The 57,671-nt window shown below is 65.4% G+C and carries 47 protein-coding genes, 1 other RNA gene, 2 pseudogenes and 1 riboswitch (2 of these 51 cut by a window edge); of the genes and pseudogenes, 19 read left to right on the forward strand and 31 right to left on the reverse strand.

Annotation, left to right across the window (positions count from 1 at the left end; all coding sequences use genetic code 11):
* From ABQ137_RS19315 to rsmG, 6 genes are all read right to left on the reverse strand, one after another.
* A protein-coding gene (locus tag ABQ137_RS19315; RefSeq protein ID WP_349783389.1) for an efflux RND transporter permease subunit crosses the window boundary here: on the reverse strand, nt 1–313 show its 5' portion. Its footprint begins 2,867 nt before the window's first position; 313 of the gene's 3,180 nt are visible here — the first part of the coding sequence; it begins with the start codon at nt 311–313; the stop codon falls past the left edge of the window.
* A gap of 323 nt (nt 314–636) precedes the next feature.
* A complete protein-coding gene (locus tag ABQ137_RS19320; RefSeq protein ID WP_184519913.1) occupies nt 637–1,899 on the reverse strand; it encodes an efflux RND transporter periplasmic adaptor subunit in 1,263 nt (420 codons plus the stop codon).
* Between the two features lie 218 nt (nt 1,900–2,117).
* Nucleotides 2,118–3,389, reverse strand: a complete 1,272-nt coding sequence (locus ABQ137_RS19325) for a TolC family protein (protein WP_184519910.1) — start codon at nt 3,387–3,389, stop codon at nt 2,118–2,120.
* Nucleotides 3,390–3,444: 55 nt separating this feature from the next.
* Entirely contained in the window at nt 3,445–3,828 is a 384-nt protein-coding gene (locus ABQ137_RS19330) for a hypothetical protein (RefSeq protein ID WP_016902720.1), read from the reverse strand.
* A gap of 758 nt (nt 3,829–4,586) precedes the next feature.
* A complete protein-coding gene (locus ABQ137_RS19335) occupies nt 4,587–6,407 on the reverse strand; it encodes a DUF885 domain-containing protein (protein WP_184519906.1) in 1,821 nt (606 codons plus the stop codon).
* Between the two features lie 139 nt (nt 6,408–6,546).
* Nucleotides 6,547–7,188 (reverse strand): 16S rRNA (guanine(527)-N(7))-methyltransferase RsmG, encoded by a 642-nt coding sequence (gene rsmG / locus ABQ137_RS19340; RefSeq protein WP_016901826.1) that lies wholly within the window; start codon nt 7,186–7,188, stop codon nt 6,547–6,549.
* Nucleotides 7,189–7,536: 348 nt separating this feature from the next.
* On the opposite strand from rsmG, the gene ABQ137_RS19345 reads away from it, so the two are divergent.
* A complete protein-coding gene (locus ABQ137_RS19345; protein WP_184616085.1) occupies nt 7,537–9,165 on the forward strand; it encodes an alkaline phosphatase D family protein in 1,629 nt (542 codons plus the stop codon).
* Between the two features lie 262 nt (nt 9,166–9,427).
* Complete coding sequence (locus ABQ137_RS19350; RefSeq protein ID WP_184519904.1) at nt 9,428–11,014, forward strand: alkaline phosphatase D family protein; 1,587 nt, start codon at nt 9,428–9,430, stop codon at nt 11,012–11,014.
* Nucleotides 11,015–11,124: 110 nt separating this feature from the next.
* On the opposite strand, the gene ABQ137_RS19355 is transcribed toward ABQ137_RS19350, so the two are convergent.
* Nucleotides 11,125–11,721, reverse strand: a complete 597-nt coding sequence (locus ABQ137_RS19355) for a 4'-phosphopantetheinyl transferase family protein (RefSeq protein ID WP_024937565.1) — start codon at nt 11,719–11,721, stop codon at nt 11,125–11,127.
* Between the two features lie 126 nt (nt 11,722–11,847).
* On the opposite strand from ABQ137_RS19355, the gene ABQ137_RS19360 reads away from it, so the two are divergent.
* Nucleotides 11,848–12,099: a GlsB/YeaQ/YmgE family stress response membrane protein gene (locus ABQ137_RS19360; RefSeq protein WP_016901812.1), complete on the forward strand. Its 252-nt coding sequence runs from the start codon at nt 11,848–11,850 to the stop codon at nt 12,097–12,099.
* A gap of 55 nt (nt 12,100–12,154) precedes the next feature.
* Here the strand turns inward: ABQ137_RS19360 and ABQ137_RS19365 are convergent, their stop codons facing one another.
* Together ABQ137_RS19365 and xth are read right to left on the reverse strand one after the other, a co-directional pair.
* Nucleotides 12,155–12,592, reverse strand: a complete 438-nt coding sequence (locus ABQ137_RS19365) for a GFA family protein (protein WP_184519901.1) — start codon at nt 12,590–12,592, stop codon at nt 12,155–12,157.
* Nucleotides 12,589–13,368, reverse strand: a complete 780-nt coding sequence (gene xth / locus ABQ137_RS19370; RefSeq protein ID WP_184519898.1) for an exodeoxyribonuclease III — start codon at nt 13,366–13,368, stop codon at nt 12,589–12,591. Before xth ends, ABQ137_RS19365 begins: the two co-directional genes overlap by 4 nt.
* A 492-nt stretch (nt 13,369–13,860) precedes the next feature.
* On the opposite strand from xth, the gene ABQ137_RS19375 reads away from it, so the two are divergent.
* Nucleotides 13,861–15,009 (forward strand): ROK family transcriptional regulator, encoded by a 1,149-nt coding sequence (locus ABQ137_RS19375; RefSeq protein WP_166771888.1) that lies wholly within the window; start codon nt 13,861–13,863, stop codon nt 15,007–15,009.
* Between the two features lie 85 nt (nt 15,010–15,094).
* On the opposite strand, the gene ABQ137_RS19380 is transcribed toward ABQ137_RS19375, so the two are convergent.
* The 7 genes from ABQ137_RS19380 to ABQ137_RS19410 form a co-directional block, all read right to left on the reverse strand.
* Nucleotides 15,095–15,808: a hypothetical protein gene (locus tag ABQ137_RS19380; protein WP_311770054.1), complete on the reverse strand. Its 714-nt coding sequence runs from the start codon at nt 15,806–15,808 to the stop codon at nt 15,095–15,097.
* A gap of 92 nt (nt 15,809–15,900) precedes the next feature.
* On the reverse strand, nt 15,901–16,791 hold the full coding sequence (locus tag ABQ137_RS19385) for a peptidylprolyl isomerase (RefSeq protein WP_349783390.1): 891 nt from the start codon (nt 16,789–16,791) through the stop codon (nt 15,901–15,903).
* A gap of 89 nt (nt 16,792–16,880) precedes the next feature.
* A non-coding RNA gene (locus ABQ137_RS19390) (sX9 sRNA) lies at nt 16,881–16,956 on the reverse strand.
* 61 nt (nt 16,957–17,017) lie between these two features.
* Nucleotides 17,018–18,025 (reverse strand): glycerophosphodiester phosphodiesterase family protein, encoded by a 1,008-nt coding sequence (locus ABQ137_RS19395; protein WP_349783406.1) that lies wholly within the window; start codon nt 18,023–18,025, stop codon nt 17,018–17,020.
* A 621-nt stretch (nt 18,026–18,646) separates the two neighbouring features.
* On the reverse strand, nt 18,647–20,374 hold the full coding sequence (locus ABQ137_RS19400; protein WP_065033399.1) for a cation acetate symporter: 1,728 nt from the start codon (nt 20,372–20,374) through the stop codon (nt 18,647–18,649).
* Nucleotides 20,371–20,688, reverse strand: a complete 318-nt coding sequence (locus ABQ137_RS19405; protein ID WP_024937573.1) for a DUF485 domain-containing protein — start codon at nt 20,686–20,688, stop codon at nt 20,371–20,373. The genes ABQ137_RS19400 and ABQ137_RS19405 overlap by 4 nt, the downstream gene beginning before the upstream one ends.
* Before the next feature lie 84 nt (nt 20,689–20,772).
* Nucleotides 20,773–22,155: a DcaP family trimeric outer membrane transporter gene (locus ABQ137_RS19410; RefSeq protein ID WP_039521213.1), complete on the reverse strand. Its 1,383-nt coding sequence runs from the start codon at nt 22,153–22,155 to the stop codon at nt 20,773–20,775.
* Nucleotides 22,156–22,449: 294 nt separating this feature from the next.
* Here ABQ137_RS19410 and acs point away from each other — a divergent pair, with 294 nt between their 5' ends.
* Nucleotides 22,450–24,393, forward strand: a complete 1,944-nt coding sequence (acs, locus tag ABQ137_RS19415) for an acetate--CoA ligase (RefSeq protein ID WP_065033398.1) — start codon at nt 22,450–22,452, stop codon at nt 24,391–24,393.
* A 232-nt stretch (nt 24,394–24,625) separates the two neighbouring features.
* A complete protein-coding gene (locus ABQ137_RS19420; RefSeq protein ID WP_016901792.1) occupies nt 24,626–25,294 on the forward strand; it encodes a response regulator transcription factor in 669 nt (222 codons plus the stop codon).
* 82 nt (nt 25,295–25,376) lie between these two features.
* Here the strand turns inward: ABQ137_RS19420 and ABQ137_RS19425 are convergent, their stop codons facing one another.
* Entirely contained in the window at nt 25,377–25,709 is a 333-nt protein-coding gene (locus ABQ137_RS19425; protein WP_226427882.1) for a hypothetical protein, read from the reverse strand.
* A gap of 357 nt (nt 25,710–26,066) precedes the next feature.
* Here ABQ137_RS19425 and ABQ137_RS19430 point away from each other — a divergent pair, with 357 nt between their 5' ends.
* The 3 genes from ABQ137_RS19430 to ABQ137_RS19440 all read left to right on the forward strand — a co-directional run bounded on the left by ABQ137_RS19430 (nt 26,067) and on the right by ABQ137_RS19440 (nt 28,203).
* On the forward strand, nt 26,067–26,939 hold the full coding sequence (locus tag ABQ137_RS19430) for a DUF4424 family protein (protein ID WP_503021255.1): 873 nt from the start codon (nt 26,067–26,069) through the stop codon (nt 26,937–26,939).
* A 493-nt stretch (nt 26,940–27,432) separates the two neighbouring features.
* Nucleotides 27,433–27,996, forward strand: coding sequence for a peroxiredoxin family protein (locus tag ABQ137_RS19435; protein WP_181097862.1), 564 nt, complete (start codon nt 27,433–27,435; stop codon nt 27,994–27,996).
* A gap of 3 nt (nt 27,997–27,999) precedes the next feature.
* Nucleotides 28,000–28,203 (forward strand): hypothetical protein, encoded by a 204-nt coding sequence (locus ABQ137_RS19440; protein ID WP_016901788.1) that lies wholly within the window; start codon nt 28,000–28,002, stop codon nt 28,201–28,203.
* A 100-nt stretch (nt 28,204–28,303) separates the two neighbouring features.
* Here the strand turns inward: ABQ137_RS19440 and ABQ137_RS19445 are convergent, their stop codons facing one another.
* Entirely contained in the window at nt 28,304–29,932 is a 1,629-nt protein-coding gene (locus tag ABQ137_RS19445; RefSeq protein WP_349783392.1) for a family 43 glycosylhydrolase, read from the reverse strand.
* Between the two features lie 362 nt (nt 29,933–30,294).
* Between ABQ137_RS19445 and ABQ137_RS19450 the strand changes: the two genes are divergently transcribed.
* The 5 genes from ABQ137_RS19450 (at nt 30,295) to ABQ137_RS19470 (ending at nt 35,744) form a co-directional block, all read left to right on the forward strand.
* A complete protein-coding gene (locus ABQ137_RS19450) occupies nt 30,295–31,296 on the forward strand; it encodes an aldo/keto reductase (RefSeq protein WP_481076682.1) in 1,002 nt (333 codons plus the stop codon).
* Nucleotides 31,293–32,165, forward strand: a complete 873-nt coding sequence (locus ABQ137_RS19455) for an amidohydrolase family protein (RefSeq protein WP_349783394.1) — start codon at nt 31,293–31,295, stop codon at nt 32,163–32,165. Before ABQ137_RS19450 ends, ABQ137_RS19455 begins: the two co-directional genes overlap by 4 nt.
* On the forward strand, nt 32,162–32,932 hold the full coding sequence (locus tag ABQ137_RS19460) for an SDR family oxidoreductase (protein WP_039521219.1): 771 nt from the start codon (nt 32,162–32,164) through the stop codon (nt 32,930–32,932). The genes ABQ137_RS19455 and ABQ137_RS19460 overlap by 4 nt, the downstream gene beginning before the upstream one ends.
* A gap of 158 nt (nt 32,933–33,090) precedes the next feature.
* Nucleotides 33,091–33,948, forward strand: a complete 858-nt coding sequence (locus tag ABQ137_RS19465; RefSeq protein ID WP_349783395.1) for a fumarylacetoacetate hydrolase family protein — start codon at nt 33,091–33,093, stop codon at nt 33,946–33,948.
* Between the two features lie 476 nt (nt 33,949–34,424).
* A complete protein-coding gene (locus ABQ137_RS19470; protein WP_349783396.1) occupies nt 34,425–35,744 on the forward strand; it encodes an L-fuconate dehydratase in 1,320 nt (439 codons plus the stop codon).
* A 447-nt stretch (nt 35,745–36,191) separates the two neighbouring features.
* Here the strand turns inward: ABQ137_RS19470 and ABQ137_RS19475 are convergent, their stop codons facing one another.
* Nucleotides 36,192–36,560, reverse strand: coding sequence for an L-fucose mutarotase (locus ABQ137_RS19475; RefSeq protein WP_349783397.1), 369 nt, complete (start codon nt 36,558–36,560; stop codon nt 36,192–36,194).
* Nucleotides 36,557–37,864 carry an L-fucose:H+ symporter permease gene (gene fucP, locus ABQ137_RS19480; protein WP_349783398.1) on the reverse strand — a complete coding sequence of 436 codons (1,308 nt, stop codon included), beginning with the start codon at nt 37,862–37,864 and terminating at the stop codon, nt 36,557–36,559. The genes ABQ137_RS19475 and fucP overlap by 4 nt, the downstream gene beginning before the upstream one ends.
* Nucleotides 37,865–38,044: 180 nt before the next feature.
* Here fucP and ABQ137_RS19485 point away from each other — a divergent pair, with 180 nt between their 5' ends.
* Nucleotides 38,045–38,794: an IclR family transcriptional regulator gene (locus tag ABQ137_RS19485; RefSeq protein ID WP_349783399.1), complete on the forward strand. Its 750-nt coding sequence runs from the start codon at nt 38,045–38,047 to the stop codon at nt 38,792–38,794.
* A 598-nt stretch (nt 38,795–39,392) separates the two neighbouring features.
* Nucleotides 39,393–39,555: riboswitch (yybP-ykoY riboswitch) on the forward strand.
* A 12-nt stretch (nt 39,556–39,567) separates the two neighbouring features.
* The gene (locus ABQ137_RS19490; protein ID WP_046346108.1) at nt 39,568–40,152 is read left to right on the forward strand and encodes a manganese efflux pump MntP; all 585 of its coding nucleotides are present in this window, start codon (nt 39,568–39,570) and stop codon (nt 40,150–40,152) included.
* 96 nt (nt 40,153–40,248) lie between these two features.
* Here ABQ137_RS19490 and ABQ137_RS19495 read toward each other — a convergent pair whose 3' ends face one another.
* The 3 genes from ABQ137_RS19495 to ABQ137_RS19505 form a co-directional block, all read right to left on the reverse strand.
* The gene (locus ABQ137_RS19495) at nt 40,249–43,698 is read right to left on the reverse strand and encodes a hybrid sensor histidine kinase/response regulator (RefSeq protein ID WP_039524537.1); all 3,450 of its coding nucleotides are present in this window, start codon (nt 43,696–43,698) and stop codon (nt 40,249–40,251) included.
* A gap of 309 nt (nt 43,699–44,007) precedes the next feature.
* A complete protein-coding gene (locus ABQ137_RS19500; protein WP_503021254.1) occupies nt 44,008–46,422 on the reverse strand; it encodes a GH36-type glycosyl hydrolase domain-containing protein in 2,415 nt (804 codons plus the stop codon).
* Between the two features lie 2 nt (nt 46,423–46,424).
* The gene (locus ABQ137_RS19505) at nt 46,425–47,807 is read right to left on the reverse strand and encodes an MFS transporter (protein ID WP_046345094.1); all 1,383 of its coding nucleotides are present in this window, start codon (nt 47,805–47,807) and stop codon (nt 46,425–46,427) included.
* Between the two features lie 158 nt (nt 47,808–47,965).
* Between ABQ137_RS19505 and ABQ137_RS19510 the strand changes: the two genes are divergently transcribed.
* Together ABQ137_RS19510 and ABQ137_RS19515 are read left to right on the forward strand one after the other, a co-directional pair.
* Entirely contained in the window at nt 47,966–48,550 is a 585-nt protein-coding gene (locus ABQ137_RS19510) for a gluconokinase (RefSeq protein WP_184519868.1), read from the forward strand.
* 569 nt (nt 48,551–49,119) lie between these two features.
* Entirely contained in the window at nt 49,120–50,850 is a 1,731-nt protein-coding gene (locus ABQ137_RS19515; protein WP_184519866.1) for an outer membrane protein assembly factor BamB family protein, read from the forward strand.
* Between the two features lie 90 nt (nt 50,851–50,940).
* Here the strand turns inward: ABQ137_RS19515 and ABQ137_RS19520 are convergent, their stop codons facing one another.
* The 4 genes and pseudogenes from ABQ137_RS19520 to ABQ137_RS19535 form a co-directional block, all read right to left on the reverse strand.
* Complete coding sequence (locus ABQ137_RS19520) at nt 50,941–51,168, reverse strand: hypothetical protein (RefSeq protein WP_016903869.1); 228 nt, start codon at nt 51,166–51,168, stop codon at nt 50,941–50,943.
* Nucleotides 51,149–51,598, reverse strand: coding sequence for a 3-dehydroquinate dehydratase (locus ABQ137_RS19525; RefSeq protein ID WP_046345097.1), 450 nt, complete (start codon nt 51,596–51,598; stop codon nt 51,149–51,151). The genes ABQ137_RS19520 and ABQ137_RS19525 overlap by 20 nt, the downstream gene beginning before the upstream one ends.
* A 10-nt stretch (nt 51,599–51,608) precedes the next feature.
* Nucleotides 51,609–52,043 (reverse strand): hypothetical protein, encoded by a 435-nt coding sequence (locus ABQ137_RS19530; protein WP_166771898.1) that lies wholly within the window; start codon nt 52,041–52,043, stop codon nt 51,609–51,611.
* Nucleotides 52,044–52,679: 636 nt separating this feature from the next.
* Nucleotides 52,680–52,969, reverse strand: a pseudogene (locus ABQ137_RS19535) (integrase core domain-containing protein); the annotation flags it as partial.
* A gap of 71 nt (nt 52,970–53,040) precedes the next feature.
* Here ABQ137_RS19535 and ABQ137_RS19540 point away from each other — a divergent pair.
* Nucleotides 53,041–54,155, forward strand: a protein-coding gene (locus tag ABQ137_RS19540) for an IS3 family transposase (RefSeq protein WP_349783400.1) whose coding sequence is annotated in 2 segments (ribosomal slippage) — nt 53,041–53,293 and nt 53,293–54,155 — 1,116 coding nt in all. Because the reading frame shifts where the segments join, the coding sequence is not laid out codon by codon here.
* A gap of 14 nt (nt 54,156–54,169) precedes the next feature.
* Here ABQ137_RS19540 and ABQ137_RS19545 read toward each other — a convergent pair.
* From ABQ137_RS19545 to ABQ137_RS19560, 4 genes and pseudogenes are all read right to left on the reverse strand, one after another.
* Nucleotides 54,170–54,256: pseudogene (locus ABQ137_RS19545) on the reverse strand (transposase); the annotation flags it as partial.
* A gap of 145 nt (nt 54,257–54,401) precedes the next feature.
* A complete protein-coding gene (locus ABQ137_RS19550) occupies nt 54,402–54,917 on the reverse strand; it encodes a hypothetical protein (protein WP_146091172.1) in 516 nt (171 codons plus the stop codon).
* Entirely contained in the window at nt 54,914–55,906 is a 993-nt protein-coding gene (locus tag ABQ137_RS19555; protein ID WP_081280686.1) for an RHS repeat domain-containing protein, read from the reverse strand. Before ABQ137_RS19555 ends, ABQ137_RS19550 begins: the two co-directional genes overlap by 4 nt.
* 475 nt (nt 55,907–56,381) lie before the next feature.
* Nucleotides 56,382–57,671 carry the 3' end of an RHS repeat domain-containing protein gene (locus ABQ137_RS19560; protein ID WP_349783401.1) on the reverse strand. 2,979 nt of this gene lie beyond the right edge of the window, so 1,290 of the gene's 4,269 nt are visible here — the last part of the coding sequence; the start codon falls outside the window, past its right edge; it ends in the stop codon at nt 56,382–56,384.

Raw genomic sequence — 57,671 nt, forward strand, 5'->3', positions numbered from 1 at the left:
AATACAGGTCCGTGCCATCGGCAAAGACCGCCGTCACTTGCGACAAGCCGTAGCGCGACAACGAGCGCGTGGATTCCAGCCCCGGCAAGCCCGCCAGCACCGTCTCCAGCGGAAACGTCACCCGCTGCTCCGACTCCAACGGCGAGTACCCCGGCGCGGCCGTATTGACCTGCACCTGCACATTGGTGATGTCCGGCGTGGCATCGATCGGCAGGCGCGAAAAACTCCACGCCCCGATCGCAATCAACACCGCCGTCAACGCCAGCATCAACCACCGCTGCGCGATCGCGAACCGAATGATGTTAGTGAGCATGACGCGCACCTCCGCGCACGCTCGGCGCAACGGCGTGCGCAGCCACGTCGATCAGTGCGTGCGTACGCACGCACGACGCCTGTGCAATCGCAGCGTGCTGCCGTCGGCCGGCGGCACTGCAACCAGGATCCCGACCCTCGCCGCTATCGCGATCGACCCCAACACGTCGAACCTTTGCAGTACAGATTCTCACGCTGTTGCAGGCATGATCGCCTGCGCAGTGAGTGCGTGGACGACGTAAAAAACGTTTCACCGAATAATGGACGAGCCGGTCGCAAGCACGCGCTTGCGGTCGAGGCAGACGCAAACCGGAAGCGCAGCGGTCAATGATCATGCGACGCCCCCGACTTCTCGATATCGGCCTTCACCAGATAACTCTGCTCCACCACCACCGCGTCACCCGCGGTCAGACCCGACACCACCTGCACCTGCTGCGCATCGCGCGCGCCCAACTTCACCGGCCGCACCTCGTACACATCCCCCACCCGCACGAACACCACCTCCCAGTCGCGAAACTGCTGCAGGGCCCCCACCGGCACTACCATTGCCGCCGGCTGCTGCGCCACCGTCACCCGCGCCTTCACCGCCGAGCCCGGCCGCCACAAGCCGTCGTCGTTGCGCAACACCGCGCGCGCCACCGTGCTCTGACTTGCGGTGGCCGTGCCCGGCAACACGCGCTCCAATGTGGTCTGCGCCACCACGCCATCGCTGATGCGGGTCACCGTCACCGGTGCGCCGGCAGTGATGTGCCCGGCATCGGCACCGAAGATGTGCAGATCCACCCACAGGCTCGACAGGTCGGCAATCTCGAACAACGCCTGGCCTTCGCTGGCGTTGCTGCCCAGGCTGGCATTGCGGGCGAGCACGGTGCCGCTGATCGGCGCGCTGACCGAATACGTGGTCAGGCTCAGGTTGCTCTCCACCGTGGCCAGCACCTGGCCGGCACGCACCTGGTCGCCGACGTTGACGCGCAGGCTGCGCACCGGCCCGGGGAAGCGTGCGGTGGCCTGCGCCTGCGCACCTTCTGCCGGCGTCAGCAGGCCTTGCACTTCGTGCTGGTCGGCGATACTGCCGGGACCGACCGGCGCGACCCGGATGCCGGCGTCCTGCGCGATTTTCGCCGCGATGGTGGTGCGCCCTTCATAGCTGGGATAGGCCCAGCGATGCGACCTGCCCTGCACGGTGGCGCGTACTTCCACATCGAACGAATGCGGCTCGCCGACCGTGCTGTCTGCCAACAGGCTGCCATCGTCGCGTGCGCGCAATCGATGCACTTCGTTGATACCGCCAAGCCGGGTCAAACGCACTTCGACACTGCCGGCGCTGGGCGGCAAGGGTTTGCCGTCGCGGTACAGCCAGGCACGATACGTCGGTGGCGTGCCGTCTTCGGCAATCGCCAGCTCCACGCTGTCGCCGTCCTGTTCGAGCAGGCGCCCGCCGTGCGTGCCTTTTTCGGCTTCCTCGCCATGTGCGTCGGCGTCGCCCTCGGCACCGGGCGTTGTGTGGTCATGCGATTGTTCGCCGTTGCGGCCGCAGCCACCCAGCAGCAGCGCCAGCAACAGCGGCGCGAGCAGAAAACGTGTCATCGAAGAAAATCCTGGTTGGCGCCGACGCTGTGCGTCGGGCGAACGAACGAAGAAGGTGTGCGCCGGATGCCTTGGATGTGCAGTACGCGCGGTAGGCGCGCGCAGCGCTTGGCGACTGCTGGATGCCGATGCGGTTGCAAGCGCCGAGGCCGGTACCGACGCAGCAGATCCAGGCGGATGCAGGCAGGCAGGGCGAAAACGCGCAGCGGAGGTAGCGCTCATGGCCCCACCCGCGCAGTGCTGTCGGCCACGAACGGCTGCCCGGTCAGGCGCTGGATTTCGATCAATGCGGTCTGCGCTTCCAATGCGGCGGCCAGTTGCTGCTGGCGTGCATCGCTGCGCTGTGCCTGCAGCTGTGCCCAGTCCAGATAACTGGTGGCGCCGGCGCGGTACGCGCGCTCGGCGGCGGCATCGGCGCGCGCAAGTGCGGGCAGCACATCGCTGCGCATGCGCGCCACTTCCAGCTGCGCGGCGCGGTAGCGGCCATGCGCGTCGGCCAGTGTCGCGTAGAGCGCCAGTGCCTGCGATTGGCGTTCGATCTCCAGCAACGACAGCTCCGCTTCGGCGGCGCGGATCTCCGGTTGCGCACGCGCGGCGCTGCCCAGCGCCAGCGAAACGCTGCCCAGCAGTGCGGTGGCGTCGTTGGCTTCGAGCCGGCGCACGCCCACCTGCCAGTCCAGGTCCGGGTGCGCCTGGCTGCGTGCCAGGCGCACCCGCGCCTCGCGCACGCGCTGCTCACCGTTCAAGCGCGCCAGTTCGGGGGTGGCATCGAGCAGCTGCGCCAGCACCTCGAACTCGGGAACCGCCGGCAGCTGCAATGGGTCGCCGGTGACATCGCCGAAGTCCGGCGTGCGCTGCCCCCACAACACCGCCAGCTGGCGGCGCGCGGCCAGCAGTTCCTGCTGCGCGCGATCGCGCTCCAGTTCCGCGCGCGCCTGTAGGGCCTGGGCGGTCAGCAGCACCGATTCGGGCGATGCGCCGGCCTGCAGACGCTGGCGCGCGGCACTGACGGTGCGTTGGCGCTGGGCCAGGATTTCCAAGGCGGCCGCATGCCGTTGCGCGGCCATGCCGATGGCCAGATAGCGCCGGGCGACTTCGGCCAGCACGTCCAGCCGCGCCAGCGCCCGCTGCGGGGCGAGTGCGTCGATGCGTGCCTGGGCCAGGGTGCGGCGCGCGTCCAGCTTGCCGCCCCGTTCCAGCACGCCGGCCAGGGTGACGGTGAGTTCGGCTTGGTCCAGCGCGCGGGTCGGGCCGCTGCCGAACACGTTTTCCAGTTCGGCGCCGATGCGCAACGGCGGACGCAGCGCGTCGCGCTCGGCGTCGGCGGTGAGGACCGCGCGCTGACCATCGGCCAGGCGCAGGTCGGGGTGCTGCCGGGCAACGCGCGCGATGGCGTCGTCCAGGGTCAGCACGGGCTTGGGCGGTACGTCCTGCGCCATGGCGCACGGCACGACCGCGAAGACGGCAAGTGCCGTCAGTCGCAACCACATGAGGGTGTCTCCGGAATCGGGATCGATGGACAGGCCGGCAGCCGCCGGCGATGCATCAGGCCGCGATCGGGGGACGCAATCCGGTCTCGCTCAGGTGCGAGCGGTAGTACGCGAGCACGGCCACGGGCTGGGCCTGCGTGTGCGTGGACAACGGCAGCCAGGCCAGCGCCGGCAAGACGGCCGGATTCTGGCCGTGGCAGTAGCCGCTATGCATCAGGGCGTGCATCAGGCCGGCCCCATCGCGCTCGCCGGCATCGCCTTCGTCGGCGCCGTCATGGCCGTGCGGCGCGGTGTCTTCCAGATGCATCTGGTCGTGCGCCAGCGCATGCACATCGCCCAGCGCGCAGGCCACCGGTGCGACCAGTACGCCCATGGCCAGCACCGCCAGCGCCATCAGGCGCAGCAAGGGGTGCAACAGGCGGGCACGACGCAGCAGCATGGGCGCAGCCTATCGGGGCCAGGGCAGTTACACAATCGCATGCCTGCCGCGCAGCATCGTAGGAGCGGACCTGGCCGCGACGCCGTCCTGGTCAGCGCGATGGCACTCCGCCTACATGCTGGTTGGTCGCAGACAGCGCCCGGGAGGGCGAGAAGCTGCCGACGATTACCTGAAACTGGGATCGAGGCCAGGACGGGGCCGGGGTCGGGGACGGCGTCGCGGCCGGGTCCGCTCTTACGTGGAGCGGACCGTTTGGCCAGCGCCATCAGGCGCAACAGGCGGGTGCGACGCAGCAGCACGGGCGGTTGTGGAGCGGACCTGGCCGCGACGCCGTCCTGGTCAGCTCGATGGCACTCCGCCTACATGCTGGTTGATCGCAGACAGCGCCCGGGAGGGCGAGAAGCTGCCGACGATTACCTGGACCTGGGATCGAGGCCATGACGGCACCGGGGTCGGCGTCGGCGTCGCGGCCGGGTCCGCTCCTACGTGGAGCGGACCGTTTGGCCAGCGCCATCAGGCGCAACAGGCGGGCGCGACGCAGCAACACGGGCGGTCGTAGGAGCGGACCTGGCCGCGACGCCGTCCTGGTCAGCGCGATGGCACTCCGCCTACATGCTGGTTGATTGCAGACAGCGCCCGGGAGGGCGAGAAGCTGCCGACGATTACCTGGAACTGGGATCGAGGCCAGGACGGCACCGGGGCCGGGGACGGCGTCGCGGCCGGGTCCGCTCCTACGTGGAGCGGACCGGTGGCCAGGGTCAGGGCGCGGCGGCGCTGGGCTTGGACGTTGCCGGGCGCGCCTTGCTCTCGGCGATGAAGGCGCGCACCTGCTGCTCCAACACCGGCAAGGTGACCGAACCCTGCTTCAGCACCGCGTCGTGGAAGGCCTTGATGTCGAAGCGGTCGCCCAGTTCCTGTTCGGCCTCGGCACGCAGCTTGACGATGCTGATCTCGCCCAGCTTGTAGCTCAGCGCCTGGCCGGGCCAGGAGATGTAGCGGTCCACCTCGGTGGTGACCTCGTGCTCGCTCAGCGCGGTGCGCTCGCGCAGGTAGGCCAGCGCCTGTTCGCGGCTCCAGCCGTCGTGGTGCACGCCGGTGTCGATCACCAGCCGGCAGGCACGCCACATTTCGTAGGTGAGCCGGCCGAATTCCTCGTATGGGGTCTCGTAGATGCCCATCTCCTGGCCGAGCTTTTCGGTATACAGCGCCCAGCCTTCGCCGTAGGCGGAGATGTAGTTTTCGCGGCGGAACGCCGGCTGGTCGCCCTGCTCCAGCGCCAGCGAGCCCTGCAGCGAATGCCCGGGCGAGGACTCGTGCAGGGTCAGCGCCGGCAGGTTGTACAACGGCCGCGACGGCAGGTTGTAGGTGTTGACCCAGTAGGTGGTGGCGCCGCCGCGGCCGGCGGTCCAGAACGGGGCGATATCGTCCGGCACCGGCTTGATGGTGAAGCGCCCGCGCGGCAGCGTGCCGATGAACCTGCCGACCTGCCCGTCCACCCGCTTGGAAATCCACGCAGCGCGATCGAGCAGTTCCTGCGGAGTCTTGGCATAGAACTGCGGGTCGGTGCGCAGGAAGCTCAGGAACTGCGCGAAGCTGCCCTTGAAACCGACCTGTTTGATGATCGCGTCCATCTGCGCCTGGATGCGCGCCACCTCGTCCAGGCCGATCTTGTGGATCTGCTCCGGGGTCAGGTCCAGCGTGGTGTATTCGCGGATCTGCTGGCGATAGAACGCCTTGCCGTCGGGCAGCGCTTCGGCCGCCAGCGTGGTGCGCGCCTTGGGCATGTACTCGTCGCGGAAAAAGCTCAGCAGCTTGCTGTAGGCCGGCAGCACTGCATTGCTCAGCGCGGCCTTGGCCTGTTCGCGCAACTGCGCCTGTTCGGCGGCGGGGATCTGCGCCGGCAGCTGCTTGAACGGCGCGTAGAAGCTGGACGCGGTCGGGTCTTTGACATCGGCCACGGTGGCGATGGAAACGTCGCGGCCATCCAGCACCGCGCGCGGCACGCTGAACCCGCGCGCCAGGCCGGCGCGCATGTTGGCGGTCTGCTGCTCGAAGTAGCGCGGCACATCGTTGAGGCGCGCGATGTAGGCGCGGTACTCGGCAGCGGTCTTCATCGGCCGCTGCGCCATGAAGCCGAGGTTGGACCAGAACGAGCTGTCCGAATTGAACGGCATCTCGTACAGGCGCAGGCGCACCTCGGCGGCGAGGTTTTCCACCTGCGGGCGGTAGATGGCGTAGTTGACCTGGTTGGCGGGCGAGAGCTGTTTCGGGTCGATGCCGTCGAGCTGCTCGAGCACGCCGTCCCATACCGCCAGGCGCGCCTGCTGCGCGGCCGGGCCGACATCGGGTAGATGGGTGTTGTCGCCGGTGGTGTCGCTGTCTTCGTCGGCCTGGCCGGTCTCGGCCTGGCGCCAGTTCCACTCTTTTTCGTAGATGGCGCGGAAGCGCGCATCGGCGGGGCGCTCGGCGGTCAGCGTGGCGGGCGCCGCTGGTGCCGGTGCGGCGGCCTGCACCGAGGTGGCGGCGAAGCTTGCGCCCAGCAGGGCGAGCGAAAGAGCGGCGGCGAGAGGAGATGTCACGTGCGGGCGGCCTGCGTTCGGATCGAACGTTCGATCATGGCAGCCCGGGCCGCAGCTGCCATGGGCCGGAAGTCCCAGCGCGGGGATTGGGGGTTGGGGAGTGGGGAGTGAATGCGCGCGACCGGACAGGCCGGCCGCTTCAGCCTGCCTTGCGCACCACCACCAGATGCCGCTCGCCGTCCAGGCCCGGCACCTGCAGCGGATGCACCTCGCCCACCGTCCAGCCAGCGGGCAGTGCGGCGATCTCGTCGTGCGGGTAGACGCCCTTCATCGCCAGCAGGCTGCCGCCCGGGCGCAGCAGGTGGCCGCCGACGTCAATGATGCCGGCCAGCGTGTCCAGCGCCCGCGCGGTGAGATGGTCGTAGGCGGCCGGCTCGTCCAGCGCCTCGGCGCGCGACTCGGCCACGCGTGCGTTGCCCAGCGCCAGCTGGCGCAGCGCCTCGCGCATGAAGCGGGCCTTCTTGCCGTTGCTTTCCACCAAGGTCACCTGCAGCTGCGGGCGGGTGATTGCCAGCGGGATGCCGGGCAGGCCGGGGCCGGTGCCCAGATCGGCCAGCGTGCCGCTGGCGATGTAGGGCTGCATGGCCAGCGAATCGAGCAGATGGCGGGTGACCATCTCGCGCGGGTCGCGCACGGCGGTGAGGTTGTAGGTCTTGTTCCAACGCACCAGCAGCGTCAGATAGCGCAACAACGGCGCGGCGAAGGCCGCATCCAGGGATTGGGCCTGCAGGCCGTTGGCCAGCGCAGCGGCTACATCGGGGGGAAGTGCGGCATCGTTCATGCCGCGATTATCGCAGCTGGCTGGCGTGCAGGTGCGTGCCGCGCAGGTTGGCGATGCGTGGCGCGTGAGCGCGTGGGCCGCAAGCCGACGTACGTGAACTTGCCCAGCACAAGGTCCCGGCCTGCGGTGCCGCAATGCCTGCCACCCACCACAGCCGCCGCTGCACCGGCGTGCGGGCATCGCTGTGGGCAGGGTCACCCGCCGCGGTGGCACACCCGTATCCATGTCCACCATCCGCAGTCGATGACGCAGGCAAGCCTGCGCCGACAGCGACACCACTGCCGCTGCCATTGAACGGACATGCGCCCGTCGCACTATGGTCGCGTTCGCCAGATCGCCTGTATGCCCATGTCTTTGATCGACCCGTCTTCCGCATCGCCCCTGCCTGGCCCCGGCAACACAGCTGCCGCCGTGGATCACAGCCGGCGCCGTCTTCTCGTCGCCGGTGCCGGGCTGGCGGCCGCCGGGCTGCTCAGCCCGTTCGCACGTGCCAGCGGCAGCCCGGACCCGTTTACCCTGGGCGTGGCCGCGGGCGACCCGCTGGCCGACGGCTTTGTCATCTGGACCCGGCTGGCGCCACGCCCGCTGGAGCCGGATGGACGCGGCGGGCTGACCGCCCCGGTGCAGGTGCGCTGGCAGGTGGCCAGCGACCCGGGCATGCGCCACATCGTGCGCCAGGGTCAGACCGTCGCCAGCCCGGCCTGGGGCCATGCGGTACATGTGGAGGTCGCCGGCCTGGCCGCCGATCGCCCGTACTGGTACTGCTTCCAGGCGCTGGGCGCGCGTAGCGCCATCGGCAGCGCACGCACCTTGCCGGCGCCGCACCAGTTGCCGGATGCCGCACGGCTGGGCTTTGTGTCCTGCTCGCACTGGGAGCTGGGCTATTTCAGCGCCTACCGCCACCTGGCCGCCGAACAGCCGGACCTGGTGTTCTTCCTCGGCGATTACATCTACGAATACAGCAACCACGGCGAGGCAGCGAACAAGATCGTGCGCCCGCATGGCAGCGGCGAGTGCCTGGATCTGGCCGGCTACCGCAACCGCTATGCGCTGTACCGCACCGACCCCGACCTGCAGGCGCTGCACGCCAGCAGCGCCTGCGTGGCGACCTGGGACGACCACGAGGTGCAGAACGATTACGCCAACCGCTGGTCGCAGGACCCGTCGATTGCGGTCGACACCTTCCTGGCCCGGCGCGCGGCCGCCTACCGCGCCTTCTACGAACACTTCCCGCTGCGCGCACGCAATCGCCCGCATGGCGCCGACATGCGCATCTACCGCTCGCTGGACTACGGCCAGCTGGCGCGCTTCTATGTGCTCGACGGACGCCAGTACCGCAGCGAACAACCCTGCCCGCAGGCCAACGGCTGGCGCGGCGGACATGTGGTGGACGACAGTTGCCACGAACGCACCGACCCACGCCGCAGCATGCTCGGCTGGGAACAGGAGCACTGGCTGCATGGCGCCTTCGCACAGTCGGCCGCGCGCTGGAACGTGATCGCGCAGGATCTGCTGGTGGCACCGATGCAGCAGCACGGCCGCGACGGCGTGTTCGGACACTGGACCGACGGCTGGGACGGCTACCCGGCCACGCGCACGCGCATGCTCGATGCAATTACCAAGACCCGGCTGCGCAACCCGGTGTTCTGGGGCGGCGACATCCATTCGTACTGGGTCACCGATCTGAAGGCCGATCCGGCCAACCCCGACTCGCCGACGCTGGCCACCGAATTCGTCGGCACCTCGGTCACCTCCGACGGCCAGAGCAACGCCGAGCTGCAACAGACCATGGCGCTCAATCCACACGTGCACTACGCCGAAGGCGAAACCCGCGGCTATGTCTCGGTGACGCTGACGCCGGGCCGGATGGACACGCGCCTGCAAGGCATCTCCGACCGCCGCGACCGCGATGCCACCGTCTCGACGTTGAAGCGCTTTGTGGTCGAAGACGGCAAGGCCGGTGCGGTAGAGGCGTGAGCCTGCGCTGCGCTGCCGCGGGTGGTGGCGACCTCCTGCCTCACCATCCACCACAACTTGCCTTTGCCGATCTCCACGACTGTCGCAGCACGCGTGAACCGCCTTGCCACGACCTTGCCGCGCAGAGCTTGCGATGCGTGCTGCACAACGCGGTGACTGCATCCATCCCCACAGGCCGGGCGCGTCGTGCAGCGCGATGGACACGCGCCGGTAAGACGGCGGCGCTATATCTGGGCGCCGCTGCCAGACGTTCGAGGATCCCATGACCGCCTCCGATCCCGCCCGCCGCCGCGTGTTGCAAGGGTTGGGTGCCGGCTTGTTGCTGCCGGCCACTGCCGGTTGGTCCACGCGTAGTCTGGCTGCGCCGTCCGGGCGGCCGCTGATCACCGATGGGGTGCAGAGCGGCGATGTCGTGGATGGCCGGGCGTTGCTGTGGAGCCGCTGCGATCGGCCGGCGCGGCTGCGGGTGGAATGGGATACGCGCCCGAGCCTGCGTCAGGCGCGTCGCGTGGATGGGCCGGTGGCTTCGCCAGCGCACGATTTCACTGCGCGGGTGGATCTGGGTGCATTGCCGCGCGATCAGGACATCTTCTACCGGGTGCGCTTCGAAGATGCCGACAACGGTGTCTTGAGCGCACCGGTGCACGGCCATCTGCGCAGTGCGCCGCAGGCGCGTGGCGATGTGCGCTTTGTCTGGAGTGGCGACACCGTCGGCCAGGGCTTCGGCATCAATCCGGACATCGGCGGCATGCGCATCTACAGCGCGATGCGCGAGCGCAACCCGGATTTCTTCCTGCACAGCGGCGACACCATCTATGCCGACGGCCCGATCCCGGCCGAGCTGATCGTGGAAGAAGGCAGGCGCTGGCGCAACCTCACCACCGCGGCCAAGAGCAAGGTGGCCGAAACGCTGGACGAATTCCGCGGCAACTACCGCTACAACCTGCTCGATGAGCATGTGCGCCGCTTCAATGCCGAGGTGGCGCAGGTCTGGCAATGGGACGACCACGAAACCACCAACAACTGGTCGCCCGGCAAGCAGCTGGACGAGCGCTATCAGGTGCGCGATATCGGGGTGCTGGCCGGTCGTGCACGTCAGGCATTTCTGGAATACGCACCGCTGCGCGGCGTGCATGCCGATGGCAACGGGCGCATCTACCGCAAGATCAGTTATGGCCCGCTGCTGGATGTATTCGTGCTGGACATGCGCAGCTATCGCGGCGCCAACAGCGACAACCTGCAGCCGCAACCGGGCGCGGACGCGGCCTTTCTGGGCCCGCAGCAACTGGCCTGGCTGCAGCACGAACTGGCCGGCTCGCGCGCGCAATGGAAGGTGATTGCCGCCGACATGCCGATCGGCCTGCAGGTGCCCGATGGGCAGGACGCCGCAGGCCGCGCGCGCTGGGAGGCGATCGCCAACGGCGATCCGGATGTGCCGCGCGGGCGTGAACAGGAGATCGCCACGCTGCTGCGTTTCATCAGCACAGCGCGCATTCGCAACACGCTGTGGCTGACTGCCGATGTGCATTATTGCGCGGCGCATTACTACCACCCGGATCGGGCGGCGTTTCAGCAATTCGAGCCGTTCTGGGAGTTCGTGGCCGGCCCGCTCAATGCCGGCAGCTTCGGCCCGAATGCACTCGATGCCACCTTCGGCCCGACGGTGATCTTCCAGAAAGCACCGCCGGCGCCCAACCTGTCGCCGCTGGCAGGATTTCAGTTCTTTGGCGAAGTGGAGATCGATGCACGCACCGGCGTGCTGACGGTGACCTTGCGCAATCTGGATGGGGAGGCGCAGTTCCGTCAGCCGATTTTGCCGCACGCTGCGACGCGGCCGGAACATGCCTGAGACGTCGGTCGGACCAGCAACGCAAGCATCCATGTCCGGCACGTGCTGCATCACGGTCCAGGACGCAACGCTCACCGCGCTGCAGCCACGCAGTGAAGCGATCGCCGCGCCTATTCGGCCGGCAACGGGTAGAACGCCAGCGCAGCGCGGCAATCCGGTGCGGCCCACCATTCGTGCAACTGCCATTGCGTGGCCTGGCCGAGCGCGGGGTCGCACCACTGCAACTGCAATGCGCCGTCGGGTGCCACTGCGTAGGCAAGCCGATGCAGGCCAAACGACAGGCCATGCCCGTACGCCTTGAGCAGCGCTTCCTTGGCGCACCACAGGCGGAAAAACAGCGCCTGTTGCGCGTCCGGCTGCAGTCCGGCCAGCACTGCGATTTCGTCGGCATGGAAGAATCGTTGCGCGATTTCCAGCAGACGTGGGCGCGCGCGGATGCGCTCCAGATCCACGCCCAGCCGCACGCCCTGCCCCAGGCCGACCAGCAGGTAGTCGCCGCTATGGCTCCAGCCGGTGTCCCGGTCGGGCAAGGCCGGCTGCAGCGACGGCCGCCCACGCTCGTCGCGCCGCAGCGGCACCTGGGCCGGTTCCAGCGCCAAAGCCTGGCCCAGCAACTCGCGCGCCTGCGGTTCGCCACGCTCGCCATGCCGGTGCGGACGCAGCCACAGCTGCACCGGGCCGATATGCCAGCTTGCGTGCGCTGTCACGCTGCGTGCACCAAGCACAACAGCCGCATGCGCGTGCGACCGCGCTCGACAGTCACTTCACGCCGGCCTGCGTTGAATGGCGCCCATGCACTACTTCCGGTGCAATCGCATGAGGAGTTCGGCAACATGGGCATCATCATCTGGTTGATCGTCGGCGGCATCGTGGGTTGGCTGGCCAGCATCATCATGCGTCGCGATGCACAGCAGGGCATCATTCTCAATATCGTGGTCGGCATCGTCGGCGCGCTGATCGCCGGGTTCCTGTTCGGTGGCGGCATCAATCAGGCGATCACGCTGTGGACCTTCGTGTGGTCGCTGGTGGGTGCGGTGATCCTGCTGGCAATCGTCAATCTGTTCACCCGTGGCCGCGTGCGCTAAGCACGCATCCACTGATGGAACATTCAACGCCCGGGCCTGCCCGGGCGTTGTCGTTTCAGCCATCGGCCGGAGCACGATCCAACGGATGGTGCACCCCATCTTCCACCGGCACGGCGATGTTCAATGCATAGGGATTGACGCCTTCCAGGCAACCGACGTTGTAGCCGTACTCGTTGGGATTGGAGCGCCGCCGATGATGCGTGTAGATGCCGCACACACCGCAGAAATAATGCGCCGCCACGTGCGTGTTGAACTGATACAGCCGCAGCACGTCCTCGCCCTGCCGCACGTGCAGGCCATCCAGCGTCACCGAGGCGACGATGGCGCCCCGGCGGCGGCACATCGAGCAGTCGCAACGACGTGGATCGAGCAGGCCGTGCGGCAGATCCAGATCGATCTGCACCGCGCCGCAGTGGCAACTCAGCCGATGCACCGGGCTGATCGTGACCTCGCCAACCTTGTATGTGCTACGCCGCAGATGCCGCTCGCTCATGCGCCCGCCTCGGCCAGGCGTACCCAGGCCGGTGCGTGGTCGCTGGGGCGCTCCCAGGTGCGCGGTTCGCGATCGATGCCCGCGTCCACCGCGCGTGCGCGCAAGGCCTCCGAGACCAGGGTCAGATCGATGCGCAGGCCCAGATTGCGGCGGAATCCGGCCTGGCGGTAATCCCACCAGCTGAACTGCTCGGCTTGCTCATGATGCAGGCGGAACGCATCGTGCAGGCCCAGCGTCAGCAGTTGTTCCAGCGCGGCGCGCTCGGCGCTGGAGGTGAGGATGTGGTGCTCGTTCCACACTGCCGGATCGTGCACATCGCGCGCATCCGGAGCGATGTTGAAGTCGCCCAGCACCACCAGCTGCGGATACTTGTGCAGCTCCTGCACCAGCCAGTCGTGCACCGCGGCCAGCCAGCGCAGCTTATAGGCGTACTTGTCGGTGCCCACGTCCTGGCCGTTGACCACATACAGGTTGACGATGCGCACGCCATCGACGGTGGCGGCGATCACGCGCTGCTGCACGTCGTCGAAACCGGGGATGCCCATCTGCACGTCCAGCGCCGGCGAGCGCGACAGGATCGCCACGCCGTTGTAGGTCTTCTGCCCGCAGAACACGCTGCGATAGCCGGCAGCGGCCAGCGCCGCATCCGGAAACTTGTGGTCTTCCAGCTTGGTTTCCTGGATGCCGACCACGTCGGGTGCGAACGTGCCCAGCCACTGTTGCAGGTGCGGCAGGCGCACATTGAGCGAGTTGACGTTCCAGGAGGCAATCTTCATGGCGTGGCGCGGACCGTGGTTCAAACCACCAATGGTACCGCGCCGCCGGAGTGTGCTCAGGGGCGTAGGGCGATGCGCACGCCGAGCTGGTTGGCGACAGGGCGTTCCCGCTCGGAATGCCGGTGTGGATGAGACGATTGAGCGCGTGCAGGCGCACCGTCCACGCGCACGGTCAGGGTGCTGGAACCGCAGTCGGCGACCAGCATCCATCGCTTTTTGCGCGCGATCCAGGCCAGCGCGCTGCGCGGTTGGGCGCCTCGTCGTAGTCGGCGCGACTGGCCTCGCGTGGCTGGCGCTTGCCGTCGGCCATCTGCAGCTCGGCGGTGCAGGTCGAGCAGGGGCAGCAGGCCGCGGCCGGGAACACGGACAGGTGCGCAGGCGTGAGGCGGGATGACCGGTGATGACAGAGGCTGGCAGTCCAATAACTTACTGTAAATTAATTATTTTGACCGGACCGGGTAAGCTGGCCCCTCCCCCGCGCCGCCGCTCGCCATGCCGTCCACTGCCGCTGTCGCATTGCCGCCGCATGCGCCGAATTTCCCCGGCCTGAGCCGCAACGAGCGCGACATGCTCGACCGCCTGCGCCTGGCCGGCGTGCTCACCCGCGCCGACCTCAGCCGCGGCACCGGGCTGACCGTGCAGACTGCGGTGCGCCTGATCGAAGGCCTGCAGGCGCGCGGCATGGTCCACATGGGCAGCGGCGTGGCACGTGCCGGCCGCGGCAAGCCGGGGGTGGCGGTGTCGTTGAACCCGGCGCACGGCCACACCTTGGGCGTCTCCATCGCCACCGACGCGCTGAGCCTGGCGCTGGTGGATTTCGCCGGCCAGGTACTGGCGGTCAGCGAGCTGCCGCTGGACGCGCGCAGTGCCGACGCGGTGTTGCTGCAGTTGCAGGCCGGCGACGCAGCGCTGCTGGCAGGCCTGGACCACGCGGTGGGGCCGCGGCTGGGGATCGGGTTGGCGATGAGCGGGTTCTTTACCGGCGAGGACGGGCGCATCAATCCGCCCGAGCCGCTGCGTGCGCTTGGCGAGTTCGCCCTGGCGCCGTGGCTGGCGCAGGCCTGCGCGCAGCCGGTGTGGATGGACAACGACGGCAGCGTGGCCGCCGCCGGCGAAGCGATGCTGGGCGTGGGCCGTCGACATCGCGACTTTGCCTACCTCTATCTCAGCTACGGGTTCGGCGGCGGCCTGGTCATCGACGGCCAGGTCATGCGCGGTGCGCGCGGCAATGCCGGTGAATTCGCCGGCATGCTGCCGGCGCAGAAGCTCGAACGCGCCACGCTGGAACTGCTGCGCGAACTGCTGGCCGACGACGGCGTGGCGTTTGCCGACGTGCGCAGCCTGCTGGCCGCCTACGACCCGACCTGGTCGGCGATCGAGCGCTGGATCGCGCGCAGCGCGCCGGGGGTGTCGTTGATCGTCTCGGCGATCACCGCGGTGTGCGACCCGGAAGCGATCGTGTTCGGCGGCCGCCTGCCGGCCGATCTGGCCCGACGCCTGATCGCCGCCGTGCAGATCGACAACCTGCCGCGTCGCGGTCAGGGCAGGCCGATGCCGCTACTGCTGCCGGCCGAGGCACCGGCCGACGCCTGCGCGATCGGTGCGGCGACGCTGCCGTTGAAGGCGCGCTACTTCCGTTGACTGAAGGTGCCCCGCCCCTGTCGCGGGTGCTGACAGTCTGCGTTGCCGTTGGATGGGCGCTGGTTCGTGCGTCGCAGAACCGGCGTCAATCTGCGGTGGCAGCGCGCCCACGGCAGCAATAGCCGAACAACTCAACCGCCAGCTCACGTGCCTGTTGCTGCTGTTGTTGGGTGAGCGACTCCAGCAATTCGTCTTCTGCCTGCAACGGTGCCGATGGATCCAGCGCGTGGTCCGGCGGTTGGCGCGACGCCAGCCGCCACGCCGCCGCATACACCGGGTCGGGCGCATGCAACAGCGGCGATTCCACCACCTGCGCCAAGGTGTCGATGGCATCGCGATGGCCCGCCAATGCCAGCGCTTCCAACTCGGCCACAATCGCGGCCACCTCCTGTTCGTCGCTCGCCGACAGGTGCGCAGGCATGCCGGCAGGTACGCCGGCCACCGCACGTTGCAGCAACTCGGCCGCACGCTGCGCAAGTAGATAGCGTTGCGCATCGGTATCGCCGTGCGCCGCGGCCGTGCGTAGCAGCGCCTCGATCTGCAGCTGCGTGCCGGCGACGCAGCGACGGCCCTCCAACGGCGGCACCTGTGCACCGCCGTGCGCGATCTGCGCGGCTCGCTCCTCACCCTGTTGACGACAGGCCAGCTGTTGCATGGCGCTGTCGAACAGGCCCTGACCGACGCGCGCCGGCAGCTGCGTCGATGCAACGCCGGCATGCACCGCAGGGTGCGCAGCGACGCTGCTCTGCGGGTGCAACGCAGCAGGCGTGCGCAGGCTCCACATTCCGGCGGCCGACATCGCTACGGCCACGCACATCGCGCCCGCCACCGGCCAGCGCGACCGCCTCCGATGCCATGGCCGCGCGCCAACGTTCAGCGCAGGCGTTGGCATCAACGCAGCGCCGCTTCCAGTGCGGCGCGATCGAACTGCAACGGGTTGTCCTGGCGCAGACGTTCCAGTGCAGCGGTGGCGGCCTGGTCGCGCAATTGCACTTCGATCTGTCCGCGCGCTGTCTCCAGCGTGGCGGGTATGCGCGCATCCACACAGATCAGGTGATATCCCTCCGGCCCGCGGACGGGGGCCGAAACCTGCCCCACGCCCAGCCCCTGCACGGGCGCAGCAAAGACATCGGCCACGTTGCGCAGGAAGATCGATGACAGCTGGCCGCCCTCGGCCGCAGTGCTGCCATCGTCGGATTCGCGCATTGCCAGTTCTTCGAAGGGCGTGCCGGCATCCAGCTGCTGCTTGAGCCGCTGTGCGCGTGCGAGCGCCTGCGCATCGGTCAACGGTGTGCCGCGCCGGGCATCGCCTTGGGGCTGCAGCGCCACGAATAGATGGCTGAGGCGAACCTCGTCGTAATCGTGCGGATGCGCATCGAACTGGGCCTGCACCTGCGTGGCGTCGATAGACGCGGCATCGCGTGCGCGCCGCTGCATTGCCTCGGCAAGAATGGCATCGGTGGCCTGACGGATGTGCGCGGCCACCACCGGGTCGTCTTGCAGGTGCGCCTGGCGGGCCTGGTCAACCAGCAGCAGCCGGTCGGCAAATTCGCGTATGAAACTCGGGTCGGCCGCAACGGCCGGATTGGCGTTCTGCGGCAGGTCGGCCAGGGCCAGCGCGCGATATTCCGGCGCACTGAAGGTCTGGTGTCCAATCTGCAGCACCTTTCCGGAAGCCGGGCCAGTGTGCAGGTGTGCATCGGGTGTGGCGGCCTGCGCCAACGGAGTGGAGCAGGCAAGGCTCAACCAAAGCAGCCTGAAACAATGCGGTGTGGAAAACATGGGCAATCTCCGTCATGGCATGAACCGGCGGCGGCAGTGCCGCCGCCGGGACCGCCGGCCCGCACGGGCCGGCAACAGCTGCTGAGAGCGGCTAACGAAACGTAGCGAGCAGTTGTCAGGTGGGCGTGGGCGACGCGGAGGGACCGGCGTGTACGAGTGGTACATGAGGACTCCGAGCACCGGCCGCGCCCGCCTGGCGGCTGCGCAGTAGTTTTGTCAGTTGCTCTTAGTCGTGCTTGCCGCGCGCGCGCAGGTAGGCGATGGCCGCTTTCGGGTCGTCGCTGGTGATCAGGCCAAAGGCCTCGTCGCGTACGATGAAATCCAGATTGCCGCGATTGTCGGCCGTGTCGCGGCCACCGCCGTAGGAGAAATACAGATCCGACAGCGCGTAGCAGCAGGCGCCGCTGCTTTGATAGAACTTGCCAGCAGACGGGCCATCCGGAATCGCCTGGAAGACGCCCACGCGATACCCACGCTCGCGAATGAAATCGGCATCGCTCTGCAGCAGGCCGCCGAGTTGCTTGACGTTGATCTCCATCGTCTGGTGACCGTTGTTCATCCATGCCGAAATCGTCTGGCGCACATTGATCTTGCCCAGCATGTTGGTGGTAAACACCGGTATGCCGACCATGCCGCTGCCATCTGCACGATAGGCATCGCGACTGGTGTACAGCGTTGCATTGACCTTGGCGGCCACATAGCTGCCCGATGCCGCGCCGAACTGGCTTTCGGCGGCCTTGCGCACTGCGCGTACCGTGGCCGCATCCTTGATGTCGAACACCATCGGCGTACGCAGGTTGTGCTGCTTGTAATAGGCAAACAGCTCATCCACACGCGGTACGTGATAGCCGGTGGTGGTACGACGATCAGGCGTCAGCAGGAACAACTGGCTGACCTGCGACCACGGGGTGACCAGAATCGACGGGTTGACGCCCTGGTTGGTGATCGGGTCGTACTTCACTCCGGGATGTTGCTGCCACACGGTGGTGGTGCGGCCCAGGTTGTAGTCATGCAGCAATACCGGCACGCCATCGCTGGTGAGCTTGACGTCCAGCTCCACGCCATCCATGCACTGGTCGTTGGCGATCTGCAGCGAGCCGCGCGAGTTTTCCGGCATGTCGGCGATGCCGGCGTATTTGCCCCATAAGCCACGGTGCGCCAGCACAACGGTATTGGAGGAGTTGAACAGGATGCGTTGCATCTTGATATCGGAGCTGTCGTTGCATGCGGCCATCGCCAGCTGCGGCAGTGCAGCCAGCAGGGCCAGGGCGCCGAACAGGCGGCAGGCGCGGGCCAGCGGATGTGGAGCGAGGAGGATAGGCATGGTCTCAGTGTCCCGGTTCGTAGGTACAGGAAGGGCAAGAGGTGGACGAGAGCCGACGGGTCGACGCAATCGGCGGACTCGCTTGCGCACTCGCCAACCGGTCGATACCGGGGGAGAGGCCAAGCCGGGCGTGATCAGCGTTCGGCTTGCGGCCAATTTAGTCACCCTAGATGACTTAATTTCTTCGCTGGTGTTGCGGTTGTTCGCGATCGCGCAGGCATTGCGTGCAAAACGAAGCGGGCAATGCGATCGCATCGATGCCACGCAAGGACGCAGCGCTGTCGTGCATGCGCGCGCAGCGCGTCGGGCGCCTGCGCACCGAGGTCTGATGGGGCGTTGCGCCCGCGTCGTCACGACGCTGGATCGCTGCCGGCACCCGCGCGGTGCGCGCGCTCGACCGATACCCCCCCGCCCTTCGCGTCAGAAGACGATCGTAGGGACGTGGCACAGGCGCTGCCCGCTGCCTGTCTTGGCCAAAACGCAAAACGCCGGCACTAGGCCGGCGTTCTGCGACTGCGCAGTGACTGTACGTCAGTGACCCGACGCACCGCTGGCACCCAGGCCGGTTTCGGCACGGATCTGCTGCGCCTTGAACGCGGCACGTTCGTTGGCGGCCTGCGGGCTGTGATCCAGGATCGAGAACAGCCAGATGCCGACAAAGCCAATGGTCATCGAGAACAGCGCCGGCGAGGTGTACGGGAACGGCGCCGAACCGGCTGCGTTGCCCAGCGTGTCCACCCACACCGACGGCGACAGGATGGTGAGCACCAGCGACGAGACCAGGCCCAGGAAACCGCCGACCACCGCACCGCGGGTGGTGCAGTTCTTCCACAACAACGACAGGATCAGCACCGGGAAGTTGGCCGAGGCTGCGATGGCGAACGCCAGCGACACCATGAAGGCCACGTTCTGCTTCTCGAACACGATGCCCAGCAGCACCGCGATCACGCCCAGCACCAGGGTGGTGGCACGCGAGACCTTCAGCTCAGAACCCGGCGCCGGATTGCCCTTCTTGATCACCGTGGCGTACAGGTCATGCGACACCGCCGAGGCGCCGGACAGGGTCAGGCCTGCGACCACCGCCAGGATGGTGGCGAAGGCTACCGCCGAGATGAAGCCCATGAACACGTTGCCGCCCACTGCATTGCCGACCAGCACTGCCGCCATGTTGGCCGCGCCCTTGCCGCCGTGGATGGTGCCGGTGGCGACATCGGCGAACTGCGGGTTGGTCAGCACCAGCGCGATCGCGCCAAAGCCGATGATGAAGATCAGGATGTAGAAGTAGCCGATCCAGGTGGTGGCCCACAGCACCGACTTGCGCGCCTGCTTGGCATCGGGAACGGTGAAGAAGCGCATCAGGATGTGCGGCAGGCCGGCGGTGCCGAACATCAGCGCCATGCCGAACGAGATCGCCGAGATCGGGTCCTTCACGAAGCCGCCCGGGCCCATGATCGACAGGCCGGCCTTGGCCGCGTCCTCCGGCGATGCGCCGCCATTGGCCGCAATGGCCGTCTTCACCCGCACGCCCTCGGCAAACAGCGCCTCGAAGCTGAAGTTGAAGTGCCACATGATCGCCACCGCCATGAAGGTCACGCCGGTCAGCAGCAGCACCGCCTTAATGATCTGCACCCACGTCGTGGCGGTCATGCCGCCGAACAGCACGTAGACCATCATCAGCACGCCGACCAGGGTCACCGCCACCCAGTAGTCCAGGCCGAACAGCAGCTTGATCAAGGCGCCGGCGCCGACCATCTGAGCGATCAGATAGAACAGCACCACCACCAGCGTGCCCGACGCGGCAAAGCTGCGGATGGCGGTCGGCGCAAAGCGATAGCCGGCCACGTCGGCGAAGGTGTACTTGCCGAGGTTGCGCAGCCGTTCGGCCATCAGGAAGGTCAGGATCGGCCAACCGACCAGAAAACCGATCGCATAGATCAGGCCGTCGTAGCCATTGGCCATTACCGCCGCGGTGATGCCCAGGAACGAGGCCGCCGACATGAAGTCGCCGGCGATCGCCAGGCCGTTCTGGAAGCCGGTGATGCCACCGCCGGCGGTGTAGAAGTCCGAGGCCGACTTGGTCTTGGCCGCCGCCCACTTGGTGATCCACAAGGTGCCCAGCACGAAGAAGCCGAACATGCCGATCGCCACCCAGTTGGTGGGCTGCTTGTCGACCTGGCCCATGTCGCCGCCGGCGGCCAGCGCGATGCCGGCCGGCATCAGCCCGGCCAGGATCAGGAGAAGGCGCGAATACTTGCTCATTTGCGTGCGTCCTCGAGGATCTGCGCGGTCAGCTGGTCGTAGGTGTTGTTGGCGCGGCGCACGTAGATGGCGGTGATGACGATGGTGAACACCATCACCCCGATCGCGATCGGGATGCCGATCGAGGTCACGCCGGCACCGATCGGCTTGGCGAGGAATTCCTTGTCGAAGGCGATCAGGCCGATGTAGCCGTAATAGGCCAGCAACATCAGCACGGTGAGGGTCCAGCCCAGCGCGTTGCGCTGGCGCTTGAGTGCGTGGTACTTCGGATTGGCATCGATCTTGGCGATCAGTGCGTCATTCGAGACGGTCATTGTCTGTCTCCTGGTAGAGCGCGGGTAAAACGACGGTGGCCTTGCCCGTCCCACCGCAGTGGAACGAGCCGCCGGTGGCAGAAACTAGAAGCTGTACTTGGTGGTGAATTGCAGGCGCGAAATGTCGCCGCTGTCGCCGTTCTCGGCTTCGCGACGGCCATACATCAGCTCCGCGCCCACATCGACCTTGGGCAGCGGCGAATAGAACACGTTGGCGCGGATGCTCTGCTGCGATTTGCTCGCAAGCGCGCCGGTATTGGCGATGTCGTGGTCGTAGTTCACCCGCGAATACATGATCGTGCTGCGCAGCTTGGCGTTGTAATCGTGGCGCCAGGCCACCCAGCCGGCGATCGTGCTGACGGTCTGGATATTGCCGTCCATGTCGATCTCCACATCCGAGCCGTTGCCCAGGCCCAGATAGCGCCCCAGGCCCTCGCCGTAGCTGAGCTGGTAGCGCAGATCGTTGTTGGAATTGATGATCCAGCGGCCGCCGCCGGCAATCGCGCCGCCGAAGTCGGTGTCGTTGGTCAGCGCGCTGCGCGTGCGGTACTGGCGCGCGATCGCCGACAGGCCGAACGTGCCCCAGGTGCCCTTCCAGTTGTAGCGCGCGGTCAGGTCCGGCATCGCGCCGTGGTCGGAGGCCAGGATGGTGTTGCCGCCCTGGTAGGGCGTGGTCAGCGTCTCGGGGTTTTCCGCCGACACGCTGAAGGCGCCACGGGTGTAGCGGATCTGGGTCTGACGGCTGAACAGTGCGCCGTCGGTCGGCCCGACGATGTCGGCGGCCTCGGGCAGGATCGTGGAGTCGATGAAGTTGGACCAGGTCTGGCCGGCCAGCCAGTTGTTCCAGCTCACGTAGGCGTGGCGCAGGGTGCCGCCGTACAGATTGTTGACCTGGTTGGCCAGCGCGTTGCCGAAGAAATCCAGTTCGATGAAGCCGGTGATCTTGTCGCCGTTTTCGGTGACGGTGTCCACGCCCAGGTTGAAGCGCGAGAACTTGGCATGGAAGTCGGTATCGGTGCTCGAGGCCTGGCCACCGACCGGCGTCTGGGTCGGGATATACAGGTAACGGCCCACCGCGCCCTCGGGCAACGCGCCGTCGGAGGTGCGGGTGGTCATGAAGTCGGCCTTGATGAAACCACCGTAACGGAACGTTGTCCCCGCCGCTGCGTTCGGTGTGATGCTGGTCAGCTGGATCGGCCGCTTGCCGGCCGGCACTGCAGGCGCGGCCGGTGCCTGTGCCTGCGCGGCGCGCACCTCGGTCACCTGCGTCTGCGTCTGCGTGATCTGGCCCTGCTGTTGTTGCTGCGCCGACACCAGCAGCTGGACCTGACGCTCGAGCTCGGCAATGCGTGCTTCCAGCGCCTTTTCCTTGGCGGTCTGCGCGAACGCCACGCCCGGCAGGATGCTCGCCACGAACAAGGCAGCCGCCAGCGGATGGCGCACCAACGGTGCAGTACGGTGTGTCATGGACCCCTCTCCCCGATAAGGCCTCGCGCTTGATGGCGATGCTGTGCGGAGCGTGAGGCAGTCCGCGCTTTGGAGCCTATTCGCCTTTGGTCGTAGCTGCAACGCAGCATTCCGCAAGGTGACCGATCGTCGCACCAGGGCCGGCAACCGATTGCCGATCGCGCGCTGCGGCGGTTAAGACCAAGGTCTAAGGCGCGGTTGAACGCCGGGACAGAATGGATGCGGCACACTGATTGCCTACCGAGGGCAGCCGCAACGTCCTCTTCCGACAAGTTCATCGCAAGTGAGGGTGCCATGGCTGATGTTTATCCCGTCGATCCCGCGTTCGCCGCCGATGCGCGCATTACGCGCGAGCAGTACGCAACGCTGTACCGCGAATCGATCGAACACCCCGAGCAATTCTGGGGCAAGGCCGCGCAGCGGCTGGAATGGTTCAAGCAACCCACCGAGGTGAAGGACGTCAGCTACGCGCTGGACGATTTCCATATCCGCTGGTTCGGCGACGGCGAGCTCAATGCCAGCGTCAACTGCCTGGACCGCCAGCTGGCCACGCGCGGCGACAAGACCGCGCTGTTGTTCGAACCCGACAGCCCGGATGCGCAGTCCTACCCGGTCACCTATCGCGAGCTGTACGAGCGCGTCTGCAAGCTCGGCAATGCGCTGCGCAATCTCGGCGTCAAGAAGGGCGACCGCGTCACCATCTATCTGCCGATGATCGTCGATGCCGCCGTGGCCATGCTCGCCTGCGCGCGCATCGGTGCGGTGCACTCGGTGGTGTTCGGCGGGTTTGCCGCCAACTCGATCGCCGACCGCGTGGTCGATTGCCAGAGCAAGCTGATCATCACCGCCGACGAAGGCCTGCGCGGCGGCAAGAAGATTCCGCTCAAGGCCAATGTCGATGCGGCGCTGAAACTGCCCGGCACCAACACCGTGGAAACGGTACTGGTGGTGCGCCACACCGGCGGTGCGGTGGAGATGCAGGCACCGCGCGATCGCTGGTTCCACGATGTGGTCGACGGCCAGCCGGCCGAGTGCGAACCCGAGCGCATGAACGCGGAAGATCCGTTGTTCATCCTCTACACCTCCGGTTCCACCGGCAAGCCCAAGGGCGTGCTGCACACCACCGCCGGCTATCTGCTGTTTGCCAGCTACACGCATGAAGTGGTGTTCGACCTGCGCGAGGACGACATCTACTGGTGCACCGCCGACGTGGGCTGGGTCACCGGCCACAGCTACATCGTCTACGGTCCGCTCGCCAACGGCGCCACCGCAGTGATGTTCGAGGGCGTGCCGAACTACCCGAACGTGTCGCGCTTCTGGGAAGTGATCGACAAGCACAAGGTCAGCATCTTCTACACCGCGCCCACCGCGATCCGCGCGCTGATGCGCGATGGCGAGGAGCCGGTCAAGAAGACCTCGCGCAAGAGCCTGCGCCTGCTCGGCAGCGTCGGCGAGCCGATCAACCCGGAAGCCTGGCGCTGGTACTACGAGGTGGTCGGCGACAGCCGCTGCCCGATCGTGGACACCTGGTGGCAGACCGAAACCGGCGGCATCCTGATCTCGCCGCTGGCCGGCGCGGTCGATCTCAAGCCGGGCTCGGCCACCCTGCCATTCTTCGGCGTGCAGCCGGCACTGGTGGATGCCGAAGGCAAGATCCTGGAAGGCGCCACCGAAGGCAACCTGGTGCTGCTGGATTCGTGGCCGGGCCAGATGCGCTCGGTCTATGGCGACCATCAGCGCTTCATCGACACCTACTTCCGCACCTATCCAGGCAGCTACTTCACCGGCGACGGCTGCCGCCGCGATGCCGATGGCTATTACTGGATCACCGGCCGCGTGGACGATGTGATCAACGTGTCCGGCCACCGCATCGGCACCGCCGAGGTGGAAAGCGCGCTGGTCTCGCACCCGAAGGTTGCCGAAGCGGCCGTGGTCGGCTTCCCGCACGACGTCAAGGGCCAGGGCATCTATGCCTATGTCACCCTGATCGCCGGCGAAACCCCGAGCGAGGAACTGCACAAGGAACTGGTGAGCTGGGTGCGCAAGGAGATCGGCCCGATCGCCTCACCCGATCACCTGCAATGGGCACCGGGCCTGCCCAAGACCCGCTCGGGCAAGATCATGCGCCGCATCCTGCGCAAGATCGCCGAAAACGCACCCGATCAACTCGGCGACACCTCGACCCTGGCCGATCCGTCGGTGGTGGATTCGTTGGTGAGCGAGCGGTTGGCGCGCTGAGGGGCGGTGATTGGGCATTCGGGAATGGGGATTCGCATAAGCGGGTTCCCAATCCTTCGCCATTCCGCGTTCGAATGTCCGGTATTGAACGGCAGTCGGGACGCAGACGGCGCTTTCAGACCGGCTCTTGCGAATTCCGACATCCCTGCTTCCACGAATCCCGACTCCCGAATCCCCCCATCCCGCGCTTCTGCAAATCCCCACTCCCCCCATCCCCAATCCCAGCCCCTCAATGACCACCCTGCTGATCGCCGATGACCATCCCCTGTTCCGTGAGGCCTTGCGCGGGGCTGTGCAGCGCGTGATGCCGGGGGTGCAGTTGTTCGAGGCCGACACGGTGGATGCGCTGTACACCCTGGCCGATGCGCAACCGGATGCCGATCTGCTGTTGATGGATCTCAACATGCCGGGCGCGCAGGGATTCAGCGCGCTGGTGCATATGCGCTCGCTGCATCCGCAGTTGCCGGTGGTGGTGGTGTCGGCACGCGAAGAGCCGACGGTGATGCGACGTGCGATCGACCATGGCGCGTTCGGGTTCATTCCCAAGTCCGCCGATTCGGACACCATCGGCCGCGCCCTGGCCACGGTGCTCGATGGCGAGCGCTGGATCCCGGCCGAAGCGCAGAACCTGCCGCCGACCGACAGCGAAGAACGCGAAGTGGGCCAGCGCCTGCGCGATCTCACTCCGCAACAGTTCCGCGTGCTGCAGATGCTCGGCGCCGGGCGTCTCAACAAGCAGATCGCCTACGACCTGGGCGTGTCCGAGGCCACCATCAAGGCGCATGTCACCGCGATCCTGCGCAAGCTCGGCGTCACCAACCGCACCCAGGCGGTGCTGATGGCCGGCAAGCTCGCCATCGATGCCGACGGCATCGTGCTGCCGCCGCCTGAAGAAGACTGAGCGCGTTCGTCAGCCGGCCTGCGAAAACGAAGGCCGATCGCCGCAGCGAAGCGGCGCGTGAGGTCACCACCGCAGAGGACAATCAACGCAACGGCTGGCCCGTGCAGACCTTCGACGCGCTTTGCGGCGAGGGCACATGCCACACCGCGTTTTCGTTTTCGTCCTCGCCTTCATAGATCGCATAGCGCCCATCGTCCTGGCGATGCATGGTGGGGCTGAAGGTGACGAAATCGGTGCGGCCGTCGGGGCCGATGAAATGCATGTCGCCTCCGCACACGATATTGGAATTGGTTTCCGGCCCCAGCGCAGCGCAGGTGACCTGCGAGGTCTCCGCGCGCACCACGCGACTGACGCGTGGCCGGACCAGCCCGCGATCGGCGGCCTCGCAGAAGTAATCGGCAAGCACCGTGCGCATCTCACGCTGCGACGGCATCCAGGGCGGACAGCTGCTGTACGCATCGGCGGTGCAGCTTGAGACCACGGCGGCAGGCTGGCTGCGAGCGGGCGCAGCAGCGAGGCTGTCTTGCAGTGACAGCATCAGGCAGGCGGCGATAGCCAGCAGGGAAACGTAGGAAGGCATCGGAGCGTGGGATTGGAGTGCGCAGGGCGTGCGACTGTACGCCATGCGCAGTTGATGCCGTGCATGCCCGCGCTGCGGCATCGGCAGGTGCGTGGCATGCTGTGCGCCTGCGGCGCGTCGGTGCGTGCCGGTGCCAGGGGATCCATGCAGCCACTCTCTTTTCCGCGCGGCCCGCTCGGGTTGGTCCTTGCGATGGCCGTATTCGGCTGCGGCAGTGCGCAGGCCAACGACAGCAGCTTCGGCGACGACAACGGCACCATCCGGCTGTTGCATCAGCCCGATATCAGCATGGACAAGGAAGCGCTGCTGCTCAGCGAGGAGCGCGTGCAGGTGGACTACGTGTTCACCAACCACAGCGCGCGCGCATTGAGCGTGCCGATCGCCTTCCCGATGCCGCCGATGTATTTCGGCATGGCCGATCACAGCGAACTGACCGAGTTCAACCTGTGGGTGGACGGCAAACCGGTGACCACCACGCGCAAGCTGGTGGTGTTGCTGGACGATGGCAGCGACATCTCCAAGGCATTCGCCGCCACCGGCTGGAGCACCGACGATATCGCCGCGCTCGCCGAATCGGGCAACGTGCCGACCGGGCGCACGCCGTTGCCGGCGCGCTGGATCGACCGGGACCAGCAACCGCGCTTCACGCTCAGCGAGTACTTCGTCTGGCAACAGGTCTTCCCGGCACGGGGCAGCGTGCAGATCCGGCATGCCTACGCGCCCAGCCTGTCCACCGGCGTGCCGCAGGGCAGCGCGTTCCTGCTGGAGTCGTATGCAAAGCGCACCTGCATCGAACCGGCGACCAAGGCCAGCATGCAGCGGCGCGAGGGTGCGCACGGCCTGGGCTGGGCCAACCTGCGTTATGTGCTGACCACCGGCAAGAACTGGAACGGCCCGATCAAGGACTTCCAGCTGACCATCCGCAAACAGGCCGCCAGCGACATCCTCAGCCTGTGCTTCGACGGCGCGCTGAAGAAGATCGATCCGCTGACCTTCCAGTTCAGGCAGGCCGACTTCGTGCCGATGCGCGATCTAGAGCTGCTGTTCGTACGCGGCATCGAGTGACCGGCGGGCCAACACCCGCTGGCCGAACGCGCGTCTGCCTGCTGTCGGCGCGTTGCAGACGCGCTGCAGATCAGCGCTGATGGATCGCGCACCGCTTGTGTTCGCCTGGCGGCAGGGCGCCGCGTCATCGGTCGGCAATGGTCGGTGCCAGCGGCAAGGATCAGATGACGGCGGCAACGCTTGCAGCCACCGATCGCAGGAACACGCGCAGTCGTATCAGGCACTCTTTCATCGATGGTTCGGATAGTGCTGCGTGCCTCGCAGACACGGCGCACTGCTGTTGATCGACACACCACAGTTGCGCAATCGCTGCCTGCCGACCGCTGCGCCACTGGCAAGCCCAAGCGCAGCGGCGTGACCGCCTCCACAACCCCGCCCCGCGCGACATCGCAGTTGTCGATATCACCATTGACCATCAGCTCATGCCTGGGCAAGGCTCGGGCTTGATGACGCTACTGGAGCTGGCATGGCGCGACGTTTCCCCTGGCTCTGGATCGGGCTGCTGATTGCCTGTGCATTGATCGCGGTGCTGGCATGGCAGAACAAGCAGCTGCGCGCGCAGCAGCAGTTGCTGCAGGCCCGCATCAGCGCGCCGTATGACGGCATGTACGTGCCGCGCATCGAGGTCACCGATACCGCCGGGCAGCGTCATCTGCTCGGCGTGCCGCAGGGACAGGCGCAGGTGCTGTTCTTCTTCACCACCACCTGCCCGTATTGCCAGCGCTCGGCCCCTACCGTGCTGCGTGCGGCGCAGCAGCTGCAGGCCAATCTGCCCGGGCGTCCGCAGTTGCTCGGCGTGTGCCAGTGCGATGCGACGCAGGCTGCGCGCTATGCGCATGTGCATGGCTTCGATTTCCCTGTGGTCACGTTGACCGATCGTCGCGCGTTGATGCTGTTTCGCGCACGCAACGTGCCACTGCTGATGGCCATCGACGGGCAGGGGCGCGTGCGCCATTCCCGTCTTGGCGTCTTCGATACCACGGAGCAGGTGCAGGACCTGGTCGCCGCCTTGCGCCGCACGGATGCGCCAGCGGCTTTGGCAACGGTGAAGGAGTAATGCATGAAGAAGCGTTGGGGTACCTTGCGGACGGCGTTGATGGCGGCCACGTTCCTGGCCAGTACCGGTTTCGGTGCGTTCCAGGTGATGGCGGTCGATAACGCACAGCCGAAGACCGAATCGTGTAGTGCGTGGGCCTGCAAAGCCGAATGTCCGGAGTTTGGCGGCGACCTGGGGCAGGGCAACGTCTGCTACTGCTGCGGCTGACAGCGGCTATCACACCTACTGCGCAGTTCAGCCTCATCAGTCGCTTTAGGTCTGACGGCGGGGTCCCCCCGGGCCCCGCCGTTTGCCGGCAGCACCGCGCTCAGCGCAGCGCGCGATAGCGGAAATCGCGCAACACCACTGCGCCCTGCTGTGCGGCGTAGATGCCGAGCTGCAGGCTCAGGAAGCCGCCGAACACGTTGTGGTGGAAGCCGGACATTTCCATGCGCGTCGGGTGGCGGATCCACTGCCGGCCATCGTCGAACGAGTAGTCGAAGGTCACCACGTGCGCCTCGTTGCTCAGACGCAGGCGGATGCGTCGGTGCGTGTTGGGCGCGCGTGCCCACACTAGCTCTTCGGAGTACTCGTAGGTCTTGATGGTGTCGGGCGTAACGCCGATGCCGACGAAGGCCTTGTGGTTGTAGAACAGCAACAGGCCGCCCTCGGCATTGCCGGTGAGTTCCAGCGCGACCTCGGCGACGTAGCCGCGATCGGGCACGCCGCAGGTCAGTGGCGAGCTGTCGGCCGGCGAGCTGCCGGAACAGGCCAGCGTGAGCGACCGATCTGCCCGTTGCACGCGCGCCTGCTCGCCGGGCCCGGGCGCATGCAGGCTCCATTGGGTGCCGAACCTGTCGCTGGAAAAATCGTCCGACAAGGCGAAACCGCTGAGCGCCGCGTTGCCGGTGGCGTCTGCGCGTGCAGGCGTGCGCAATGGCCTGGACAGATCGCCACCGGTGGCGCGGAACCAGCCATCGGCGGTCCACTCGATCGGCTCCAGCAGAGTCTGCCGGCCCAGCGTGCGGAAGCCGTTTTCGTAGCCGTGATAGACCATCCACCAGTCGCCACGCGGCCCTTCCACCAGCGTGGCATGCCCGCGCGACCACCACGGCTCCTGTTCGGATTGGGTGCGCACCAGCGGGTTGCGCGGGCAGTGCTCCCATGGCCCATGCACCGAGCGCGCACGCGCGGCGATGACCATGTGCCCGGTGACCGGACCGGCGGTGCCGCCGACTGCGGTGACCAGGTACAACCAACCGTCGTGCCAGGTCAGCTTGGGGCCTTCGGGGGCAAAGTTCTCCACGATCCAGTCGTCGGGATAGCGCCAGGGCGCGTAGGCCGGTTCCACCTGCCCGTCGGTGGCCAGGCCGTCGTCGCGCAGGCGCACCTTGCGGATGCCGTTGACGAAGAGATAGCGCTTGCCGTCCTCGCCCAGCACATGGCCGGGGTCGATGCAGCCGGCGATCTGCAGATCGATCGGGTCGCTCCAGGGTCCGCGGATGTCGTCGGCCCAGATCACGAAGATCGACCAGCCGGTGTCGTCCGGATTGGCCGGGATATAGATGAAATAGCGGCCATCGTGCTTGCACAGGTCCAGTGCCCAGATCGTGCCCAGCTGCTTGCGCAGCGCCGGGCCGAGCGGCGTCCAGTTGACCAGGTCGGTGGAATGCCACAGCACGATGCCCGGATAGGAAAGGAACGACGAAAACGTCATGTAGTAGTCGTCGCCATCCTTGAGGATGGTGGGGTCGGGGTGATCGCCGGCCACGATGGGATTGAGGTAAGTGCCGTTGCCCAGGTCTGCCTTGCGCTGGCCTTCGATACCGCGCGCCCACTGCGGGGTGCGGGTGCAGGCCGCGCTTGCGTCGCCCGCCAGTGCGGCCGGCGACAGCGGGGCGACGACGGCGCCGGCGGCAAGCACCTTGAACAGGTCCCGGCGGGTGGTGGTTGGCATGGGTGCGCGTTCGTGCGGGACGGGCTGGTATCTAGCCCCAGGTATCGGACCGGGGCAACCGCGCAGGCGGCGTTATAGGAAGCGCTCATGCCAGCTGCGGATTTCGACATAGATCAGCTGCTGCGGCGTGTGGAGCTTGCAAGCGGGCAAGGTGCTGGAATCCACACATGTCGCACGTGCTGAACACCACCAGCTGCAATGCTGCACTGCAGCGTGATCTGTTCACTTATGATTGCGATATTCATATGCGAACAGTCCGGCACCGGCCGGCTGGTGGACGTTGCGATGCCCAGTGACTGCTTCAACGATTGCGTGAGCACCTGTTCGGCGACCGCCAGCTGCGCGGAGCGTGCAGCGTGACCATTGCACGGCAGCGTCTGGGCAACACCGACGTGCAGCTCTCGGCACTGGGCTTTGGCGCCGCGCCGATCGGCAACCTGTATGCCGAGGTCGCTGAAGACCAGGCACTGGCCGCCGTGGCAGCTGCGTTCCAGGCCGGCATCCGCCATTTCGATACCGCGCCTTACTACGGCTATGGGCTGAGCGAGAGCCGCCTGGGCCGTGGCCTGGCCGGCGTGCCGCGCGGCGCCTATACGCTGTCGACCAAGGTCGGCCGCTGCATCTACGACGATGCGCAGGCAGCCGCCGGGCGCGACGGCTTTGCGGTGGCGGGCCGCCGCGCCGAGTTCGACTACAGCGCCGACGGCGTGCGGCGCGCGTTCGCTTCCAGCCTGGAGCGCCTGGGCACCGACTACATCGACGTGCTGCTGCTGCACGACATCGGTGCGCTGACCCACGGCGACAACCACGCCAACGTGCTGCGCCAGGCCTTGGAGGAGGCCTTGCCGGCGATGGCGGAGCTGAAGGCGGCCGGTGCCTGCGGTGCGATCGGGCTGGGCGTCAACGAGCAGGACGTGGCACTGGAGGTGCTGCCACGCTTTCCGCTCGACTGCGTGATGCTGGCCGGCCGCTACACGCTGCTGGAACAGCACGGCGCCCGCGCCCTGCTCGAGCAGGCGCAGCAACGCAACGTGGCGATCCTGTCGGCCGGCCCATACAGCTCCGGCCTGCTCAGCGACGCACGCGGCCCCGGCGCCACCTACAACTACGCCCCGGTCGACGCCGCCACCCTGCAGCATGCGCAGCGCCTGTACGCGGCCTGCGCGGCATTCGAGGTGGATATCGGCGCGGCGGCGTTGCAGTTTCCGCTGGCACATCCGGCGGTGACCACGGTGGTGGCCGGCATGCGGACGGTGGCCGAGGTGCAGTCAGCCGCCGCGCGCCTGCAGGCGCCGATCGCACCGGCACTGTGGCAGCGCCTGCGCGATGGCGGCTTGCTCGACGCGGACCTGCCCACGCCATGAGCCGCATCGACGCACACCTGCATTTCTGGCAGCTGGCCCGTGGCGATTACCACTGGCTGACGCCCGAGCTGGCGCCGCTGTATCGCGACTTCGGCCCCGCCGATATCGGCCAGGCGCTGGACGCTGCCGATATGGAGGGCGTGGTGGTGGTGCAGGCGGCCGCGACCGAGGCCGAGACCCGTTACCTGTTCGAGCTGGCGCGCGCCGATGCGCGTATTGCCGGCGTGGTCGGTTGGGTCGATTTCGCCGCGCCCGATGCCGCCGCACGCATCGACGCACTGGTGCAGGCCGGCGGCGGCGTGCTCAAGGGCCTGCGCCCGATGGTGCAGGACATCGCCGATGTGCAATGGCTGGCCCAGCCCGAACTGGATGCTGCCTTCGATGCGCTGATCGCGCACGACCTGGCCTTCGACGCGCTGATCCGCAGCGTGCATGTGCCGGCGCTGCAGGCACGCCTGAAGCGTCACCCTGACTTGCGCGTGGTCGTCGATCACGGCGGCAAGCCGCAGATCGCCGCAGGCGAATTCGTCGCCTGGGCCGCCGGCATGGCCGCGCTGGCGCAGCATCCCAATGTGCACTGCAAACTCTCCGGCCTGCTCACCGAAGCAGCGCGCGGCGCCGGCGTGGAGGCGCTGGCACCGTATGTCGCGCATCTGTTCGCACGCTTCGGCCCGCAGCGTGTGCTGTGGGGCAGCGACTGGCCGGTGCTGACCCAGCGTGCCGATTACGCGCAGTGGTTCGACATCGCACAACAGCTGGTCGCCACATACGCCGACGGCCATGCCGGAGCGGTGTTCGGCGACAACGCACGCACGTTCTATCGTCTGCCACGGCCGGCGGCCCCCACCCACGGAACCTCTTCGGTATGACTGTCTCGATCCCTGCAACTCCCAACGACCGCCTGCATGGCAAGCGCTGCCTGATCACCGCCGCCGGCGCCGGCATCGGCCGCGAAAGCGCGCTGGCCTGCGCACGCGCCGGTGCGCAGGTGATCGCCACCGATATCGACGCCGCTGCCCTGCAGGCGCTGGCGGCCGAATCGGAGGCCATCACCACCCAGCTGCTGGATGTCACCGACGCGGCGGCGGTTGCCGCGCTGGTCGCGGCGCACGGCCCGTTCGATGTGCTGTTCAACTGCGCCGGCTTCGTGCACCAGGGCAGCATTCTCGATTGCGACGAGCCGGCCTGGCGGCGCTCGTTCTCGATCAACGTCGATGCGATGTACTACACCTGCAAGGCGGTGCTGCCGGGCATGCTCGAACGCGGCCGCGGCAGCATCATCAACATGTCCTCGGTGGCCTCCAGCATCAAGGGCGTGCCCAACCGCTTCGTCTATGGCGTCACCAAGGCCGCCGTGATCGGCCTGAGCAAGGCCATTGCCGCCGATTACGTGGCCCAGGGCGTGCGTTGCAACGCGATCTGCCCCGGCACCATCAAGACGCCGTCGCTGGGCCAGCGCGTCAAGGCACTGGGCGGCGACGAACAGGCGGTGTGGAAGAGCTTCACCGACCGCCAGCCGATGGGCCGCCTGGGCGACCCGCGCGAGATCGCACAGCTGGTGGTGTACCTGGCCTCGGACGAATCGTCGTTCACCACCGGCCAGACCCACATCATCGATGGCGGCTGGTCAAACTGAGCGCGGCAACGCACCGTCGTGCCGCGCACCCCAACGTGGGCGGCCAGTGCCGGATGCGAGCCGTACTGGCTTGATTTGAGCACGCCGTCCTTATCCACCCGATGCATGCGCGCTAGCGTTGCTGGCCGCTCCATTCCTCACCTGCAAAGGAAGACTGCATGAAACTCGTACGCGTTGGCGCCCCCGGCCAGGAACGTCCTGGCCTGATCGATGGCGAAGGCCGCATCCGCGATTTGAGCGGCGTGATCGACGATGTGGCCGGCGAGCACATCACCAATGCCGGCCTGGACAAACTGCGTGCGCTGGACGTGTCCACGCTGCCGCTGCTCGACGGCGAGCTGCGCTATGGCGCCGCAGTGGGGCAGATCGGCAAGTTCATCTGCGTGGGGTTGAACTACGCCGACCACGCGGCCGAATCGGGCATGGACGTGCCCAAGATGCCGATCCTTTTCATGAAGGCCACCACTGCGGTGACCGGCCCCAACGACACCGTGATCATCCCGCGCGGCTCGGTCAAGAGCGACTGGGAAGTGGAACTGGGCGTGGTGATCGGCGATGTGGCACGCGATGTGGCGGTGGACGAAGCACTGAACCACGTCGCCGGCTACGCGGTGATCAACGATCTGTCCGAGCGCGAGTTCCAGCTCGAGCATGGCGGCCAGTGGGTCAAGGGCAAGAGCGCCGACACCTTCGGCCCGATCGGCCCGTGGCTGGTCACCCGCGACGAAATCGCCGACCCGCAGAACCTGTCGATGTGGCTGGAGGTCAACGGCCACCGCTACCAGAACGGCAGCACCCGCACGATGGTGTTCGGCGTGGCCGAACTGGTCAGCCACATCAGCCGCTACATGACGCTGATGCCGGGCGATGTGATCAGCACCGGCACCCCGCCGGGCGTGGGCCTGGGCCAGAAGCCGCCGGTGTACCTGAAGCCGGGCGACGTGATGGAGCTGGAGATCGAAGGCCTGGGCCGCCAGCGCCAGCCGGTGGTGGCGCATCCGCGTGATGCGGCCTAAAGCCCCTCTCCCACCGGGGCACTAAGGCACGGCTTGCGCGCCACTGGCGCGCGTGCGTTGGTGCGCCCGCGCCGCAAGCGCGGGCCGGGGTGCGTAGCGGGAGTTGGGGTGAGGGTACGTAGTGACATAGCCAGGCAGTTCGTCGCGATGTGCGTTTGCCGTCAGGCGTGACATGTCGGCATGTGTGTTGATGTGTCATGCGCAAATTTTTCAAGCGGCGTGCGAGAGCGTTGAACTTCCAGGCGCTGTCGCGCGTTGGTAGTGACACGCAGTTGGTCGTGCAGTGATGCGTTGATCTGTGTTGTTCGTTGATCTGCGTTGCAAAGGCATGAGCACCTGCAACGCTTCCACATAGTCGGCGCTCCGCGTCCGTACCCTCACCCCTCTTCCGAGGGGACAGGGGCTCAAGCGCACTGCGTTGCTTACGTTTTTTTTGCCCGTTTTCCTATTTCCCGTTTCCATCGCCCAGGACTTCCATGAGCACCATCATCGCCCTCGACACCCACGACGTCCGCTTCCCCACCTCGCGCGAGCTGGATGGGTCGGATGCGATGAATCCGGATCCGGATTACTCGGCCGCCTACGTCGTGCTGCGCACCGATGCGCCGGATGACCTGGCCGGCTACGGCCTGGTGTTCACCATCGGCCGCGGCAACGATGTACAGACCGCCGCGGTGGCCGCACTGGCCGAGCATGTGGTCGGCCTGTCGGTCGAAGAAGTCATTGCCGATCTGGGTGCGTTCGCGCGCCGGCTCACCAACGACTCGCAGCTGCGCTGGCTGGGCCCGGAAAAGGGCGTGATGCACATGGCGATCGGCGCGGTGATCAACGCCGCCTGGGACCTGGCCGCACGCGCGGCGAAAAAGCCGCTGTGGCGCTACATCGGCGAGCTCAGTCCGGAGCAGTTGGTCGACACCATCGACTTCCGCTACCTCACCGACGCGCTCACCCGCGACGAAGCGCTGACGATCCTGCGCGCTGCGCAACCGCAGCGTGCGCAACGCATCGCCACGCTGATCGAACAGGGCTATCCCGCCTACACCACTTCGCCCGGCTGGCTCGGCTACTCCGATGAAAAGCTGGTGCGCCTGGCAAAAGAAGCCGTCGCCGATGGCTTCCGCACCATCAAGCTCAAGGTCGGCGCCAACGTGCAGGACGACATCCGCCGCTGCCGCCTGGCGCGTGAGGCGATCGGCCCGGACATCGCGATGGCGGTGGATGCCAACCAGCGCTGGGACGTGGGCCCGGCGATCGACTGGATGCGCCAGCTGGCCGAATTCGACATCGCCTGGATCGAGGAACCGACCAGCCCGGACGACGTGCTCGGCCACGCCGCGATCCGCCAGGGCATCACCCCGGTGCCGGTCTCCACCGGCGAGCACACCCAGAACCGCGTGGTGTTCAAGCAGTTGCTGCAGGCCGGCGCGGTGGACCTGATCCAGATCGACGCCGCGCGCGTGGGCGGCGTCAACGAAAACCTCGCCATCCTGCTACTGGCCGCCAAGTTCAACATCCGTGTGTTCCCGCATGCCGGCGGCGTCGGCCTGTGCGAATTGGTGCAACATCTGGCCATGGCTGACTTCGTCGCCATCACCGGCAAGATGGAAGACCGCGCGATCGAATTCGTCGACCACCTGCACCAGCACTTCCTCGACCCGGTGCGCATCCAGCACGGCCGCTACCTGGCCCCGCAAGCCGCCGGCTTCTCCGCCGAGATGCACCCGGCCTCCATCGCAGAATTCAGCTACCCCGACGGCCGCTTCTGGGTCGAGGACCTGGCCACGGCAAACGCCTAATCCAACGCACCCCCTCACCTAATCCCATGATGTCGTAGGAGCGGCTCAAGCCGCGACAGGCGTTCCCGATTGCCTGATCGCGACCGAGGCCGCTTCTGCATGGAGCACGCGCACGACGGCTCCGGATAGCAGAATTCCGCCACCCGACAGCCGCTTTCGGGTCGAGGACCTGGCCGCAGCGAAGGCGTGACCCAACACACCGCATCATCTAATCGCAGGATGTGTCGTAGGAGCGGCTCAAGCCGCGACAGGCGTTCCCGATTGCCCGATCGCGACCGCTTCTGCTTGGCGCATCTGCGATGCAGCTGTCACGCCTGCGCTGCGCCACTCACGCTGCGCCCGCAAAAGACACCTGTTTCGACGCCCGGCGGCAGCGGCAGCAAAGACACTCAAGACCAGCGCCCCACAACGGAGCCAACACATCCGCAAAAAACGCAGGCCAACACCCTAACCCTGCCCCGCTCCAACCGCCGCACTTAAGGCAAAGATCCGCCCGGCCTCGCGCCACTTCTCTCCCGGCGCACTGCCAGGCAACGGCTTTTGAAACCGCCACATCAAGTCTTCCCAGGCCTGGATACGCGGATCGGCCGCATCCCGCGCCGCCTTGGCCGCCGGATCGTAGTCGTCGCCGACCTCCATCAGCATCACCAGGCGGTCGCCGCTGCGAAAGATCTCCAGCTCCTGGATACCGGCCTGCTGCAGCGAGGCCACCACCTCCGGCCAGACCTCGCTGGGCCGATGCCAACGCTCGTACTCGGCGATCAACTGCGGATCGTCGTGCAGATCCAGCACGTAACACAGACGCCGCGCGCTCATGCGACGGCTCCTGCGACTACCGGCGCAGCGCGGCGCGCACGCAACGCGAACAGCAGGATCACCGCAAAGCACCCACCCGGCACCACCATCGCCCAATGGATACCGGCCATGTCCGATACCGCGCCCATCACTGCCGTCAGCAGCGCGCCACCGATGATGGACATCACCAGCAACGACGAGCCCAGCTTGCGCGCATCGTCATGCATGCCATCCAGGCCCAGCGCGAAGATGGTCGGGAACATCACCGACATGAACACGCTTGCGCCCACCAGCGCGTACAAGCCGGTCCAACCCGGCAACGCGATGGCAACGGCGCACAACACCAGATTGATCGTGGCAAAACTCGCCAGCAACCTGGCCGGCGCCAGATAGCGCAACAGCGCGGTGCCGATGAAGCGGCCGGCCATGAACAGCACCAGCGAGATGGTGAGGTAGGTGGCGGCGGTTTTTTCCGGCGTGCCCGGCACCGCATCCTGCAGATAGCGGATCAGATAGCTCCAGATGCCGACCTGCGCACCCACGTAGAAGAACTGCGCCACCACCGAAAACATGAAGCGCCGATTGCGCAGCAGTTCGCCGAAGCGTGCACGCTTGGGCGCCACGCCGCTATCGCTCTCCGGCGCGCCGGTGGGAAAGCGCACCAGCGCGATCAGGATCGCCCACAGCACCACCACGGCGCCGATGATCAGATAGGGCGTCTGCACGGCTGAGGATTCGGCGGCAAAGAACGCCTCGCGCGCGGCTGGCGCCATTGCCGCCAGCTCGGCCGGGGTGTGCTCCACCCCGGAGAAAATGAAGTGCTGGCCGACCAGCACGCCGGTGATCGAGCCCAAGGGGTTGAATGCCTGGGCCAGATTCAACCGCCGCGCTGCGCCTTCTGCCGGGCCGAGCACGGTCACCAGCGGGTTGGCGGTGGTTTCCAGGAAGGCCAGGCCGCTGGCGATCACGAACAAGGCCAGCAGGAACAGCCAGTAGGTATGCACCTGCGCAGCCGGGTAGAACAGGAACGCGCCGCACGCATACAGCAGCAGGCCCAGCACCACGGCCGCCTTGTAGCTGTAGCGGCGCATGAACATCGCCGCCGGCATCGCGAACACGAAATAGCCCAGGTAGAACGCGCTCTGGACCAGCCCTGCCTGCAGGTCGGTCAGCTCGAAGGCCTTCTTGAACTGCTTGATCAGGATGTCGTTGAGGTTGTTGGCCATGCCCCACAAAAAGAACAGGCTCACGATCAACAACAGGGGAACCATGGCGGTACGCGCCAGGTTGCCGCGCGGTGACGCGGCAATGTCACTGTGATGCATGCGACCGATCCCCTCCCAAGGCTGTGGCGCTTGCGTTGCTGTGCGGCGAGCGTACTGCGCACGCCAGCGCCATGCAAATATAAAATCTTTGTTTATATTTGCACGCAAGCGCCACTTCTCACCGCTGCCCGCGATGCCTGTACCCTGGCGCGCCGCAGCCTTGCCTGGAGCCGCAAACGGATGAGCACCGAACCCGCCAAGTACCGCGCCCCCGCCCTGGACAAGGGCCTGGACATCCTCGAGCTGCTCGCCCGCCAGGCGCAGCCGATGAGCATGGGCGCGATCTCGCAGGGCATCGGCCGCTCGCGCGGGGAGATCTTCCGCATGCTGCAGGTGCTGGAGGAGCGCGGCTATCTCACCCGCGACGGCGAGGGCGACTATGTATTGACCAATCGGTTGTTCATGCTCGGCATGCAGCAGCCGCAGGTGCAGAGCATCAGCGAAGCGGCACTACCGGTGATGCGCCGGCTGGCCGATGCGATCTATCAGCCCTGCCATCTGGTGGCGCCGTCCGGCGACCAGATCGTGGTGATCGCGCAGATGGACGTGCCCAGCGACCTGGGCCTGGTGGTGCGCCCGGGCCACCGCCGCCCATTGACCCATTCCAGCTCCGGGCTGGTGCTGTTCGCGTTCCAGCAGCCAGAGGTGCAGGCGCGCTGGCTGGACATGCTCGACGCCAGCGAGGTGCCGTTCGAGCGTGCGCAGTTCCTCGCCGCCGCCGCGCATGCCCGCAACGATGGCTACGCCATGCAACCCAGCGAAGCGGTGGTGGGCGTGGTCGACCTGACCGCACCGATCCTGCAACGCGGCAGTGCGACCTATACGCTCACCGTTCCCTTCATCGCGCGCCGCCCGGAGCTGGTCGGCCCGCACGCGGCCTTGCAGGCCCTGTGTGCGGCGACGGCGGAGATTTCCGCCGCATTGATGTAGCCGCGACCCACGCCGGGAGTCGGCGTCGGCGCTGGTGTTTCTGTTGCTCGCTTCCGAAGGCTGACTTCTGCGGTCCTCCCGCAGCGCGGCCGGCCCTGTGCGTGGAGCGCAGCGCGCTCGTTCCGCAGCGCTGCGATGGCAGCGTGGCCATCGCACTCCATCTGAACCGCTTCGCCTCCACCTGCGGCATCGCAAGCCGTGCACATCGAGACGCCATGGAGATCGCAGCATCGTTGCCGATCGCTGCACTCCTGCACGACGTCTTGAAAGCCAGCACGAAGCAGGCGCTGGCTCATGCACGCGCATCCAAGCATGACGTTTCCACTCGCACTGCTTGCAGCACACCCCACATCAGCGGCTTTCCCCCGCGGTTTTCGCTACCTCGGTCACCGGCATGCAGACCGTTCGTCGCTATAGCCAAGGCTATCGGGTGCCGCATCGCGCCGTTGCGTGGACATGCCTGTCTGGCTTTGACGCCTGAAAACAAGGCAAAAACCGCGTCCCCCCTGCTCGCAATAGCCACGGCTATAAAGATCAGACCGACCTTCGCATGCGCGGCAGACGCACCGAACGCGGCCATGCGTTGGTACACTGCGCGCCCCTTGGGGAGTAGCCTGCTTTCGCATCGTCGGAAGCGCCTGCATCAACATACTCGGCCGTTGCGCCGTGGTGCAGGCAACCAGTTCCGGTTTGGCGAGACCAGCGGCATGCGTGCACGACGACGGTTGGCGCGGGCGCATGTCGTTGTGACCGTGCCCAACCCGAGAATGTCGATGTCCCCTTTTTCCATTGTTTTGATCGGTTTCGCGATGTCGACCGATGCGTTTGCCGCGGCGATCGGCAAAGGCGCGGCGATGCGCAAGCCGCAGTGGCGCGATGCGCTACGCGCCGGCTTGATCTTCGGCTGCATCGAGGCGATCACCCCGGTGATCGGCTGGCTGCTGGGGCGCGCCGCGTCCAGCTATGTGTCCGACTACGACCACTGGATCGCGTTCGTGCTGCTCGGTGCGCTGGGCACGCACATGATCGTGGCGGGGCTGCGAAGCGATGCGGACGACGCTGACGAAGCAACGTCCGAGACGCCGAAACGGCATGGCTTGCTCGCCCTGGCCACCACCGGTTTTGCCACCAGCATCGATGCGATGGCGGTCGGCGTGAGCCTGGCGTTCCTGGACGTGCATATCGGCGTGGTGGCGGTGGTGGTGGGGCTGTGCACCTTCAGCATGGTCACCGCAGGCGTCATGCTGGGCCGCGTGCTCGGCAACCTGATTGGCAAGCGCGCCGAGATCCTCGGCGGCTTGATCCTGGTGATCGTCGGCAGCGTCATCCTCTACGAGCACCTGAGCGGCGCAGCGTAAGCGCCATCCATCGTAGGAGCGTGCCTGCGCGCGACGGAGCGTTATCGGTAATGCTCAATCGCGCGCAGGCACGCTCCTACGCTGCAGTCGCACCGGTCAGCGCGTTTTCGCATCGTGATGCGCGCTCAGGAACGCGCGTAACGAGGCCGGTTTCACCGGTTTGGTCAGCAGGCGGTAGCCACGCGCACGCGCGAGCTGCTTGAGTTCGTCGCGGCCGTCGGCGGTGAGCAGGGCGCCGGCAATCGGCGCGGTGGCGACCGCCTGCAGCGCATCCAGCGTGTCCAGGCCATCGAGCCGGTCGTGCAGGTGGTAATCCACCAGCATCAGGTCCGGCTGTTCGCGCGCGCGTTCCAGCGCCTGGTCCACGGTGCTGGCGGTGATCACCTCCACCTGCCAGCGACCGAGCAGCGCACGCATGCCGTCGAGGATTTCGCGGTCGTTGTCCACGCACAGCACGCGCAGGCCTGCCAGCGAATCGCCGCTGGGCAGCGCGCGCGCAACGGCCACCGGCAGCACCGGCGGCAGCGGGACCGCCGCCACGCGCGGCAGCAGGATCGAAAACATGCTGCCGCGGCCGACCTGGCTGCGTGCGCTCAGGTCGTGGTCGAGCAGGCGCGAGATGCGCTGGCAGATCGACAGGCCCAGCCCCAGGCCCTGCTCGCCCCAGTCGAACGGCTGCTGATAGCGGCGGAATTCTTCGAAGATCTGCCGCATGTGGTGCTCGGGAATGCCCGGGCCGGTGTCCCACACCTGCAGCTCCACGTGCGCGCCGCGGCCGCGCATGCCCAGCACGATGCGGCCCTGGCGCGTGTAGCGCAGCGCATTGGCGAGGAAGTTCTGCATCACCCGGCGCAGCAGGCGGCGGTCGCTGCGCACCCACAACGGGCGACTGTGCACTTGCAGCTGCAGGCCGCGGCTGGAAGCCACCGGCGCGTATTGCGCGGCCAGTTCGTGCATCAGCGCGCTGGCATCGAAATCCTCGACCGTGGGCCGCAGGCCGCCGGCATCCAGCCGCGAGACGTCGAGCAGGCCATCGAGCAACTCCTCGGCCGCACGCAGCGAGGCATCCACGCGCTCGGCCAGATGGCGTTGTTCCTCGTTGTTCTGATGGCTCTCGCGCAGGGCCGAGGCGAACAGCCGCGCGGCATTGAGCGGCTGCAACACGTCATGGCTGATCGCGGCCAGAAAGCGCGTCTTGGATTGCTGCGCCAGCTCGGCCTCGCGCGAGCGGTCGGCCACGCGCTGCTCCAGGTTCTCGTTGGCGTCCAGCAGCGCGCGTTCGGCACGCTTGTAGTCGGTGATGTCGTTGTAGCTGGTGACATAACCGCCGCCGGGCAGCGCCTGGCCGCGCATCTCGATCACCTTGCCGTCGCTGCGGGTGCGCTCGAACACATGCGGCGAGCCGGCGCGCATGTGGCGGATACGGCGATCGATCTGATCTTCGATATCGCCCTCGCCCAGCTCGCCGCGCTCGGCGTTGTAGCGGATCAGATCGGCCACCGGGCGGCCGACATACAGCATGCCGTCCGGGTAGCCGAACAGCTGCTGATAGCGGCGATTCCACGCGGTCAGGCGCATCTCCGGGTCGACCACGCTGACCGCGGCGCTGATGTTTTCCAGCGTGGTGGACAGGATCTCGCGATTGAAGCGCAGCTCCTGGCCGGCTTCGTCCAGCACCGCCACCACCTCGCCCAGGTCCATGCCCGAGCCGCGCAACAGGCTGGTCAGCACCAGGCGTGCGGAGGCCGCGCCGATCGAGGCGGCCAGCAGGCGTTCGGTGAACTGCACCCAGGCGCGGTCGGCCACCACGGTGGGTTGCAGCTCGCGCTCCAGCAGCACCGCCTGGTCGACGAAGGCGCGGTGCGCATGCCGCTCGCCCACCACGCGCTCGGCCAGGGCCTGCAGGTCGGCCACGCGCACATGCCCGGGCCAGTCGCCGGCCACCGCCGGCCGCTGTGCGTACGGGTCCAGGAAGGGCGCGGCGCGCAGGCGTTCGTCCACTCCGGGGCGCCAGCGTGCGGAGACCAGCATCATCGCGCCGACATTGATCAGCAGCGACCAGAACGTGCCATGCGCCAGCGGGTCCCAGCCGCGCATGCCGAACAGCTGCTGCGGCTGCAACCAGGCGATGCCGAACGGCCCGTCCACCAGCCAGTCCGGCTGCAGCCAGCCCGCGCGCGTGGCGGCCGGCAGCAGCAGCGTGTAGATCCAGGTCATGAAGCCCAGCACCATGCCGGTCTCCACGCCCTTGCGGCTGGCCCCGCGCCAGTACAACCCGCCGATCACGCCGGGGGCGAACTGCGCCACCGCCGCAAAGGCCATCAGGCCGTAGGCCGCCAAGGTGGTGTCGTTGGCCACGCTGCGGTGGTAGCCGTAGGCGATCAGCGCCAGCAACAGGATGGCGACGCGACGGATCCACAACACCCGCGAGGCCACCGCCGCGCGCGCATCGGCGCTGCCGCGGCGGCGCAGCAGCACCGGCATCACCAGGTCGTTGCTGACCATGGTGGCCAACGCGATGCTGGCCACGATCACCATGCCGGTGGCGGCCGAGAACCCGCCCACATAGGCCACCAATGCCAGCACGGTGTTGCCCTGGCTCAGCGGCAGCGCCAGCACCACCGCGTCGTCGACCACCGTGCTGCCCTTGCCGAACAAGGCCACGCCGGCCGATGCGATCGGCACCACCATCGCCGAGATGATCACCAGGTACGCACCGAACAACCAGCGCGCGCGCCGGATGTCGCCGACGTCGCTGCATTCCACCACCGCCACATGGAACTGGCGCGGCAGGCAGATCACCGCCAGAAAGCTCAGCAAGGTCTGCGAAATGAAGCCCACCGACGGGGTGTGCTCGAACAAGGTGCGCGCCGAGTCGGCGATGGGCACCTGGTGGTCGCTCAGCCACACCCAGGCGAACAGGCCCACCGCGACGATGGCGATCAGCTTGATCACCGACTCCAGCGCGATCGCCAGCATCATGCCGCGGTGGTGTTCGGTGGCATCGACCTGGCGGGTGCCGAACAAGGTAGCGAACAAGGCCATCAACAGCGCCACGTACAACGCCGGATCGGCAAGGATGCCGCGCCCGGCACTGCTATGCCCGGTCAGCACCTCCAGGCTCATCGCCACCGCCTTGTACTGCAGCGCCAGGTACGGAACGATGCCGACCAGCGCGATCACCGCCACCAAGGCCGCCAGCCTCCGCGAGCGGCCATAGCGCGAGGAAATGAAATCGGCGATGGAGACGGTGTTTTCGGCGCGTGCGATCAGCGCCAGCCGCTCGATGATGCGCCAGCCGAACAGCAGCAGCAGCAGCGGGCCCAGATAGATCGGCAGATAGCCGATGCCGTTGCGCACCGCCGAGCCGACCGCGCCGTAGAAGGTCCACGACGAGCAGTACACCGCCAGCGCCAGGCTGTAGACCGCCGGCCGCAGCCACGGCCGCTCCGGGTACAGCGGACGACGGTCGCCCCACCAGGCCACGCCGAACAGCAGCACGGCATAGCCGACGGAGACCAGCAGCAGGATCCAGCTTGATACCAAGGGGCGTTCCTAGGCCAATGCGAACGGGGAGTTTACGCAGTGGGGAATCGGGAGTGGGGAACAGCCCGCCTGGCCGCACGTGCGTAGGAGCGCGCTCGCGCGCGACAGGGCACTGGCGGGAAAGCCTCATCGCCCGTAGGAGCGCGCCTGCGCGCGATAGGGCACCGGCGGGAAAGCCTCATCGTCCGTAGGAGCGCGCTTGCGCGCGACAGGGCACTGGCGAGAAGGCCTCATCGCGCGCAAGCGCGCTCCTACACCAGCTTGGCAGTTATCGCAGTTGCCCCCGATCAGGCGCCGCGGGCGCGCCACTCAGCCCGGTAGCCGCACCTGCACCTCATAAGTGCGTCCGGCGACAATGCCGTGCACGCGCTGGTCCGGGCAGGCTTCGCCGTCCACCAGCACCTCGATGTCGCGCCGCCCCGGTTCACGCGTCAGCGTCACCTCGAACTGCGCGCCGCGGAACTGGCGCGTCACCCAGGCCTGCGGCCAGTGCGAGGGCAGCTGCGGGCGGATCGCCAATGCATCGCCTTCGCCGACCAGGCCGAACAGCCCTTCCAGCACGCAGCGGTACACCCAGGCCACCGTGCCGGTGTTGAACAGCTGGCTGGAACGCCCGGCCGTGCGCGGGTACTGGTGCCAGGCGCCGCGATAGTAGTTGGGCAGCGACACCGGCAGGTGGCCGCGCTGCAGCACGTCCTCGCGGGTGGGGCCGGGCAGCAGCGCGCGCAGGATCTCCCAGGCGCGGTCGGCTTCGCCGATCTGGTACAGGCTGTACAGGTAGAACGCCGCCGCATGGTTGTAGACCGCGCCGTTTTCTGCGGCGCCCGGCCACTTCTGCGTCAACCGGCCCACGTCATCGCGCATGTGCGTGTAGGCCGGGGCCAGCATCACCGGCCCGTACGGCGTATGCAGCTGCTCGCGCACCGCCTCCAGCAAGGCCGCGCGCTGCGCGCTGTCGGCGGTGCCGGCCAGCAGCGCAAAGCTCTGCGGATTGAGATAGATGCGTCCTTCCACATCCTCGGCGATGCCGAAGCGCACGCCATCGTCGGTGATGCCGCGCGCATACCAGTTGCCGTCCCACAGCTCGCGGTTGGCATCGGCGTTGATCGCCTGCACGGCCTGCGCAAACGTCTCCGCCTGCGCGCTTCGCCCATGCGCTGCGCAGATGCCCGACCACAGCCGCAATGCATACGCGGTGGCCACGGTGAGCCAGCCGGACACGCCCTTGCCGCGCCAGCCGACCATGTTCATCGGGTCGCACCAATCGCCCTGCGCGATGAAACTCAAGCCACGTGCATCGCGCGCGTCCAGCAGCCACTGCATCGCTGCATCCAGTCGCTCGGCCACGCTGAGCGCCTGTCCATCGTGCGTACGGACCACCGCGTCGAGCACGCTGGCATCGCCGGTTTCGGCCAGATAGGCGCTCAGGAAGATCGGCAACCACACGCAGTGATCGGTATGCGGCACCTGGTTGATGTATTTGAGCTCGGCGCCTTCCACCAGCAGGATGCCGTCCGGCATCGCACCGCTGGGCTCCTGCTGCGAGAGCGCATGTAACAACGCCGCACGTGCAGTGGCCGGCTGCAGGTAGGCCATACCCATGTGGTCCTGCAGATAGTTGCGCGTCTGCGGATCGGTGGTCAGGCGATTGACGTCGCCGTGATAGAACACCTGCCGCGGCAGCCAATGGTTGACCAGGTTGTCCAGGGCCGGATCGGGCGTGGCGATCTGCGCGCAACCCCGCCCGCCCTGCAGATACTGCGCGTAGTCGCGCGCGGCGGCGGCGAAGCCGGCTTCGGACAGATAACGCGCACGCAGCGCGGCGATCTCCGCATCGTCCTTGGCCGGCCCGAACGCGAAGCGGTAGACGTTTGCCGCATCGGCATCCAGCGTCAGCCGGTACTGCAACGCGGCGGCCGGGTTCTCGTAGTGCGCATCGCTATTGCCCAGCTGCTCGGCCTGGATGGCCGAGGGCGCATGCAGGCCGCCCTCGCCTTCGAAGGCCATCTGCTGCGCATCCCAGGCCACCGGCGGCTGCTCGTGCAACAGGAAGGTGCAGTCCTTGAAATCGCGCTGACGGAAATAGTCGTCCACCTTCTGGTACGGCGCCACGCTACGGCAGACGATGCCGCCCAGCGCCGGCTCGTAAGCGCCGCCCTGATGCATCCACGACATGTAGCCGATCGGAAAGTAGGGGTACAGGCTGAGCCGGCGCGTACGCCCGGACTGGTTATGCACGCGGCATTCCCACAGCTCCACTGCATCGTCGGTGGGCAACGCCACGCACAGCTCCACCACGATGCCGTCGTGGCGCACCCGCCAGCGCACGTCGTGCTTGCCCGCGGAAAACGCGAACTGCTCCGGCGTTGCACGTACCGGTTCGTGCGGCACCGAATACAACGCACCGCTGTCTTCGTCCTTGAGATAGAAGAAGCGCCCGGGATGATGCGCGTAGTACGGCTGCTCAGGCATCATGAAGTTGCGCGCTTCCAGCAGCGGCGCATGCGCGTACTTGGCCGGCTCCGGCTGCATGAACTGCCCGGTGGCGTAACCACGGCAGGTCAGCTGCAGCATCATGCGGCGGTTCCACAGGAACCCGCCAGCGTTCGGCATTGCGGTGGGGCTGTAGAGCGCATAACGCGTGCCGTCGGCGCTGGGCGCCAGCAACGTGGACAGATCGTCGTCGGACGTGGACCTGGAATCGGCGTGGGAGAGTGCAGACACGGTCAGCGGTGCTCCTGTTCGTCGCGCTTGCGCGCGGCCAGTTCGTGTTGGATGCGGCGCAACAGGCCATCATCGAGTGGATAGAAACGCATGGTCCAGGCTGCCAGCAGCGCCACCGCGCCCGGGATCACCGTCAGCAGCAGCACGATGCCGGTCAACGAGGCGGCCGACTGCGCGCTGTTGGCCACATAGCCCATGCCCGCCAGCACCCAGGCGATGCCGGCCGAAGCCAGCGCACCACCGAGCTTTTGCGAGAAGGTCGCGGCGGCGAAGGTCATCGCGGTGGCGCGCCGGCCGGTGCGCCATTCGGTGTAGTCGGCGCTGTCGGCATACATCGAAAATGCCAGCGGCGACTTCGGCCCCAGTGCCAGCCCGATCAACATGTTCAGCGCGAAGATCGCCCACACCGCGTCGGCAGGAATGAAAAACATCAGGCAACTCAACACGCCCACCACCGCCATCAGCGCGGTCATCAACTGGCGCTTGTCCCAATGCCGTGTCAGCAACGGCGTGATCGCCGCGCCCACTGCCAGCGACACCGAATAGCCACCCAGAAACAGCCCGGTCAGGTCCGGCCGCTGCACGTAGTACTTGAGGTAATACACGCCCGCACCACCGCGCATGACAATGGTGATCATGATGATCAGCGACAGCACGAACAGCACGCACCACGGCTTGTTCTGCAGCAGGTCGGCGATATCCCGGCGGATCGGCGTGCGCTGTTGCGGCGGTGGCTGCACGCGCTCGCGCGTGGTCAGCGCCACGGTCACGAACAACGCCACCGCCACCGCGCCGTACAGCATCATCGTGCGCTGCCAGCCCAGCGCATCGTTGCCGGCACCGAACCAGGCCACCAGATCCAGCGTGCAGTAATTCACCAACGTGGTGCCGGCGAACGCGGCGATGAAGCGCAGGCTGATCAAGCTGGTGCGCTGGCTGCTGTCGGCGGTGATCACGCCGGACAATGCCGAGTACGGAATGCTCACCACCGTGTAGGCCAGCATCATCACCAGGAAGCTGATCGTGGCCCACCACATGCGCCCGTTCTGATCCAGCGCAGGCGTGGTGTAGGCGAGCACGCCGGTCACCGCCATCGGCACGGCGCCCCACAACAGATACGGGCGGAATTTGCCCCAGCGGCTGCGTGTGCGATCGGCCAGTGCACCCATCGCCGGATCGGCGATCGCATCGGCGATCTTGGTCAACAGGATCATCGTGCCCACCGCCGCTGCCGGCAGATGCATGGTGTCGGTGTAGAAGATCAACAGGAAGGCGGAGATGTTGGCCCAGTACAGATTCAGGCCCAGATCGCCGGCGCCGTAGCCCAGTTTTTCGCGCCAGCGCAGGCGCGCCGATGCAGGAGACGTTGCAGGCGATGACGGCATCGGCAGACCTTGGAGTGCGTTGAACCCGGCCGAGCGCGCCGTTACGCTGGGCGGCCCGCTCACCTGGCGAGGAGCGCCGACGCTACACCACGCATCGACTGCCGCCAACGTGAAATCCGGCAAAATGCCGAATCGATCCGGAGATATAACCTGACGTGATGGACACCGCCGCCCCCGCTACACCCGCGTCCGCTTCGCCCCTGGCCATCGTGGTGATGGGCGTTTCTGGCAGCGGCAAGACCACCATCGCGCAGGCCCTGGCAGCGCATTACGGCTACCGTTTTCTGGATGCCGACGACTACCACAGCGTGGCCGCACGCGCGCAGATGGCCGCCGGCCAGCCACTCACCGATGCGATGCGTCTGCCGTGGGTGGAGTTGCTGGCGGCCACCTTGCGCGACTGCGTACGGGCCGGCGAGTCGGTGGTGCTCGCGTTCTCGGGCTTGCGCGGCACGCATCGTCAATTGCTGCGCCGCAGCGGCATTCCGATCCGCTTCGTGTTCCTGCACGCCGCCCCGCACGTGATCGCCGCGCGCCTGAGCGCACGCGCCGGCCACTTCATGCCGGCCAGCCTGCTCGATAGCCAGTTGCAGACCCTGGAATTGCCGTTGGACGAAGCCGATGTGGTGTCGGTGGATGTGGACGCCACGGTGGCGGAGGTGGTGCAGGATGCGATCGCGCAGTTGGCGCTGATCGCTCCCGCTGCAGTGCACACCGCCGTGCCCTCGCCGCAAAGCGCATAACGCGCCGGATAGCGCAGCAACATGGCTGTTTCCTTCTCCCAGCGGGAGAAGATGCCCTAAAGGGGCGGATGAGGGGACGTGCGAAGCCTCGTGCATTTTGACGACACAGAAGCTTCGCACCGTACCCTCACCCCCCCCCCCGCTCCGCGACGCGGCCCGCGTTTGCGACGCGGGCGCTCCAAGGCACGCGCGCCAGTGATGCGCAAACCGTGCCTTCTCGCCACGCAGGAAGAGGGGCTGTGTTCGACACAGTGGCCAACCTCACAAGGTGGCGCAACATTTCCTGGTTACTTTTTGCAGACCATTGATTTGCCTGCAAATACGCATGCATCGCGGCCAATCATTTTTCCTATCGCAGCGGCGCCGATCGTGATGAATCATCAGCATTTGTGCGAATAGCGAACACCTTGAACGCAATTTTTTCGAGCTGGTGGCACCAGATGCGAGCGGACCCGACCGTTGAATGAATGCGGAAAGGTGCGTGTATTGCACGGTCGCCACAATCGGCCATCTTCACTCGGCAGATCCGGGGGGATCCAGCGCTTCCTTCCATCTATGGACATGCCGTGATGACAAATTCAATTCGCCGCTTGCGATTTCGCAGTTTGACGCTCGTTCCCTGCCTGCTTGCCAGCGCGGTGGCTTTCGCCCAGGCCGGCTCCGCAACCGCACAACAGTCGGTGTCGTCGCTGGATACCCAGGCTTTTGCACGCTCCGGCCAGATCTGGCGCAGCTTCGGCAATCAGCTGCCGTTCGCCAGCCCCACCAGCTGGACCACCGCCGGCGGCGGCTACTTGAACCAGCGCTTTGCGCCGGGCGAGTGGAAGATCAACCGCACCACCGTCAAAGGCCTCAAGCCGGCCTGGACCCTGACCACCACCGGCGACATCTCGGCCACGCCGAGCGTGGAAGGTGGAACGTTGTATGTGCCCGACTGGGGCGGCACGCTGTATAGCGTCGACACCCAGACCGGCAAACCGAACTGGCAGGCCAAGTTGTCCGACTACACCGGCAATGCCAACTCGGTGACGCGCAACACGCCGGCCATCAGTGCCAACAGCATCATCGTCGGCGACCAGGCCGCCGGCACCGTGCTGGCGATCGACAAGAAGACCGGCAAGCTGCTGTGGAAGACCACCGCCGAAGCCAACCCACAAGCGCGCATCACCTCCTCGCCGGTGATCTACGGCAACCGCGTGTACGTGCCCGTGTCCTCCGGCGACTGGGGCAACCTGGACCCGACCCACACCTTCAGCTTCCGCGGCAGCGTGGTGGCGCTGGATCTGAACACCGGCAAGAAGGTGTGGCAGTTCTACAACGTGCCCGAGGGCTATACCGGTGCATCGGTGTGGGGCCAGGTAGCGATCGATCCGATCAACCGCCGCCTGTATTTCGGCACCGGCAACAACTACAACATTCCCGCCAGCGTGGGCAACTGCGTGTCCAACGCACGCTCTTATCGCGGCAGCGAACTCACCGTGCAGGACGAACTGGCGTGCATGGCGCCGGACAACTACGTCGACTCGGTGATCTCGCTGAATCTGGACACCGGCAAGCTGGTCTGGGCCGACCGTGCACAAGGCTACGACGCCTGGAACCTGTCGTGCATCGTGGCGCCCACCAATGGCCTGTGCCCGAACACCCAGGCAACCAACCTGACCGGCCCTGATTACGACTTCGGCGGCGCCGGCGTGCAGCTGTTCACCGTGTGGCGCGATGGCAAGGCCCAGCAGCTGGTCGGCGCAGGGCAGAAGAGCGGCATCTACTGGGCCTTCGACGCCAAGACCGGTACCAAGGTCTGGTCGACCCAGGTCGGTCCCGGCGGCACCACTGGCGGCGTCGAGTGGGGCACTGCGTTCGATCCGTACAAGTCGCAGGTCTATGTGGCCATCAACAACAGCACCAACGCCACCTATACGCTGGGGCCTGCGAATACCCAGAGTCACAACGGCGGCTCGTGGGCAGCGCTGGATGCCGCCACCGGCAGGATCAAGTGGCAGGTCAAGGTGCCCGGCATCAACCGCGTGAATCCGAACGTGCCGGCCGGCGGCCAGGGCTCGCTGACGGTGTCGCCGAACCTGCTCTACGCCGGTTCGATGGCCGGCAATATGGTCGCCCTCGACGCCGACACCGGCGCCACGCTGTGGAACCACGACGCCACCGGCTCGGTGATCAGCTCGCCGGCCATCGTGGACGGTGCGCTGTACTGGGGCGCCGGCTATGGCCGCTTCAACTTTGGCACTGCCGCAACGGCCAACCAGCTGACCAAGTTCGTGCCGGAGGCCAGCCCGGCCAAGTAAGCGTCAACCCATGTGATCTGCGTCGAGCGACGCACAAGCACGGCAGAACGACGGCGCCACCTTCGGGTGGCGTCGTTGTGTGTCACGCCGCTACAGCCGCGTGACCTGGCACAAGCGGATCTGCCCTGCTTCCAGCCCATGCGCCTCCGCCGCACGGCGGCGCAGCGCGGTGACCAGCCCGGCGGCATCCAGCACGCCATCGGCAGGCACGTCCACGCTGTGGGCCAGTTGCCCCCACAGTACCGGCCGACCGTCGCAATAACCCTCGTAGTCGGCGAAGTAATGCAGCTGGCGCAGCTCAGGTACCGACGTGGACATCGCCCTGGATCTCCGTGCAGCCCAGATGTTCCAACGCGATTTCCAGCCCGAGCAGATAGCTCTGCGCGCAGTAACCGCGCACCGTCGCAATGCGTTGCCCGAACCCCTCCGGCAGGCAACGCTCCGGACGGTCCACGCTATCGTCGTGAGCCTCCACGAACGGGTACGGCAACGCGCTGAGTACACGGTGCAGGCGCGCACTGTCCACGCAGCTGCCCGGATCGATCAACGCGATCTCCATCCGCGCCTGCCCGGCCACGCGCAAGGCATCCAGCAGCTCCTGCTCCGACCCGCAGGCACGCAAGGCCACCGTCTTGCCCGCGTCGCCGGCGCATTGCACGAGCTGCCGAATGACGGCCCGCGGCAACGGCTGCGGCCCACGCACCAGCGGCATCGCTGCCTCCGGCCCACGCACGATCATGATCGACATGGCGGCTTCCTCAGGCAGCGGCGCGCAAGGGCGCGCACAGCGACGGCAGACAACGCGCCGCAATACCCAGCGACATCGCATAGGCGCGTGGGGCATCGTGCGGCGTAATCACCACCGCCAGCGGCGCATGCTGCGGATGCAGCCATGGCTCCAGCTCCTGCGCCGCGTCGGTGTGCAACTCAATGTAGGGTGCAGGCAGCGCATCCAGTGCAGCACGCAATGCCGTCGCATGCACCTGCGCACGCTCCGACGGCGCCAGATCACCCGAATCCAGCAGCACCAGCTCCACCTCGGCATCGCCACCGGCGGCCTGCAAGCCGGCGATCAAGCCATCGACATCGGCACACGCTAGCCTGCGCAACGCGCGTCCGGCACACTCGGGCAGCTGCAGCGGCGCCACCTGCGCCGGATCGGCCTGCGGACCTTGCAAAATCAGGATACACATCGTGTTCGACTCAACGCACCACAGTGCGGGAGTGCCAAGGTAGGCCTGCCGGGCATAAAGAGGCTATTTGCGGATTAGTGGTCGGGCATAAAGAATGCGTAGTAATTTCCACGCGCAGTACCAAACACAACTGGAACCTGTTCTCACACTGTGGCAACCTAGACGTGGGGCGTATAGGTTCGAATTGGGGGAACAGGGGCGATAAGAAAAAATTATTCCAGTCACCGGATCTGTAAGTACAGGACCGGCAGCGCATTGAACAACGCAGCTTGAATTAATTCACTCACCTTACTTCGGTATTTTTATGATCCGCAGACTAGTTCTTCTAACTTTGATGTTGGCAAGCTCCCAATGCTTCGCGGCCTACTCACTCGGGGGACAGAAGATAAAGAACATAGCCACTGGATGGGGAGGAGAAGCCATATATATAGTCACTGAAGGCCCGCTACCTGCGGGAACAGGCTGCGGCGGTGGAAATCGTTTCATGATTACACCCAACGCATTGATGTACAAAGAGATTATTTCCATGGCACTAACATCTCTGCAAAGCAAGAATACGGTAGAAATTTACGTGGACGGTTGCAACGGAACTTCAATGCAAATTAAGGCATTCACTGTAGCTGAATGAGTGAAGACTTAAACACCAGGTGCGGACTCCCATAAATAGTGCCAGCTTAAATTTAGAGGTCTGCGGAGATATGGATCACGGAAATCGGCGGGCGTTAGCCCGCCCAAGCTGTCGTGCGGGATCTGTTGGTTGTAGTCGGCCAGCTAATGCCAGGGCTGATCGCGGACTTCGCTCATGGTGCGGGAAAAATGTGCATTTCTAGTACGCCGCGTCAGTAGCTGTCGTTGGAACGTTCGATGAAGCAGTTCTGCATCGAACACCTCGGCCCGATGAAATTCAATGCAATGCCTTTGCGCTCGTAAGCTCCCCCGATCGGCAGACACCGCATAAGTAGATCTTTCTGGCATCGTTCCCAAGTCAGGAGGTTCCATGCGCACATCGAAGTTCACCGAGACACAGATCATCGCCACGCTCAAGCAGGCCGACGCAGGCGTTCCAGTCAAAGACATCTGTCGCCAAGTCGGCATCAGCACGGCGACCTATTACCAGTGGAAGAGCAAGTACGGCGGCTTGGAGGCGTCCGAGCTGCTGCGGGTCAAGGAGCTCGAGTCCGAGAACGCCAAGCTCAAACGGATGTACGCCGAGTTGGCGCTCGACAACGCGGCAATGAAGGACCTGATCGCAAAAAAACTCTAGGGCCGGCGCGTAAGCGCGAGGCGGTGCGGTTCCTTATCGAGGTCCACGCGCGGCCGTTGCGCCGGTCCTGTGCATGTGTCGGGCTGTCGCGTGCCGCCTGGTACGCACCGCCTCTGGACTGGACGGTGCGCGATGCCGAGCTGATTGCCGAGATCACGCGTTACGTTGAAGCGCACCCCAGTCGTGGCTTCTGGAAGTGCAGCGACTACCTTCGCAAGCAGCAACCAGGCTGGAATCCCAAACGCATCTATCGCGTTTACAAGGCCATGAAGCTCAACCTACGCCGCGCTGCAAAGCGTCGCCTTCCCAAGCGTGAGCGGGTGCCGCTCTACGTGCCGAGGCTGCCAGACACGGTCTGGTCGGTCGACTTCATGAGCGATGCGCTGGCATGCGGACGACGCTTTCGCACCTTCAACGTGGTGGATGACTTCAATCGCGAGGCGCTGCACATCGAGGTTGACACCTCGATCAACTCGCGACGGCTTGTGCGTGTGTTCGAGCAGATCAAACGCGATCATGGCTTGCCGCAGGTGGTGCGCTCGGACAACGGCCCCGAGTTCCTGGGCGAAGCGTTCACCAGCTGGCTCAAGACGAATGGCGTCGCACTGCAGTACATCCAGCCGGGAAAGCCAAATCAGAATGCCTTCATTGAGCGCTTCAATCGCACGTTCCGCGAGGAAGTGCTCGACCTGAATTTCTTCGCCTGCCTCGACGATGTGCGCGAAGCCGCCCACTGGTGGATGATCGACTACAACGAAGCAAGATCCCATGATTCGCTCGGCGGAATAACCCCGGTCGAGTACCGCAACAAGCACATCGAAAGCTCTACTTTTGAAGTGCCTGCTTGACGGGGGAGCTTACGACGGCACACATCCTTGACCTGGCGACCGCCCTCAACCTGCTTCAGCGTGGCGACAATCTGGCTCTCAGTGAATTTGCTCTTGCGCATCGTTGGTCTCCTTGGGGACTAGCGTGCCCGGAGATCTCTCACTATGGCCGGATCAATTTTACGGGAGACTGACATGATGGCTAGTGCATCCAGAGATACTCTAACAATGGCTGAGAAACGTTACGGAATGTCGGTAAATAGAAAGTCACCTATTTATATCACCCGCCTTAATTAAGGCCTGCTCCCAACCCTCTCTCTTTCCAACCTCGACCCTAGCAGGCAGCTCCGTCACATCCCCTAATAACCTGATTTCGCCAACTTCATATCTGCGATAAAGGGGGTCGACGCTTTTCCGAAAACGACCCTGGATACGAACATACCTATACCCAAATTCTTTGAATGCCTTTTCTTGCACTGACTCAGGCGCACTGATTATAATAACATTATCCTGAAAAATCATGTGCGCATAATCAATCTCATTAGAATAAATAGAGAGTGCACCACGATCAATTACCAAGTAGCCGCTGATTAATACAACATTGCCATCATAATCATTCGGGTTTTTTGACAACCTATCAAAGGTAGTAAAGCATCTTTCCTCGTTTCTTGCATCCACGGTACAATCTGGCGGAATAGTATTCGCCACCCTCTTGTCTGTGCAAGAGGATATTAAAATTGAAAACAAACAAACGGTAGCAAGCAAACTTAAAGAAATTTTCACTCTATCTCCTCCACCTTATCACCAGCACCACCAACAAACTTAAAAAGTCTCATCGAAGGAGTAGATAAATAGCCAGTAGACCTTTGCCATCTATAAGTTTGAATATCTCCATCAGAAAAGGGAGAGTACTGATTTCGATTAAAATCTTCAAGCGGATGTGTATGGACATTGTAGCCTGCTTCCGCCAGAGGTGAAGCAGGCGTCATGAATCCAATCCCTGTTTCCTTATCGAAGCGACTCCCAACTCCGAGGTCGCGGAGATACCATAGACCGGCCAAGTCGTTAGAACTCGATTGTCTAACGATATTTGCGGCGAACTCGACTCCATAACGGTTGGAGGCAGGCTGAAATACCTTCATGAAGTAAATAGCTGCTGAATTTGAACTTTTTGACCCCACAGACTCGACCTTATCTCTCACCCTTTCTATAATTTTTAACGCAGCATTTAGCCGTCCCTGCTCCGTGCCCTTTGCAAATTTACGAGAACCATCGTTTTGCAGATTGTTTATTTCGCTTTTTGCCGAAACGCTACCGTCGCCTCGACCGCCACCGCCATACAATATTTCAGAACTTGGCGCACGACCATCCGGGTCTATGTATGAATAAGGATTATTATTCGCATATACGTATCTATTAAAGTTACTTCCATCCCCGCCATTAGCTTGCAAAGGATCAACACTCATGAACCTGCCTGTAACCCCATCATAGTAGCGTTGCTGCATGTATATCAGATCTGTGATCGCATCAGCGATGTGGCCGGTGTAACCTACTCCTTCCGCAGCTGGTCCGACAGATGCCCCGTACGGTTCATATTCTCGACGTTCAACTATATTTCGATTAGCGTCCGTCAGCACAGATGCAGAGCCGAGACCGTCTGTATGGACATAACGAATTGTCTGTGCTGATACGCCCATGCAGCAGCAGAGGTAGATTAAGAACCCCGCAAAAGCTCGCATTTCGGAGCGGAAGAAACTGTTGGCCTTGTACATTCCCACCCCGATATAAAGAGAGCAATACTTTAGTTAAAAACACAATCTGAAATCAGCCCAAAAGAGATAGTTCAACTATTTTATTTACCTAAGATAAACCTCAACGATTTCACAACCAGCAGCCTGGTAATCTACCTTTCGCTTATTTACAAGTGCGGACATTAGTATCGCGATCAAAGACTTGCCCCCCGGCTTAGCGTCGTCGAAATACATTGTCGGACTGCTTTTGCATTCCTGCGATAGGGATCCAAACCACACAAAATGATGTGTTGCCCCTTGATATGCCCCTAGCTGAGTTACCTCCACATCTCGAATCCACTCGTTCGCTGACGCTTGAGACTTCGTAAAAATGAGCACGGCCAGCAGCCCAACCGAATAAAAATTCATATCATCGCTCTTATTTATATAAATGCTTCTGCATTTGAAATACACCCATTGGAGCTTTGGCGCTTTCTAAACTCAAAGTTTGCGCTAGTCAATTCAGCAGAAGCTGATAGAGCAATGGAACGATATCTGCCGCAGAACGCTTAATGTGTGCGACCCCTGATAACGCGGTGCATGCCCCGTCCTGCGTACAGGCCAGCACACGATACGAATACGTCCCGGAGGGACGGGACAACGAGGTCCACGTGGTTTGATCGCCCTCGTAAACAGAAGTCCACGTCAGCCCGTCGATGCTTTCCTCAACCACATAGCGCACACTCCCTGGGCTTGCGGTCCAGGTTAGAGCGTCCTTCATCGCTGGCACTTGTCCAAATGACCACTCGACTTCCGCCACGTTGCTGCCGCCCAGCAAAACATATTCTGTCATTTTGGAACGGCGTTGATTCTTCTGGAAACGCAAAACTCCAGCTTGATCATACATCGACCCTACGCTGCCGCTCGATTGTGTTGCCTGGGTACGCCTACCGTTGCCGTCGTACCGATAGCTTTCCTTATTTGTTGCAGCACGCAAGCGATTCCCGAAGTCGAAGACGTACGCCTGCCCATTCTTATTGGTGAGATTGCCCTGCAGATCGTACGCAAGACCGACAACAGTGCTTCCAGAGCACTCGTTAATCTTGATATTGGTGAGATGCCAATACGGATCGTAGCAATAGAAATGCTCGCGTCCAGGTGCTTTAACGTAGGTCAGATTATCCAGTGCGTCGTAGCGATACTCGGCGGTGCCGAACATTGGAGATACGGTAGACCTCAAACGATCCAGCCCGTCATATGTCATTGTGCGGTTGCCGCGCTGATTGCGGCCAGTCGCCCCGTCTGTAATGGCTGCAACATTACCGTTTGCGTCATAGTCATAGCCATCACTTAACACGATATTGCCACCAAAGGCATCTTCGCTAGTGTCGGGCAGCTGTCGTGCGTTCTGCAGCATGTTGTGAACAATGCCATTTCCATATGTAAACTGTCGGAGCGCGCCGTTTGGATAATAGCTAGCACCTGTCGCGTAGCTCCCGGCCTGCAGCGCTTGACCCAACGCGTTTGGCGCGTAGTCGACAGTCATACCCGTTGGATAACGTTGCATCGCGAGGTGACCGTTTGCATTGTAGATCGAGCTGATCGCCCAGGTTTCTCCGTCAGCCTGCCCTTGGCTCTCTCCAACAAGAAGACGACGTCTGTTATAGGTATAACTGTTGTAGTTGGCTACGCCGCTGTTGATCGTCGTGATCTGCTTGACCAGGCCGTCCGGCCAGTATGTCCAACGTTGATTTCCGTTTCCATCGGGGAAAAGCAAGGCGCTTAAACGGTTGCGAGAATCATAGGT

Source organism: Xanthomonas sp. WHRI 8393 (assembly GCF_040203315.1).
In the GTDB taxonomy this organism is placed as follows: Bacteria; Pseudomonadota; Gammaproteobacteria; order Xanthomonadales; family Xanthomonadaceae; genus Xanthomonas; species Xanthomonas arboricola.

Bases quoted from the DNA above. Each gene is read 5' to 3' on its own strand.
- ABQ137_RS19320 (WP_184519913.1), bottom strand. From the start codon at position 1,899: ATGACACGTTTTCTGCTCGCGCCGCTGTTGCTGGCGCTGCTGCTGGGT.
- ABQ137_RS19325 (WP_184519910.1), bottom strand. From the start codon at position 3,389: ATGTGGTTGCGACTGACGGCACTTGCCGTCTTCGCGGTCGTGCCGTGC.
- ABQ137_RS19330 (WP_016902720.1), bottom strand. From the start codon at position 3,828: ATGCTGCTGCGTCGTGCCCGCCTGTTGCACCCCTTGCTGCGCCTGATG.
- rsmG (WP_016901826.1), bottom strand. From the start codon at position 7,188: ATGAACGATGCCGCACTTCCCCCCGATGTAGCCGCTGCGCTGGCCAAC.
- ABQ137_RS19345 (WP_184616085.1), top strand. From the start codon at position 7,537: ATGTCTTTGATCGACCCGTCTTCCGCATCGCCCCTGCCTGGCCCCGGC.
- ABQ137_RS19350 (WP_184519904.1), top strand. From the start codon at position 9,428: ATGACCGCCTCCGATCCCGCCCGCCGCCGCGTGTTGCAAGGGTTGGGT.
- ABQ137_RS19360 (WP_016901812.1), top strand. From the start codon at position 11,848: ATGGGCATCATCATCTGGTTGATCGTCGGCGGCATCGTGGGTTGGCTG.
- ABQ137_RS19365 (WP_184519901.1), bottom strand. From the start codon at position 12,592: ATGAGCGAGCGGCATCTGCGGCGTAGCACATACAAGGTTGGCGAGGTC.
- xth (WP_184519898.1), bottom strand. From the start codon at position 13,368: ATGAAGATTGCCTCCTGGAACGTCAACTCGCTCAATGTGCGCCTGCCG.
- ABQ137_RS19375 (WP_166771888.1), top strand. From the start codon at position 13,861: ATGCCGTCCACTGCCGCTGTCGCATTGCCGCCGCATGCGCCGAATTTC.
- ABQ137_RS19380 (WP_311770054.1), bottom strand. From the start codon at position 15,808: ATGTCGGCCGCCGGAATGTGGAGCCTGCGCACGCCTGCTGCGTTGCAC.
- ABQ137_RS19385 (WP_349783390.1), bottom strand. From the start codon at position 16,791: ATGTTTTCCACACCGCATTGTTTCAGGCTGCTTTGGTTGAGCCTTGCC.
- ABQ137_RS19395 (WP_349783406.1), bottom strand. From the start codon at position 18,025: ATGGCCGCATGCAACGACAGCTCCGATATCAAGATGCAACGCATCCTG.
- ABQ137_RS19400 (WP_065033399.1), bottom strand. From the start codon at position 20,374: ATGAGCAAGTATTCGCGCCTTCTCCTGATCCTGGCCGGGCTGATGCCG.
- ABQ137_RS19405 (WP_024937573.1), bottom strand. From the start codon at position 20,688: ATGACCGTCTCGAATGACGCACTGATCGCCAAGATCGATGCCAATCCG.
- ABQ137_RS19410 (WP_039521213.1), bottom strand. From the start codon at position 22,155: ATGACACACCGTACTGCACCGTTGGTGCGCCATCCGCTGGCGGCTGCC.
- acs (WP_065033398.1), top strand. From the start codon at position 22,450: ATGGCTGATGTTTATCCCGTCGATCCCGCGTTCGCCGCCGATGCGCGC.
- ABQ137_RS19420 (WP_016901792.1), top strand. From the start codon at position 24,626: ATGACCACCCTGCTGATCGCCGATGACCATCCCCTGTTCCGTGAGGCC.
- ABQ137_RS19425 (WP_226427882.1), bottom strand. From the start codon at position 25,709: ATGCGCACGGTGCTTGCCGATTACTTCTGCGAGGCCGCCGATCGCGGG.
- ABQ137_RS19430 (WP_503021255.1), top strand. From the start codon at position 26,067: ATGGCCGTATTCGGCTGCGGCAGTGCGCAGGCCAACGACAGCAGCTTC.
- ABQ137_RS19440 (WP_016901788.1), top strand. From the start codon at position 28,000: ATGAAGAAGCGTTGGGGTACCTTGCGGACGGCGTTGATGGCGGCCACG.
- ABQ137_RS19445 (WP_349783392.1), bottom strand. From the start codon at position 29,932: ATGCCAACCACCACCCGCCGGGACCTGTTCAAGGTGCTTGCCGCCGGC.
- ABQ137_RS19455 (WP_349783394.1), top strand. From the start codon at position 31,293: ATGAGCCGCATCGACGCACACCTGCATTTCTGGCAGCTGGCCCGTGGC.
- ABQ137_RS19460 (WP_039521219.1), top strand. From the start codon at position 32,162: ATGACTGTCTCGATCCCTGCAACTCCCAACGACCGCCTGCATGGCAAG.
- ABQ137_RS19465 (WP_349783395.1), top strand. From the start codon at position 33,091: ATGAAACTCGTACGCGTTGGCGCCCCCGGCCAGGAACGTCCTGGCCTG.
- ABQ137_RS19470 (WP_349783396.1), top strand. From the start codon at position 34,425: ATGAGCACCATCATCGCCCTCGACACCCACGACGTCCGCTTCCCCACC.
- ABQ137_RS19475 (WP_349783397.1), bottom strand. From the start codon at position 36,560: ATGAGCGCGCGGCGTCTGTGTTACGTGCTGGATCTGCACGACGATCCG.
- fucP (WP_349783398.1), bottom strand. From the start codon at position 37,864: ATGCATCACAGTGACATTGCCGCGTCACCGCGCGGCAACCTGGCGCGT.
- ABQ137_RS19485 (WP_349783399.1), top strand. From the start codon at position 38,045: ATGAGCACCGAACCCGCCAAGTACCGCGCCCCCGCCCTGGACAAGGGC.
- ABQ137_RS19490 (WP_046346108.1), top strand. From the start codon at position 39,568: ATGTCCCCTTTTTCCATTGTTTTGATCGGTTTCGCGATGTCGACCGAT.
- ABQ137_RS19505 (WP_046345094.1), bottom strand. From the start codon at position 47,807: ATGCCGTCATCGCCTGCAACGTCTCCTGCATCGGCGCGCCTGCGCTGG.
- ABQ137_RS19510 (WP_184519868.1), top strand. From the start codon at position 47,966: ATGGACACCGCCGCCCCCGCTACACCCGCGTCCGCTTCGCCCCTGGCC.
- ABQ137_RS19515 (WP_184519866.1), top strand. From the start codon at position 49,120: ATGACAAATTCAATTCGCCGCTTGCGATTTCGCAGTTTGACGCTCGTT.
- ABQ137_RS19520 (WP_016903869.1), bottom strand. From the start codon at position 51,168: ATGTCCACGTCGGTACCTGAGCTGCGCCAGCTGCATTACTTCGCCGAC.
- ABQ137_RS19525 (WP_046345097.1), bottom strand. From the start codon at position 51,598: ATGTCGATCATGATCGTGCGTGGGCCGGAGGCAGCGATGCCGCTGGTG.
- ABQ137_RS19530 (WP_166771898.1), bottom strand. From the start codon at position 52,043: ATGTGTATCCTGATTTTGCAAGGTCCGCAGGCCGATCCGGCGCAGGTG.
- ABQ137_RS19555 (WP_081280686.1), bottom strand. From the start codon at position 55,906: ATGTACAAGGCCAACAGTTTCTTCCGCTCCGAAATGCGAGCTTTTGCG.